The sequence below is a fragment of the Flavobacterium flavipigmentatum genome (assembly GCF_020911905.1).
GTDB classification, from domain to species: domain Bacteria; phylum Bacteroidota; class Bacteroidia; order Flavobacteriales; family Flavobacteriaceae; genus Flavobacterium; species Flavobacterium flavipigmentatum.
Genome location: NZ_CP087133.1, coordinates 2422204 through 2479874, shown reverse-complemented (window position 1 = coordinate 2479874; position 57671 = coordinate 2422204). Strand labels below are relative to the sequence as shown.

Sequence of the window (57671 nt, the reverse complement as noted above, 5' to 3'; positions counted from 1 at the left end):
ATATATTGGGTACTTTGTGCTTTTAAGACTTGATTATTCTAAAACGTCCTGGATATTCTGCCCAAACACTTTTTTTGTTGCCATAATAATCCATGTACTCCTGACTAATAAAGACAGCATGAGCGGTTGACCATGCTACGACTCCGCAATATTCGCTTCCGGATAGTCGCTTTAACTTTTGTATCTGTTTGCCTTTTTCAAATCCTAAATATTTGTAAATAGTTGGAGTGTATACAGCGCCATCTTCCAGATCTTCCAATGCTTTGTCAAAAGTTTCTTCCTTGTCGATAATTTGCTTGTATTTTGCCATTACGGCATAAGTCAATACTGCGTAGTTGGTTATTCTTTCGCTGTCACAATTGTCTTTGATAAATATAAAATCGGCAGAATATTTGGCCTTATCGATTTCATGGTTATTAAGATGTAAGGTTGCTTTATTTTTTAGTGTTATTTTATAGAGGCTGTCGCTTATTTTTTCGGTTACAAAAAGGTTGTCTAATCCGTATACATTTAAAGAAGCTTTGATAAAAGCAATTGAGGAACAGTTGGTACGCTCTCCTTGTTTAAAGCTTTCAAATATTTGATCTGAACTCAGTTGCGAGTAAGAAGTGGAACAAACAAACATGAAAAATAAAAATGTTGAAGCAATCGATTTCATTGTCTTTAGATTTTATAATTGTTTCCCAAGTAATTTTTGGTACTATATAGATTTTACAAATCTATAAAAATCAGCTAATATTTGACGTTTTTATGCCCTAACTTTTTTTAAAAATTTGTTAACGATAATTTTATAAGGGATTCTAAAAGATTGACGATCGGTAGAAATATTTTACAAAAACACGAAGTAAGAAAAAATTGATACTTTTTTTTCAGTAGATTGTTAGTAAAGAGGAGTAAATTGCTACATCGGAATAAAATAAGGCTAAAATTATAAAAAATATAGCTTGACAACAAGGTAGATAAGACGAAGTCAATGAAAAGGTTTTATTAGGATTAAAAAATAAATTTCAAAATTTAATAAAAAAACTTTGCGACTCTGCATCTTTACATCTTTGTGCCTTTCTAATTTCGATACCAAATTCTAAATTCCTAATTTCGCTTTCAAATTAGAAAGAGAAAATGAAGGTCTGTATTGCCGAGAAACCAAGTGTAGCACGCGAAATCGCATCCGTTTTGGGAGCCAATACCAAACATGACGGATATTACGAAGGCAACGGTTATGCCGTAACCTATACTTTTGGACATTTGTGTACTTTAAAAGAACCGAATGACTACAAACCGCACTGGAAAAGCTGGGACTTGAATAATCTGCCCATGCTTCCGGAAAAATTTGAAACCAAAGTAGTAGAGAATTCAGGGATTCAGAAGCAATTTAAAATCGTAAAAAGTCTTTTTGACAAAGCCGAAGTGGTCATCAACTGCGGGGATGCCGGTCAAGAAGGAGAACTGATCCAGCGTTGGGTGATGAACGAAGCACATTATAAAGGCGAAGTGCAGCGATTGTGGATTTCGTCCTTAACCACCGAAGCTATCAAAGAAGGTTTTGAAAACTTAAAACCCTCTGCCAATTACGACAATTTGTTCTATGCAGGATTTTCGAGAGCGATTGGCGACTGGTTATTGGGTATGAATGCTACACGTTTGTACACCGTAAAACATGGCGGTTACAAGCAGGTTTTGTCTATTGGGCGAGTGCAAACCCCAACATTGGCAATGGTTGTAGATCGTTTTAAAGAAATCGAAAATTTTAAACCTCAACCCTACTGGGAGTTGCAGACATTATACAGAGAAACGCTTTTTAGCTATGAAGACGGCCGCTTTTTGAAAAAAGAAGACGGCGAACTTTTGGCAAATAAAGTCAAAGAAAGTGACTTTGAAATTGTTTCTGTTGAAAAAAAGAATGGAAATGAATATGCTCCAAAACTGTTTGATTTGACCGGTTTACAGGTGTATTGCAATACCAAATTTGGATTTTCGGCAGATGAAACACTTAAAATTGTACAAACGCTCTACGAGCAAAAAGTAGTGACCTATCCTAGAGTTGATACTACTTTTTTACCCAATGATATTTACCCGAAAGTACCCGGGATTCTGCAAAAACTAACAAAGTATGCCGAATTAACACAGCCTCTTTTAGGGAAAAAGATTAAAAAGTCTCCTAAGGTTTTCAACGATAAAAAAGTAACCGATCACCACGCTATTATTCCGACTGGAATAGAAAGTAATTTGCAACACTATCAGCAGCAGGTGTATGACATTATTACCAAACGTTTTATTGCCGTATTTTATGACGATTGTCTGGTCGCCAACACTACCGTGATTGGAAAAGCGGCCGATGTAACCTTTAAGACTACTGGAAAGGAAATCTTAAAAAAAGGATTCCGTGTTGTTTTTGAAGATCCGAATACTAAAGAAAAAGAAGCTGATATTTTGCCTCGTTTTGTTGTAGGAGAAAAAGGCCCGCATGAGCCATCTTTTTTAGAAAAAGAAACCAAACCACCCAATCAGTTTACAGAGGCTACTTTATTACGAGCAATGGAAACTGCCGGTAAACAAGTCGATGATGAAGATTTACGCGAGTTGATGAAAGAAAATGGAATTGGCCGTCCATCCACGCGGGCGAATATTATCGAAACACTTTTTAAGCGTCAGTATATTGTTCGAAATAAAAAACAGGTACTGCCAACCCCTACCGGCATCCAATTGATTGACACCATTCAGAACGAATTGATAAAATCGGCAGAACTCACCGGATCTTGGGAAAAGCAGTTGAAGGATATTGAAAAAGGCACTTTTACCGCCGCCGCTTTTATTAAAAACATGAAGCAAATGGTTGCGTCTCTGGTCACGGAAGTACGAAGTGAAACCAGACACGCCAATATTTCGCACGCACAAAGTATTCAAAAAGAAGTAGTAAAAATCGAGCAAAAGAAAGCTGCCGGAATCTTGGCCGAAATGTGTCCGAAATGCCAAAAAGCAACGTTAATAAAAGGAAAATCAGCTTATGGCTGTGGCAATTACAAAGCAGGCTGTGATTTTGTTTTGCCATATATTTTTGCAGAAAAAAAAATATCAGAGAACCAGTATTTACGATTGCTTCAAAAAGGCTCAACCGTAAATTTGAAAGACTTTAAAACTGATGCTGGCTCGGTAGAAGGCTTAATTCGGTTTGAGGAAAATTTTAAACTCAAATTAGAAACTAAAAAAACAATTTCGAAAATAAAACCAGCAGCAACATCAGAGGTATTAATGTGTCCGAAATGTAAAAAAGGTTCTATTTTGAAAGGAAAAACGGCTTATGGTTGCAGCGATTATAAATTGGGCTGTGATTTTAAAGTAACTTTTGATGTGGTAAGAGCCGAACTAAAAGATCAAAAACCTACCAAAGAACTGGTATACGCCATTCTTTGTGGCTAAATATGAGATAGGAAAAGTGAAATGTGAGAGATAAAATTCAAAGCGTTGATCATCAAACTTCTTCGTGGTATCAAATAATTTTACATTTCACTTTTTACATTTCACTTTTCACTTTTCACTTTTCACTTTTCACTTTTCACTTTTTACATTTCACATTTTAACATTTCACATTTTAACATTTCACATTTTAACATTTCACATTTTAACATTTCACTTCTCAAATTTTAACATTTTCGCATTACAACATTCTCTCTATGTTATTTTTTTATACTTTAGCAATTCTATTAAAAACCAAATCGTTATGAAAATATTTCAAAAAACAACTCTTTTACTGCTTTTAGTGGCTATTTTCTCTTGTAAAAAAACAGAAACTGCAGAAAAAGGCAAAATCAAAGCTGCAGATTGGCTCATTGGAAACTGGGAAAATAAAAATCCTGACGGTGTACTGACCGAAAACTGGGAAAAAATAAATGACAGTACTTTTAACGCGGTTTCATACTTTATAAAAGGAAAAGATACTGTACATTTTGAGAGTATCCGTTTGGTACAAAAAGGCGAAACACTAACATATTTTGCTACTGTGAAAGGTCAAAATAATGATAAACCAGTCGCTTTTCCATCTGTACTTGAAACTGAAAAACAATTGGTTTTTGAAAATATAAAACACGATTATCCTCAGAAAATTACGTATACCAAAGGCGCAAATAATACTTTGACCGCAGAAATTTCTGGAAAGTTAGAAGGTAAAATGACTACCGAGAGATTTATTCTGGTAAAAAAGTAAATTTTACTTTATCATAACCTAACTGAATACATTTCATAAAAATGATAACAGCAAAATCATTATGTTGTTTCTTTTTTAATAGAACCAGCGCAGCTTAGATTTTTTTTGCGCCAACTGAAATCCATTTACAAATAAATAAAACACTTTTTTCAGTATATAGAACAAACAAACGGTTGAAGATCATCGATAATTTCAGGAATAAAAGGTTTGATACCTGTTTTTATTTAAAATAAAATAACTAAAATGACCGACGCAGCGATAAGAGACAAAGTTTTAGAGCTATTTAAAAAAGAAAGAAGCAAACCCGATTCTGAATTTGATGAATCTCACTTTTTAGATTTCCTTACCTATCCCGCGCATTCAAGAGATACCATTAAAAATTCATTTCTGGGAGTTCGAAAATACTACCGCTTTATGGGCAAACTTGAACTCGAATTTGCCATTTGTTTTACGCCATACGATTTAGATAAATATTACAGTGTGAACAGTATAACAAAAAAGATTCAGGAAAGGATAGAGAAAAAGCTCGGAAACCTTCTTGTCCTGAAAGAACGCAACGAAGAAAAAGACAAATACTTTATCGAAATACTTTTGATAATAATACTAATTGTGATTTATATTGTCTTGGAAATACATTTGGTTTCAATCGTACTTTCGCTTCTTTTTGGAATTACAATTTGTTGGATATTGCACAATAAAATACATCACCGAGTACACAATTATAGACTCAGAATGAAAATACTTGAAAAAGAACAATACAAATAAGTGTTTTTACTCTTCTTCTCCTATTTTATTAACCATCAAAATCATAATTCCGCCCAAAACAGCCATTACCAGAAACGCCCATTTCATACTTAGAAATTCAGATATAAACCCCACCATTGGCGGCACCACTAAAAATCCAAGATACCCAATTGTAGAAATAGAAGTTAGCGCACTGCCACTACTCAGACTTTTGGATTTTCCTGCGATACTAAAAACCAAAGGAACAACACAAGAAACCCCCACTCCTATTAGCACATAGCCAAATATTGTTGGGTAGACAAAGGGCAAAAGAAAGCAAACTAAAAATCCTAATGTAATTAAAATTCCGCTGTAGAATAAAATTTGCTTGATGCCAAATTTCATTACTCCATAGTCCCCTAAAAAGCGTCCTAAGGTAACTGCAGTCATAAAAAAAACAAAAGCTGCCGTGCTTAATTTTGGCGAAGCATGCAAAATATTTTGAAAATAAATACCGCTCCAGTCGTACATAGTATTCTCACAAGCCATCGAAACAAAACAGATTAAGGCAAACTTAATTAGATTTTTATCCGGTACAGAAAAGAATTTCTTTTTTACCGGTACAGGCTCGGTATGAATGCTCATTGGATAAAAACATGCCGTAACCGCTAACATAGCAACACTTATACCAAGTAAATGGTAAGATGGGGCAATATTTTGTGTTACCATTACATATCCTAAACCTGCTCCGGCAAATCCTGCCAGACTCCAAACCGCATGAAAACGCGTCATGATCGATTTTGGATACAATTTCTGCACTTCAAGAGCTTGTGCATTTATCGATAAATTAAAAATATTTCGTGATGCTCCAAATAGCAATAATATGATAATCAATTGCCAAACAAACGCAGCAAAACCAGGCATTGATAAAACAATATTAAACAAAACGGCTCCCAAAAGCATGCAATAACGACTGCTGTACTTGTTTAATAATTTTCCTGTAAAAGGCATCGTAAACATTAAACCTATCGGAAAGGCAAATAAAACGGCTCCAAATTGAGCTTCACTTAAGTGTAATTGTGCCTTAATATCCGGAATTCGTGACGCCCAAGAAGAATATCCAAATCCGGAAACGAAAAAAAAAACGGTATTAGCGATTCTATATCCTCTCGGTGAATCCTGCATTTTTTTTAAGAAGGGTAAAATCATGAAGTCGCTTTTTCAGACCGCAAATTTAAGGCTTTTGCAGAGCATCTCTCTTATATTTTATGTATTTAAAAAGTTAATCTTAGAGTTTTATTTTTAATTATTCTAAATAAAATATAAATTTGTGAAAAATATTTTGTGTAACACTATTAAATCTTGATCTTATGAAATCAATTCACTTTAAAACCATCAGCTTTGTATTTTTAATGCTCGTAACAGCGCCTCAACTATTTGCTCACGCACTCTGGATTGAGACAAAAGCTGTGGGAACAAAAGGAAAAGCACAGGAAATTTCAGTTTATTTTGGTGAATTTTCAGAAAATGATATTACCGCTTCCGCGAAATGGTTCTCGGACTTAAAAGATTTTTCATTAGTGGTAATTTCACCTTCAAAAAAAGAAACCAAACTTACTGCTACTGCTTTAGAAAATAAATATCAGGCGTTTTTTACTCCTGACGAGGATGGAGTTTACACAATTGCGATGCATCATAAAGTAAAAGACGTTTACGGAACGATGGTATTAGATTACAACTCGAGCGCTACTGTTACGGTTGGAAACGCTGTAAAAGGAAATGAAGCCAACGCAAACACCAACATCATTAGTTTGTTTGCTAAAGATGTCACTACAGCAAAAAAAGACACCAAAATAAACGTAAGTGCTTTGTATGAAGGCAAAATCGCAAAAGAGCAAAAGATGAAAGTAATTGCCCCAAACGGTTGGGAAAAAGAATTATGGAGCAATGATAAGGGTGAAATTAGTTTTATACCAATTTGGTCTGGAAATTACATGGTAGAATTTGCTTATACAGAGAAAAATTCGGGAGAACATAACGGCAAAAAATACGATGAAATCTGGAAAATGGCCACGTATCTAATTAGCGTTAAATAAAAAGAAACTATTTTTTATCTTAACTTAAAAAGAAATTCATTTTTGATACAACCTTGCTCCAAAAGCAAGGTTTTTTTTGTTCAATGCCGATCCAGATGCTAAATAACCGTCTTTAGCACCTTAATTACACAAATAAATCAGCGCAAAAGAGTCAAAAAACAACAAATAAACCCTTTTTTGCTTGATAAGTTAACTTTCAAAAAACTAACAAACAATTAATTACGTAATTATTAATAATTAATCTAAATAAACTTTGTGTAACCAAAAATTGGTAATTATATTTGCGCCAATTATATTTAACTATTCTAAATAAAAGTCATGAAACATATTTTACTCTTAGGAATAATGCTTTTTACCTTCAGCGCCTATAGTCAAGATTTTTCTAGCAACGATACAAGTGAAGCTATAAATGATACGGTAAAAAATAAAAAAGGAGAAGTCCTTAATGAAGTTACGGTAACCGCAAACAAGTCTAAAAAACCAATTTCGGTAGCTCGTTCAGGCATAAAAGTAATGGATTTACCTCAAAGTGTTCAGGTCATTAATAACGAGGTGATCGAGCAGCAACAAGCGATTCGTTTGAGTGAAGTGATCAAAAATGCCAACGGTGTTTATGTGGGTTCTGCTCGCGGTGGCGCACAAGAATCTTTCTTTTCAAGAGGATATGACATGTCTGCCAATAATATGTTTAAAAACGGTTTTCGCTACAATGCAGGTTCTATTCCAGAAGTTTCTTCTTTAGAAAAAGTAGAATTCTTAAAAGGAGGCTCTGCTTTATTGTATGGAAACGTTGCCCCAGGAGGTATCCTAAACTTGGTTACTAAAACCCCAAAATTTACTCAAGGCGGCGAATTGTCTATGCAAATGGGAAGTTACTCTTTCTACAAACCATCAATTGATATTTATGGGCCTTTAAACAACGTTATTGCATACCGATTTACAGCTTCTTACGAAAATGCTGAAAGCTTTAGAGATTATGTAAAAAATGAGCGTATTTATATCAATCCTTCGTTTTTATTTCATGTCTCAGACAAAACTCAAATTACCTTACAAGGAGATTATTTAAGTGCCGACTGGACTCCTGATTTTGGTACCGGAATAATTGGTAAAACTATTTTGGACTTGCCACGCAACCAATTCTTTGGAGCGCTTTGGTCAACGGCAAATACTAAATCTTCTAGTGCTTCGGTATTGGTTAATCATGATTTTAATGAAAATTGGAAATTAAATTTTAATTCTTCTTTTCAATCCTACAGAAGAACTCAAACTTCTACAGCACAGATTAGTACTTTGGATGCAAATGGAAACTGGAAACGTGGTTTGACAAAAGCGGATGGTGCCGAACGTATATTTGGTGATCAATTGAGCTTGCAGGGAACTTTTAATACAGGAAAAATCAAACACCAAATTTTTACTGGTGTTGACTACGAAAATTCTATTGCTCCTAATTATACTTTTGGGTTTTATGCAACGCCAAATGGTACAACCGCTATCACTACAGAGGCTACTGCAATAAATATTTTTAATTATGATTATAGTACGCAAAGTCTAAATGTACCTTACCCAACCAGAGCTACGCAATTAGCAACTACCAATACGCAACGTTTTGGTGCGTATGCTCAGGATTTAATTTCGATTACAGATTATGTAAAAGTTTTAGCAGGTTTGCGTTGGTCATGGCAGGAAAGCGAAGTTACGACATCTAGAGAAGTGATATCAAAAGTAAATAATGTTGATGCTATCACTACTTCTCTTGAGAATGCCACGCCTGTTGTTGGTGCGAAAACTTTAAACAGAGCCTATTCGCCTAAAGTAGGATTGGTAATTCAGCCTACTAAAGATATGTCTTTATTTGCAAGTTACTCGAACTCTTTTACTCCTAATACCGGAACAACAGTAGATTTAAAACCATTGGAACCTTCTATCATCGATCAATATGAAGTAGGTATCAAAAAAGATTTCTGGAAAGGTCTTTTGAGTACAAACGTTACCGTTTATCAAATAGCGAATAATAACTTGGCACAAACGGCACAGTTTTTAGCAGATGGTGTCACACAAAATGCAAATAACACTTTGAAAGAGTTGGTTGGAGCCACAAAAGGTCAAGGTCTTGAGGTAGACGTTACGGCCAGACCTACCGAAGGTTTAGACATCATGGCTGGATATAGTTTTAACGAAACCAAAGTTTCTAAATCATCTGGTACAAACGGTAGCCTTATTGTTGGCGATATTTTGGCCAGAACTCCTAGACATACTGCCAACTTGAGCTTTTTCTACAAATTACCTACAGGTACATTAAAAGGGCTTACTTTTGGAGCTATCGGAAACTATATTGGCGACCGTACAGGTGGCTGGAACGATGATTATTTATGGACAGCTGTTAAGCCAGCTACAACACCAGCTACCTATACAATCACGATCAGAGACCGTGACATTCCTTTAGAAGGTTATGCTACAATGGATGCTTCAGTAGGTTACGAATGGAAAAAGATCTCTATTTTATGTAAATTATCAAACATTACAAACGAGTTAAATTATACGGTTCACGAAAATTATAGCGTAAACCCTATTGCTCCTCGCCAGGTTATGGTAAGTTTAAAATATAAATTATAAAAAAACGTTTATCTGTTTTACTAAAGATAATAATAAATAAAAGCCTCTTGCTTGTTTTTAATGCCAAAAGTATTTGCATTACAATCAAAGAATATTAGCCTTTACAACACAAAACCTCGTTCGGAAATGAACGAGGTTTTTGTTTAGAAAAAAATGACGAAATTATAGTACTTTTGTTTGCCTAAACATTTAGATTTAACCAAAACCAAAATAATACCTATGATCGATTCCAAAAAAAACCAATTAAAAAAAAGCCTTGGACTCAGTTTTAACATTGCAGTACTAATTGGAGGAACTATCGGGGTCGGAATTCTAAGAACGCCCGGAACGATTGCAGGGCTGCTGGACAATTATTGGCTTATAATTGCGTCTTGGCTCTTTGGAGGATTATTTGTTTTAATAGGTGCCAATTCGTATGCAGAACTCGCAACAATGCTTCCTAAAGCCGGTGGATCTTACAATTATATCAAAAGAGCTTTTGGCGATTATGCTGGTTTTTTATCGGGTTGGTTTGACTATATTACCAATGCCATTCCGCCCGCTTTTTACTGTATCGTGATCAGTGAATATACTATTATTTTATTTCCAAGTTTAAACAATTATGGTACCGCAATAGCGATTTCATTGCTACTTGCATTTGTATTACTGCATTTAACAGGCGTAAAAAACGGAAGTGCCATTCAGCAAATTACCAGCTTCTTAAAAGTAATTTGTTTTGTTGCTTTGGTCGTGGCGTGTTTTATGTATTCGGGAATCAAACTGGCTCCTATTCCAAAGGATAATTCATTCTTTCAAATAGGTTTATTGTTTGGATTTTTCAAATCGCTTCAGCTTATTATCGGAACCTATAATGGTTGGAATAGTGTTTGCTTTTTTGCCGAAGAAAATGAAAACCCCGGAAAAAACATTCCGAAATCCTTATATAGTGGTGTGTTGCTTGTTGTAGCCATTTATGTTTTGCTCAACATTGCTTTTTTTCATGTTTTACCTATCGAAACTTTAGCAAAGTCAAATCTCGCTGCTGCTGATGTTGCGAACATTATCTTTGGAAAAAACGGCGCCATCATTGTTACCGTAATTTCTATTTTCTCCTTAATCAGTATCCTGAATGCTTTTATGATGATTCCGCCAAGAATTTTGTACGGACTAAGCCGTGACGGATTTTTTATCGAAAAAGGAACTATTGTAAACCAAGGCGGAACTCCTATTGTAGCACTTTTGGTATCCTCATTGTTTAGCTTGTTTTTAATTTGTATTGGCTCTTTCGAAGTATTGTTCTCATTTGCTGCCTTCACCTCAATTATCGTTTGGGGGCTGGCGTATTGCTCATTACTAAAGTTAAGAGTTACAGAGTCTAATCTACCTAGACCTTATCGCTCTATTTGGTATCCTTGGACAACAATTATCGCCATTATTGCCTCCTTGGCATTATTGATTGGTTTTGTGTATAGCGATCCTAAAAGCTTTATCATTATAGTGATCATTACACTGATTTCTTACCCTTTGTTTTGGGTTTTAAATCGAAAGAAAAAGTAAAATAACGTACTAAAAATTCTTTTTACAGGCGGTAATATCCTCTTTGCAGCAACAGAATTCACCTTAACCGTAGTATGCTTTATTTTTGAAGAAAAAGAAGGAAGAACACTTTGCAGCGCTAATGTTTAAATCATATCGAAGTTGATTATTTGCATCTAGCAATTTGCTTATTGTAACGCGTACGAAGTCGCGAGACTTCGCATAGCAAGCGCAACATTTAATAACAACACTTCGAAGATGTGTAGATTGGAGGAATTAAAAGCTAAAAAATACTCCATAAAAAAACCGCCTCATTTGTGGAGACGGCTTCTTTGGGAACAAAATAAATCAAACTATTTTATTGATAATAAAAAGAATTAATCTTTTTGGGCACTAATGGCTAAACTGTAAATTACTAAGCCAAATCCAATTTTATTAATAGCATCTGCAATATTGTATACTACATCTATGTTACCAGCAGGAATAAATCCATTATACCATCCATTTGTACCCATCATGTATCCCAAAGGATAAATCGCCCATCCTACAAGAACAAACCAGCACAAGATTTTGTGTGCTTTGTGTATTTCTCCACCAGCGGCAGCAGCTAATTTTGATGCTTGTCCTAACCAAATTTCATAAACAATAGCGAAATAAGCAACTCCAGAAATGAATCCCCAAAGAGCAGCACTATCTGTAAATATAACTTCTCCAAAGTAGCCTGTAATTAGCATGACGAGAGAATAAACAATCATTTTCCATAACAATGTTTTTTTTGCACCAGCGACTTTAAGTATCAGGTAAAATTCTAAACACATTAATGGTACGGTTAAAACCCAATCAACATAACGAAAAAATGTAGGTGATTCGCCAAATGAAGTCCAATAATCTCTCATGTAGAAGTAATGCACTGCTGCAATAAAAGTAATTAAACCCGAAACCAGTACCGAAGTACGCCATTTTTTATCAAATTGACTTAGTGATAAAAAGAAGAATGCTGATGCGGCCATCATAGCCATGCAACCAACAAAAAAAGTAAAACCTACATAATCGGTAGGAGATAACTTTGAAATAGAACCTGCAATAAACATAAAATTTCTCATAAATTTAAAATTAATGGTTAAAAGTTAAAGGTTATTTTGTTTAAGTAAATTTACAAATATTTAAACAGAATAAAAAACATTTGGTTTGATTATTTTTATGTAATTTTAAAAAAAATAGAATTAATTATGTTAAAATATACACATTTTGCAATCGTAGCAAGCTTTTTCTGCTTGTGGCTAGATTCTTTTTTTGGTGAAAAAGCACAAATAATTATTGCTTTTTCACTCATTTTTACCTTTGGTATTCTACATGGAGCCAATGATTTGATTTTAATTAAGAGAACAAACGGTGCTAAAACCAATATTTCTTTCCAAAAAAATCTTCTCTATTATATTCTTGTAGTAGTATCGGGTTTGCTTTTTTTTTACATACTCCCAATTGTTGCCTTACTTCTCTTTATTTTAGTCAGTGCCTTTCATTTTGGTGATCAGCAAGGGTTGTATTTAGATTTAGGAACTTCAAAATATATCCAAGTTATGTACCCCTTTATCTATGGCATTTTTATATTATTTTTATTGTTTTTCTTTCATTCTCATGAAGTAGAAAATATTGTAACAGACATCATACGTTTTAAAGTCTCAACTTTATTTATAAAAGAAACGCTCCTAATTAGTGGGTTTATATTAATGAGTTTAAGTGCCTATTTTTACTGGCGAATTGCGTCTATTCGTAGTAAACTAGAAACAGAATTATTTTTTCTTCTAGTGTTTGCTATTCTTTTTAAGACGTCTGGCTTAATATGGGGTTTCGCTATTTACTTTGTAATTTGGCATAGTATTCCGTCTATTTTAGATCAAATAAGATTCATTTATGGAGATATTTCACTTAAAAATTTTAAGACCTATTGTAAGAATGGTTTTTTTTATTGGTTAGCCTCAATTTTAGGAATTGGACTTCTCTATTTTCTTTTTAGAGATAAGGAAATATTTAATGCTCTGTTTTTCTCTTTTTTAGCAGCAATTACTTTTCCGCACGTATTTGTTATTCTAAAAATGATGCATAAAAGCATCCCAAAATAATACATTAATCCATCTTAAAATAAATTAGACTTTTTCCGAGCATAAAAAAGCCTTAGATTTCTCTAAAGTTTTGTTTTCGTCTTGGCAACATAGTACAATCCCAGCAATCACAACAGTTAAGAACAACACTTCGCAGAGCCTGATTTTTTTTTTGTTCTTATTAATATGGCTTGTGTGCACGAGCCGGAGGCATCGCGCCAGCTCCTTTGTTACCTAATGCTCGGACTAGCGGGGGGGATGTTTTTTATTACCATTCTCTCAATGAGTCAGCAATTCCTTCACCTTTGGCATAATCTTTTGGTTTTAAACCTGACGCAAGAGTTATTTGGTCAATAAGTTCACATAAATCTTCTCTTTCACCTGTTTCGATAATTCCTTCATCTTTCTCATTCAATTTATTTAATGACTTAATCGCTATTTCAAAAGATTTTTCTTTGTCATTTTTGTTTCCTTTTTGTTATATTTGAGCAGTTGTGCAACAAGCACGTGTGTTAGCCGTAGTTATTGTTTTTTAAGCATTAGTTCAATTTTATTGAGCATTTCTTTCGCATTTGTATTTCCAGACCATAAATCAAATGATTTTTGATATTTTTTTTTTGATAATTCTAATTGTCCATTTGCAAAATAAGCTTCAGCAAGAGAATCATAGGCATTTGCGGAATTTGGATTTTCTTGTATGTTTAATTCAAATATTTTTATTGCATCTATCAAATTGGTATTACTCATCAAATTGTATCCTATTGTATTTAATGTGTTTTCGAAGCTTCGAGTAGGATTTTGGTTTTTTATTATATTGAAATTTTGTGTTGCTTTTTCAAAGTCATTCTTATAAAACGCAGAAGTGATTTTTTCTTCTGTTAATAAAGTATTATCAATTAATTTTTCATCAACGATTCCAGCAATATGATTAATAATTTGGTCTTCAATATGATAATTTTTAAATCCGTTAGATAAAAAAATAATTGTCAAATCGTTTTTTATAAACTTTCTAAACGAAGTTCTATATCCACCACTAAAACCAATTGATTTTATTTTGTTAGTTTCGTATATTCCCCAACCATAAAAAAAATCATCTTGTTTGTTTTCAAATTCAAATGAACTCCACATTGCATTTTTTGTTTTTACACTTAGAAGAATGTTTTTATCTAACCTTTCATTCCAATTGATAAATTCTTTCAATGTAATATTCAATCCACTTCCAGAATTATGAATTTTACCGTGATCTGCGTTAAATCTTTCGTACTTGTTCGTTTTAAAATTGAAGTTATAAGTAACAACTCTATTAGTTATAAATTCTGATGAATTTGCTGAAAAAATCACACCATTTTTTGTTTTTGGAAATTGATTTTTCATAACATATTCATCGAAACTTAACCCTGTTATTTTTTCAATAATTTTGGAAAGTAATGCGTAATTGGTTTGATTATAGCTGTAGTGGTTTCCTATTTCAAATTCCATAGCTTTTTTGTATAATCGTTTCCATTTTTCATTTTCATCCATAGAATATGGAATATCTTCAAACTTTACAATATCTGGCAAACCAGAAGAATGTGTTAGTAAATTTTTGATTTTAACTTCTTTCCATTCTTTTGGAAGGTTATCCAAATATTTTGAAATTTTGTCTTCCAATGATAATTTATCTTTTTCAATAAGTTGAAAAACTGCAACAGCAGAAATTAACTTGGTTGTGGAATACAATCTAAAAATACTGTTTTCATTTATACTTGTATTTTCTTCAATAGAGCTTTTCCCATAATTATTCTCATAAATAACTTTCCCATTTTTTATGACTGCAATCGCTGAGCCTGGAATCTCATTAAATTCAATTGTTTCTTTTACATAATTGTCTATTTTTTGTTTTAAGTTGTTTTTTGAATTCATAACTTTTTGACTAAAACACAAAGAAGTCTGACATATGAAAATTATAATTAAAATTGATTTCTTCATTTTTGATTTGTTTACGCAATTATTATAATTACGGCTAACGTTCCCTTGCTACAAGAGGTTTGGGGTTAAATTAAGCCTTGTTTTTCGGATTTGCCTAAACAACCCAAACACAAAACCATTTTCAAATTAAGCCAAATGCCCAAATCCGTTGTAGTGGCTGTTACCAGCTGTATTTTTAGTTTGCTATTTTATGATATATTTCTCCAGTGTCAGATGCGTGTCTTTTTTTTATAAAAATCATTTCATTTAAACTTATTCGACCATCTAAAATGTACATTAAATCTTGTCCATCCATTAAAATCATCGATTTTACGACCGGATTTGATGTTTGAGTACTTTCATTTGAAAATCCATCAAGTGAAATAAATAAACCAAGTGTGTTTTTTAATTTTCCAGCGATTTTAGAACCAAAAACATATAAATCGCTTGCATTAATCGGATCTTTTTGCCATTTGGCTTCTAAAAGATAATCGTGACTATCAAAAGTAAATGAACCATCAATTTGTTCTCCAATAATTTTAAAAGATGCTTTCGGGTCTAAATCAAATAATCGAAACATTTCATTTAAGAGTTTTTCCAATTGAAAACCTCTTTGCTGGTGATTTGAGTTATTAGCAATTTCAAAAAACGTCAATTTTAAATCATTTAATTTTTCAGCAAAATATATTGTCTTTTTAACTTTTTCGATATTATTTTCTCTTCTTTCTTCTGCTTTTTTTAATTCTTCAATTGCATCAAAATATCCTTTTGTTTGATTTCGTAATTTTAAAACACAGTCTTTTGCTCTTTTGGTTAAATCTCCTTTTTCGTCCCAATATTTTAAATGACTAAAATCATTAAAATTTGAAACCTCTTGTAATAATTTTAATAAATCGTTTTGATATAAATCTTGGCGAGCTATCATTCTATCAATCAATAATGACACGCTTTCAGATTTTGGATTTTCTTGCCAATCTATAGTCGAAACAATATATGGGTTTTCCATTGTTAGTTCTATAAATTGTCTTAATTCCTTTTTCTTCCAATAGATATTTGATAAAGCATCTTTTAATGCGATTAAAGCTTGTGGAGAAATTTTCTGAATTTTCGGCATTTTTTCTGATGTTTTTAGGGTAATATAGCTTGTAACTTGTATATTCTCGCTACAAAGTTACGCATATCACCCCTTACTGGGGTGTATACACGTAGTTTTGTACCGCTTTTTTGTGTTTCTGTTTTGATAATAAAGCATCACAACTGAATGATTTATTCTAAAAACAAACATAACTCTTTTTCCATCATCCTCTTTGAGGGAAACCGTAATGAGAGATTATTTATTTGGAGACAAGTATACCACTAAATAAATACTGAGGAGCAGGTATTTATACCTGTTTTGGTGGAGTGTTATGGTTTTGTGATGAAGTATTTAGGTCTACAACCTAAAATTTGGGGTTTCGAACCCCTCGGTTGAGGTTCGGAACCCCTCGTTTGGGGCGCTGAGGTGCTCGAATGGGGTTCGGAACCCCAAATTTGACGTTCGGAACCCCAAATTTGGCCCCTAAGGACGTCAAATTTGACGTCGGGAACCCCATTTTTGACGTCTGGAACCCCATCGATGGGGTTCGCTACCCCAAATTTGGGGTTCCGGACGTCATCGATGGAGCTTGGCACCCCAAACGAACGGTTTTTTGTACGGTTACTCTGTATTAATGGAGCGTACAATTTATCATAAAAAAATCAATCAATTTAAAATCAGGTATTTATACGGTAATCCAATTCACTTACTTTGAGTAGCTTTGATACAGTTTAAAGTAATTTCATACATAAATACTATTTTTTGTATGAAATTAAACTATTTTATTTTTCGGATGTATTTAATATTAACCTTTTAATATCTAAAATGATGAAAATGAAAACAAGCACATTTCCTGCAATTATTCAGGACAGAAGTCCTCCCCCTTTTTTTGTTATCTCTCAGAACCCTCAAAAGAGTATCTCACTAAATCAAAAAAATTATGAAAAATTTATACCTTATTATTCTATTTTGTCTTTGTGGTATCACGTTTGCCCAAACTAAAAATGATATCGAAAAGATTAAATCCGAAACTAATATTGCGACACTAGAATCGTTAAGTGTGCGCTATAAATCTGAATCTGATAAAAAGAAACAAAGAGCGGTAGGTCTTGCTAAGATTAATGGCTGGAGTCTCGCATTTATAAACAAAGATGGTACGCAAAGCGAATTGATGGATGCTTCTGAAGACGGAAAATATCCGATCTATTTTTCGCCTGAAAATGTTGCAGCCGCAAAATCTACTCGCGCCAATTATTTGAATTCTGGTGGTGGTTTAGGTCTCGCATTAAACGGACAAAACATGACCGCGCATGTTTGGGACGGAGGTGCCACCTTGCCTACCCACAATGAATTTGGCGGAAGAGTCGTTATTGGAGATGGTGTAACGACTATCATCACTACCAACAACAATAGCCAACATGCCAACCATGTTACGGGTACCATTGTTGCTGCTGGTTCTGTTGCACTATCTAAAGGAATGGCGTATCAGGGAAATGCCAGAACCCATGACTGGAATAGTGATTTATCTGAAGCGACTACAGCTGCTGCCAACGGAATGTTAGTGTCCAACCATTCGTATGGATGGGGAATAAGAAATGCCTCTGGAGCAGTAGTTATGGCGCCTTGGAGATTTGGAGCTTATGAATCTGTTGCAAGAGATTGGGACAACTTAATGTTTAATGCTCCTTATTATTTGATGGTAAAAGCAGCCGGTAATGACGGTAATGATAACACTGCCAATACGAGTCCGTTGGGAGGTTTTGCAGCCTATGATAAACTTACAGGGTATGCCACCGCAAAAAACAATCTGGTTATTGCCAATGCTAATGATGCGACAATAAGCAGCACAGGTGCACTAACAAGTGTGACCATCAATAGTTCCAGTAGTCAAGGCCCTACAGACGATTTAAGAATCAAACCCGACCTTACCGGAAACGGAACCGCTCTTTATTCTACTGCTACCCTTACCTCTCCTATTACACCGCTAACAAATAGCAGTTATGGTAATGCAACAGGAACTTCTATGGCGTCTCCTAATGTTACCGGAACATTGCTTTTGCTACAGCAACATTATAGAAATACGACGGGGAATTTTATGCGCGCAGCCACCTTAAAAGGATTGGCTTTGCATACCGCAGATGATGCGGGACCAACGGGTCCTGATGCCATATATGGATGGGGTTTATTGAATGCTAAATTTGCTGCCGAAACCATCACCAAAAAAGGAACACTCGCTATTATAGACGAAAACATCTTGAATAACGGAAGCAGTTATAGCTATACTGTAACCTCCGATGGGGTAAATCCGTTAATTGCTTCTATCTCCTGGACAGATCCTGCTGGTGTTGCTTATGCGGGTAGTACGGCCAATATTGGTACTGCCAAACTTATAAACGACCTGGATATACGAGTTACAAACTCCTCAGGAACTACTTTTCCGTACCGATTATTAACCGCCACCACAAACGGATTAGGTGATAATACCAAAGATCCTTACGAAAGAATTAAGATCGTTGGAGCAGCGGGCAACTATACCATCACGATTACACACAAAGGGACTTTGGTAAACAGCAATCAGAGATATTCTGTAATTGTAACCGGTATCACTGCACCAATAGTAGATCTTTATATAAAAGACAGACCTTTTGATACGGGTGTCGAACCAAATCCAGACTCAGGACCTATGTGGATAAGCGAGGATATTTGGGTACGTCAAAACATGGATGGAGGACTGGTACACGAAAATCCGGAATATAAAATAAACTCGCCAAATGCCGTTTACGTTAGAGTTTATAATAAAGGAACTGTAACAAGTTCTGGCGGTAAAGTAAAACTGTATTTTGCCAAAGCATCCTCAGGATTAACATGGCCAACCAATTTTGTCAACTTTACTGTGGGAGGTATATTGCATGGTGACGAAATTGGCGAAGTCAATATTCCGTCTATAACAGCAGGAAGCAGTGCCATTGTGATGATTCCGTGGTATCCGCCAAATCCTGCCGATTTTACTTTTGATCAACACCATTTTTGTCTTACTGCCAGAATTGAGTCTCTGAGCGATCCGATGTTTAATGAAGTAAATGGTATTAGTATTGCTGCCAATGCAAAAAACAACAATAACATCGCCTGGAAAAACCTAAGTGTTTATAATTTGAATACTACCGATTTTGTTCCACCAACAGCTGTGTTTATTAGAGGAATAAAATCTAAATCTATCAATGTCAGATTTATAGACAAAGGTTTTAATGAAGAGCTTAAAAATAATTTCTTCGAAATAGGCGGTACAATAGAAGCAACTCTTGATGAACGCTTATTTGAAAGAGCAGAATCTAACGGAAGCCTTAAAGGTGTAAAAATTATAGATAAAAATAAAATTCTTATTGATTCTAGAGAAGCTGCAATTGTGAATTTACCTATAGATAACGAAGAAACTTTTGGAATAACATTTGACTTTAGAATAGCCAAAGACCTTCCTGAAGGTGAGCAAATCACGCTGGATCTTGTGCAAGAAGATGCAATCAAAGGCGAATTGGAAGGTGGTGAACGTTTTGCTCTTGTAAAAGCAGAAAAATCTCAAACCAAAGAAAAGGAAATCGCACTCGAAGAAGCAGCAACATCGCGCGTCTTTACTATTTATCCGAATCCTACAAGCGGAATATTTAAAATAAGTATTAATAATGAAGAACAAGGAACTTTAAAAATAACAAGCCTCTACAATGGTGTTGTTTTTGAAGAAAAAACCAATAAAAATAAGGAGTTTAGCGTCAATATCGCCAACCAAACTGCCGGAATTTATATTGTTCAATTTATTTCTGATACTGGAATTGTAACCACCAGAAAGATTATCAAAAACTAACTTCTGGCACAATTCCTTTAATTTGAATGCATAAAAGAGCCTCTTTTTGCCCCTAAATTCAAATCATTTATTATTAAAAAAAATCCCAATACTAAAAATTTAGTATTGGGATTTTATATTAAATAGAAATGGTAAATTTTATTTCAAACCAGCCAAACTTTGCTCGATGGTAGCAATTTTTGCCAAAGCATCTGCTTCTTTTTGTTTTTCGTTGGCCAACACTTTTTCTGGCGCTCCGGCAACAAATTTCTCGTTGGATAATTTTGCCTGAACCGATTTTAAGAAACCTTGCGTATACACCAACTCTGCCGTCAATTTGGCTATTTCTTCTGCTACATTGATATTTCCTGAAATCGGAATGAAATATTCATTTGATTTTACACGGAAAGACAATGCGCCATCTACTTTGGCCGCAACATATTCGAAAGCTGAAATATTTCCTAGTTTTGTTACGATGGTATCAAAATAAGTCGAAAGATTCTCGCTGTTGATAGCTTTTAGTTCGATGCTATCTTTAAACGGAATATTTTTGTCTTTTCTGATGGTTCTAATTCCTGAAATTACTTCGATAGTACTTTCAAAATCAGTAATTAAACTAGCGTTGAACGGTTTTAATGCTGGCCAAGTCGAAACAATTAAAGCTTCTTCCGGAGTTCTGTCAGCAATTAAATGCCAGATTTCCTCTGTCAAGAAAGGCATGAAAGGATGTAACAACTTCAGGTTGATTTCTAACATTTCGATTGCTTTATCAAACGTAGCCTTATCAATAGGTTGTTGGTATGCTGGCTTGATCATCTCTAAAAACCAAGAGCAGAAATCATCCCAAACCAATTTGTAAATCGCCATTAATGCATCTGAAATTCTATATTTTTCGAAATTATCTTCAATGTCAACTAAGGTTTGCTGCAACTTCGCTTCGTACCATTCAATCGCCACTTTTGATGATTCTGGTTGCGGAATCGTTTCTGAAACTTCCCAACCTTTAATCAATTTAAAAGCATTGCATATTTTATTAGAGAACCCTTTTCCTTGGTTACACAATTCTTCGTCAAACATAATATCGTTTCCTGCAGAAGCGCTTAAAAGCAATCCTACACGCACACCATCTGCACCAAATTTTTCGATCAAGTCTAAAGGATCAGGAGAGTTCCCTAATGATTTAGACATTTTACGACGTTGTTTATCACGAACTAAACCTGTTAGATATACGTTGGTAAACGGTTTTTTGCCGGCATATTCGTAACCCGCAATAATCATTCTCGCTACCCAGAAAAACAAAATATCCGGACCTGTAACCAAGTCATTGGTTGGATAATAATATTTAAAGTCTTCACTTTCCGGATCCATAATTCCGCCAAAAACAGACATCGGCCACAGCCAGGAAGAAAACCAGGTATCTAAAGCGTCAACATCCTGTTTCAAGTCAGATGTTGTAAGTGAGCTGTTAGCCGTTTTTTCTTTCGCTAAAGCTAAAGCGTCTTCAATACTTTCTGCTACAACAAAATCTTCTTTTCCATCTCCATAATAATACGCCGGAATTTGTTGTCCCCACCATAATTGGCGAGAAATATTCCAATCGCGAATATTGTTTAACCAATGGGCGTAGGTATTTTCAAAACGTTTTGGGTGTAATTTAATATCGCCATCAACCAAAACCGATTGAATTGCGGGTTTTACTAAATCTTCCATTTTCAAAAACCATTGATCTGATAATCTTGGTTCGATTACCGCTTTGGTTCTTTCAGATGTCCCTACCTTATTCAAATGGATTTCAGTCTTTGCCAAAGCTCCAATTTCTTCTAATTCTTTTGCAATTTCGGTACGAACTACAAAACGATCTTTTCCTTGATAATGCAATCCGAAACTATTCAGCGTAGCATCTTCATTAAAAATATCAATAATTTCAAGATTGTGTTTTTCTCCTAAAGTTTTATCGTTCATATCGTGTGCCGGAGTCACTTTTAAACATCCAGTTCCGAACTCAACATCTACATATTCGTCTTCGATAATCGGAATTACTCTGCCACAAATAGGAACAATGGCGCTTTTACCTTTTAAATGTGCAAAACGTTCATCATTTGGGTTGATACAAATTGCTGTGTCACCAAAAATGGTTTCAGGACGTGTAGTTGCAATCGTCAAGAAATCTTCTGAACCTTCAATTTTATATTGCAAGAAAAATAATTTTCCTTGTTGCTCTTCATAAATAACTTCTTCATCAGATAAAGTTGTTTTTGCTTCAGGATCCCAGTTTACCATACGGTAACCACGATAAATTAGTCCTTTATTGTATAAATCGACAAAAGAGCGAATTACAGATGCTGACATATCAGGATCCATCGTAAATTTGGTTCTTTCCCAGTCGCAGGATGCTCCTAATTTTTTCAGCTGATCTAAGATTACACCGCCATATTTATGAGTCCATTCCCAAGCATGTGCTAGAAATTCTTCACGAGTCAAATCGTTTTTGTTGATTCCTTCTTCTTTTAATTTGGCTACTACTTTGGCTTCTGTGGCAATAGAGGCATGATCGGTACCCGGAACCCAGCAGGCGTTGAAACCTTTTAGACGTGCACGACGAATTAAAACATCCTGAATCGTATTGTTTAACATGTGGCCCATGTGCAAAACTCCTGTGACATTTGGTGGCGGAATTACAATAGTATAAGGTGTTCTATGATCTGGCTCAGAATGAAAATAATTATTTTTCATCCAGTAGTCATACCATTTATTCTCGATCGTTTTAGCGTCAAATTGTGCTGGAATACTCATTTATAGGTTGTTTATTCGTGGATATGTTGATTCGTTTAATCGTGTTATTGTTAATTTGTATAATTGTTAGTCGTTCCTTTTTTTAATTGATTTGATTATTTGTAAATGTTGTTATCATGCAAAAACAAATTAACGGTTGAACAAATTAATGAATCAACGGTTAAACAATCGAACAATTAAACAATTAAACAAAAAACTGGTTCAATTATTGTAATTATAACTGACAGCAAAAGTAAATAATTAAGTACACTATAAAAAACGAAATATTAACGAAATAATAATTTGTGTGTTAATTAAAACAATGTATATTTACTTACAACTTAAAAAACAATTTCAAATGAAAAATGTTGCCACTTTTATTATAATCCTATTGTTTAGTGCAATTGGTTATGCTCAAAACGGCCCAAAAATTGAATTTGCAGCCCCAGACAACACAATTGATTACGGAAGAATCTCAAAAACAGATAACGGACTTCGTTCATTCGAGTTTACTAATACGGGAGATACTCCTCTGTTAATCACCTCTGCAGAATCTACTATGAGTTCTGTTGTCGTAACAAAACCAGCTGCTGCTATTTTACCGGGAAAAAAAGGAAAAATCGATGTAAAATACAATATGGCTGTAGGCCCAATTCGTAAAACAATTACCGTAGAAACCAATGCTACTAACTACCCTGATGGTAGAGTTGCCCTAAAAATTAAAGGGGAAGTTTTATAAAAACATAGCCTATATTAATAACTAAAGCCGCTTCTTACAGTAAGAAGCGGCTTTTTTATGGATTTTTTTAATCTCTTTCTTTTTGAATTATTTACATGGAATACTGGTAAACTTATATTTTACACGATCAAAATCTATAGGCTGATCTTTTACCAAATAAGTAACTCCCATCGTAGTTTGCATAGTTCCGTTTCCTAAAATCAGTTGTTGATCACGTTTTAAAAATGCCATCGGATTTTTGAACGTTTTATTTTTATTTCCTTCTTCAATAAAAGTGTAATCAACGAATAAAGTGTCTCCACGAAATTCTCCTTGTATTTTACCAACTTTTTCAGCAGCCCCCGCAACTTTCATCACCATGTCTCCTCCTATTTTTCCGCTTTTTAAAGTGTTTAGTTTTAAATCAACAGTATCATTTTCGTAGATTGCCTGATAACAATCAACACTTACCGGTTTTTCTGCTTCAGCTTGAATGGCTTCCACCTCTTTAGGCGTTTCGTTTTTTTTACAGCTTTGAAGGACAATGCAAGACAAAATCAAGCAAGAAGTGACTAGAGTTCTCATAATTTAACTATTTTAAAGTGGTTTGTTATCTTATAAAGTTAAACAAAAAAGAAGCCTAAAAAAGGCTTCTCAATTAATTTTTTATTTTATTAAACAGAAAATTTATAAATCTTTGATCACAAATTCACTTCTTCTGTTCAACTCATGTTCTTCTTCTGAGCAAGCCTCATCTGTTTTGCATTTTATTATTGGTACAGATTCTCCATAACCTTTAGCAATCACTCTCTTTGCATTTATACCCGATTCTATTAAAAAAGCTCTGGTAGAAGACGCTCTTTTTTGCGACAAATCTTCATTAAACTTAGCATTTCCCCTCGAATCTGTATGCGAACCTATTTCGATAATCATATCAGGATATTTCTTCATTAGAGCTACAACGCGACCTAAAACAACTTTAGATTCTTTACGAATATACCACATATTGTAATCAAAATAAATAGGATCTGTTTTGATAATCAGCCTGTCTTTGTCGCGTACAACATCTTTTTCGTTGGCAATAATTTGATTGATTTTTTCCTTCTTCCTGGCTTGATCGGCCACAATTTGATCTGCTTTTGCTTTTTTCTCTTTTTCTTTCAAGTCAATAGCAGCAAGAACTTCTTTTTCTTTTTTCTCTTCTTCTATACGTTTTTCTTCTTTCTTCTGAGTTTCCTCGAGTTTCTTCTTCGTTTCTTCAATTTGCTTTTCTTCTTCTTTGATAACCTCTAAAGATCTGAGCGCCATCGAAGCATCATTGATAGCATTTCGAGTCGTTCCTATAACCAAAGACCTAGAATTGTTGGTGTAGTTTTCTTTGGCAGCCAAAACCACATAAGAAGCCTCACAAGGAACGGTAAAACTAAATTTTCCGTCAGCTGCGGTCGTAATCGAATTCAATTGCTTTTTAGTAGCGTCTTCCAAAATAACAGTTGCATTTTCCAGAGGTAATCTGGTATCAACATCGGTAATAATTCCGGCAATAAACTGTTTGCAATCTTCAACAACTAGCTCTTTTATTTCTTTCAATTGATAAATATCATCGCTTCCTTTTCCTCCTTCTCTATTGGAAGCAAAATAACCTTCTTTTGTATCCGAATCAATTATAAAAGAAAAATCATCCAAATTTGAATTTAAAGGCAAACCGACATTTACTGGTTTCGAATATTCTTTTCCTGTAATTTCAGAAACAAAAATATCCAAAGATCCATATCCCAAATGTCCCTCCGAAGAAAAATAAAGTTTGTTATCTTTTGATGCAAAAGGAAATTGCTCTCTTTTATCTGTATTGATATTAGGCCCCAAATTCTTCGGAGTATCAAACGCTCCTTTATTGATGTTTACCGAATAAATATCAAAAGAGCCCAATGTTCCTGGCATATCCGAAGCAAAATACAAAACGGTTTCATCTGCATTTAAAGCAGGATGTTCTACAGAATAATTAGCGCTATTAAAAGGAAGTGACGTTACATTTGTCCATTTACCATTAACCAACTCTGCCTTAAAAATTTGAAGATTCGAGATTTTTTGATCGTTTTTTGCTTTATGTCCGTTCTTAGAATTATTTCGTGTAAAATACATCGTTTTTCCGTCTTTTGTAAAAACGGCATTCGATTCGTGCATTCCTGTCTTTAATTCTTTTGCAAAATAATAGGTAATAGAATCATTGGTATTGCTGTTTTTTATTGGAATACTGACCAGATTCAGATAGGTTTCATTAATCCATTTGAACTTTTTATCAAACAATCCGGGTTTCAATTTTACTGCTGCAAAAACCAAACTGTCTCTGTATTGTACCGCTCCAAACTCAGAATTTGGCGTATTGATTGCCAGATTTTTTATTTCGTACCGATTACCAATAGCCGAAACATTTTCTAAGGTTTTTCTATTTTCTTCAAAAACGGCAACGTCTTCAGTATTGTCTGATTTCGAATAATATTCTCTGAGCGCCGCATTAGCATCATCGTAACTATTGCTTGCTCTTAAGGTCTGAGCATATCTGAAATAATAATTTCTGTCTAAATCCTGACTGTATCGCGTCATTAAAAGCCTGTAATAACGTTGTGCTTTTATGAGATCATTGGTATAATAATAAGAATCGGCGAGGTTTTTTATGATTTCCTGAGAAGGTTTTTCATCAGCCAGTTTTTGATATAAAGTAATGGCTTCTGCATAATATGTTTTATCAAAAAAACGCTTGGCTCTTGCCAAATCGTAATCCTGAGCATTTATAAACTGTATTGAAAATACGAATATAATAACGAGTAGTTTTTTCATATTTTTCATTTTAAAAGAATCTTGGTGATTTATCATAGCCTTTTCCTAACAAATCTAAATTAAAGAGCAACATAATTTCGTGTGTTCCCGAATTAAACTGACCTAAATTAGAAAGCGTATGATCGTAGGCATAACCAACCCTAAGCGATGGCGTAATGTTAATGTTCATCAATGCACTCACAGCATCATCTACTCGATATGCAGCTCCAAATTCAAATTTGTCATGATATAAAACGTTCGCTGTTACATCAAAAGATATCGGAGATCCTCCAACAAATTTTGACATAAATGCAGGTTTTAATTTGAAGCTATCGCTAATTTTAAAAACATATCCCGCCGTTAGAAAACCATGAATTTCTTCTGCTCCGTAAGCATTTATTCCTGATTTTTCTTCGATATGTTTTCCGTTTAATAAATTAGGAACAGACAACCCCACATAATAAGTATCTGTAAAGTAATAGGCCCCTACCCCAATATTTGGTCGGGTCACGTTTATATTTTCGGCGAAAGCCAAATCTGTAGCTACATTTCCGCTTTGTAAAACGAAGCCATTAAAGTTGGTCTGCAAAGACGTAAAACCAGCCTTTAGACCTAATGAAAGTTTGTGCCTACCCGCCAATTTTAGTACATAGGCAAAATCTGCATAAAAATTATTCTCTTTTTTGGCTCCATCCCCAATATCATCTGAAATTAATGAAGCTCCCAATTCTATTTTATCACTCAAAGCGGTATGCCCGAAAAAAGTAAATGTTTTGGGAGCACCAACAGCTCCAACCCATTGTGTTCTGTACAAACCGCCAACGTTAAGCATGGCTGCTGTGCCAGTAGCATAAGCAGGATTGACCACACTCATATTGTACATATAATGTGTGTATTCAGGATCTTGTTGTGCCGACATAGAGGATATATAAAAGAGGAAACTTATAAAAAGTAGTGTTTTTTTCATTTGAAAATTATATTAAATAATTGCAAAAAGGAATTATCGATTTAAATAAACACGTCCTTGCTGCGGACGTCTGTTGTCTTTATTAAAATTGACAATATAAAAATAGACTCCGTTTGGCACTATTCCGTTCCCAAAACCTGAGGCTTCATCATTTTTTCCGTCCCAGTCGGGTTTATTTTTATTTCCTTTAAACAGCACATTTCCATACCTGTTGAAGATTTCGATCGAATAATCCGGATATAAATAATTAATGTCCGGAATCGTAAAAGTATCGTTTACGTTATCACCGTTTGGTGAAAATCCGTCAGGAATAAAAAAGGCGTACTGCGAAGTATCACAATCAAACAATGAAACAGTAACCTCGAGCGTATTCTCTGAAATACAAGTTGTGATGGTAGAAAAATCAATTCCGTAATACGTTGCTTTGTCCGTAAGTAAACTGGTCGAAGCTAATAAATTTCCGTTATTTCGAGCATCATACCAAACTACTGTTGAAGGCACATTGGTATTATTAGATAAATCTGAAATTTTTGGATTTGCTAAACCGCAAAAATTTTGTCCATCCGGATTTAGTACCGGAGCTGGCGTGTCGTTTACAACAACCGTAATCATAGTCGCCGGCGAGGTACAATTGGCCAAAGATGTTTCTCTTAGATAATAATTCTCAGATTTTAAAACATAAGTATCGGCCAGAGCTGTTGTTGATGTATCAGAATTATACCATTTGTATTGAGCACCACTCGGACTTAAATTGGCAATCGTAGCACCATCTAATTTACAAAAAACCTGAGAATTGGTTGCTGTTGGCGCTATCGGAATAGGATTTATTAAAAAACTATCGAAAACATTGTTTAAATTAACATCGCAACTGGTGATATTATTGATCAAATTTGTACCTAAAATTACGGTAGCTCCAGTGTTTACAAGTAAATTGGAAGGAATTATAAAATCAATTTTTCCGTTCACAACCGGTAATGTAACCGTTTGTAATATAGACGAATTGCTCCCCGAAAGTACATACGAGAACGTGACATTTGTTAGGTTCCCTAATCCTGAAACGCTTGCAGTAACGGGATCATTAAAACAAACATCGTTTACCACTATTCTCACCGCAGCAGCATTTGGTAAAGGATTAATGATCAGATTTCCTTTTATGTTGGCTATATTAGTACAAAGAGTTGTATTGTTGGTAATATTGGTTATGGTTATGATTGATCCTCCGCTGTTACTATTTAGACTTGCAGGAATTACAAAACTAGAATTTCCACCAACCACGTTTATAATAGCTGTTTGTCCCAGTGCAAAATTATCGCCCGTTACATTATAAACAATAGTATAACTGCCATCTGCCAATCGAGAAGCATTTGAGAGAAGCACTAACGAACTTTTATTTTGGCACGTAGTAGTTGGTATGATGACAGCACCATCGAGATAAGGTAAAGTATAGACATTTAGATCATCTGCCAGATTATTAATGGTGTTAAAACATGCTCCCTTACTTGCCGTAGCAACAATATTGATAATATTTACGTTAAAAGTTCCGACTTGTCTAAAATACGTGGATGCAATTGGAAAACTAATTACGCCATTTACAAAATTTGCCGTTACCGTTTGCGTTCCACCGTTAGGTCCGGAGACATTAAAAGTAACTTTATATTCTCCATTAGGAATCGCCTCAACTCCCTGTGTGATTCTTCCCGAATAGGTTGCGGCAGAAATTTCATTCTCGCAAATATCTGATGAAACCACAAGTCTTGCACCAGTAAAATCAAGACTTTTTTCTATGGTAATGGTTAAACTCGAAGTTTTATCAGGGCAAATATTATTAGATGGCACAGAAACCGCGGTATAGGCATACGAATAATCCCCAGGTCCATTTGCATTATACAAGCTCTCAAGGTCGACATTGTGATCTGTTCCCGACGTTATTCCGGGCCCGCTCCATTGACCTGTACTATCTTGTCCGCTGATTAAATTATTCAGGTCATAATTGCTATAAGCAGACAAACCATTGCTTCCGCACAATAATAAATCATTTGTCGTTCCTGATTTTGGTGCTCTAAAAATACTCACAATTACTTTTATCGAAGTTGGGTTTGTGGGGCAAGCAGCTACTACAGGAACTGTATAAGTAAACTCAAAATCACCACTTATTCCAGAAATCGGAATGACTGATGGAACCACCTGACCCGCACTATTGGTCCAAATTCCATTAGAATGAGGCACCATAACGGTACTATTAAATGCTGTAAAAAGACTAAAGACTTCGCTGTCATTACATACTGTTGCATACGGAGCCGGAACTCCCGGATATGCTCCTATAGTAATAGTAACGGTAGATGTATTATCTGTGCAGCCTGAAGTGCTTGGTGCAGTATAGGTATATTGAAAAGTGCCGCCTCTGCGAATGACATGTCCGTTTAAAACTCCTGTTGAAGGATTCAAACCCCTTGATAATGAATCATCTGTCCAAGTCCCTCCCGGAGTTGGTGTTCCTCCTAATAAAGAAAACAAAGAGATGGATTTATTAACAGGATCCGAAATATCACAAATTGTAATGCTTGTATCATTTCCCGCACATTGGGCTGTAATATTTTGAGGAAATACAAACAAAAAAGCAAAAAAAAATGATATATGTAAGAAATTAATGTATTTTTTGATCATGTATTGTTAATTTTTTATAAAAATAACAAATTAATACTATCATTTACTGCAAAACTAAATTTTCTTGTTAAATTTTAATAAAAAGAAAGTGATCGTAAAAAATAATATACTGATAATCATAAAAATAGCTGCTTAACCAAAAATCATACCTACAATTGGTCTTCTAACCTGAAACGAAATTTTAAAACAACACTATTTCGTTCTACTTCAAGGTTAATCCAAATATCCTCTTCTGATTTTAATAAATTATTAATTTGCTGCAACGTAAACTTGTAAGGCTTTGCCGCATTGATACTAATAATTATATCTCCTTTTTTTAAACCACATTTTTCTGCTGCTGAATTAGGTCTGATATTAACTATTTCAAAAACAGGTTTTAGTACAAATTTGTATTTAAAATTATCAAAATCTTTATCATATCCCTGTTGAACTTCTTTCATCGACGAAACGACCTGTACCGTCTCTAAATGAACGGTTTCCTGAACCCATTGCAAGCCATTATGTTGCACTGTAATTCCGCTTTTATTGTAAGTAAAGGGTTCATTAAATTTATTGTTTTTCTTCAGGTATAACTTTTCATCTTCATAATCAAAAATTACCGTAAAGCGCTTTAAAATTTCTCCTCCTACAGAACCAATTCTATCCGTAACCATTTTTACATTTCGTATCGAAGTTGAATCCGGAAAAGAAACAATTGGATTCTTGAACTTGAAATCACCAATTGAAAATTCTGAAATCTTGGCGCGATGTCCCTCGATATCACCGCTAAATCCTTTTCCTAGAAAGTCAGGAAAATTCTTTTTTGGAAGTTTTATTTTATTATTGTCAAAAACCCAAAAAGCATCACTATTACCAATATCAATCAGTAATTTTGCGGGAACATCGCGACCATCAACAATGGCAGAACTGTAAATGTAAGGTTTAGATTTTTCGATGTTTATTGGTACCGATTTGAATTTTTTTTCCAGCTTCTTTTTCGTTCCTTCCTTGTTAAGATAAACAACTACTTTCTTTTTTTGATAATTGATTTCGACCAAATTATTCTTAAAAAACTTATGCCCGATAATGCCATTGACCGGAATTCCGATATGAGAGGATAAATTAAAATTTTGATCTAAAATAATATAAACCAAATGATTTTTCGACTTTAAGCCATGCGTTTCCAGCACATTATTAGCTGATTTTAAACCTTCAATATCATCTTCACTGCCCAAACCACGAAGCTTAATTTTTTCGACATTATAAAAAGTGACTTCCTGCTTTTCTTCCATGCTAAATAAAACAGTCTCTTCGACACCCGAATCCAGCAAAAAATTGAGTTCGACACCATTGACTTTTATCGGAATAAAAACGAGATTATTAATAAGTTTAATAGGTATTACTACCTTATTATGGCTACCTTCTATTAAAAAATTATCTTGTGCATTTAAAGGAAAAACTAAGAAAAGACCAAAAAATAAGACGAATATATTTTTCATTAACAATTTTTGAGATAAAATTAATAAAAATATTAATAATTGTTACATTTTTCTAAGTAAACGTATTGTTCTCGTTAAATTCGAAAAAAAAATGCAAATTTGCATTTCAATAATCAAACTCATGCCAACAATTTCAAGCAAAGGCAGAAACATGCCCGAATCACCGATACGTAAATTGGCTCCTTACGCAGACATCGCAAAACAAAAAGGACATAAAGTGTATCATTTAAACATTGGTCAACCCGATATCAAAACTCCGGAAGTGGCCTTGGAGGCGATAAAAAACATTGATTTAAGTCTTATAGAATACAGTCCGTCTGCCGGATATGAAAGTTATAGAAACAAATTAGCTAAGTTTTACCAACGTCAAAACGTAAATGTTAACTCAGAAGACATCATCATTACAACCGGTGGTTCCGAAGCTTTATTGTTTGCCTTGGCTACTATTACAGATCCAGGAGACGAAATTATTATCCCTGAACCTTTTTACGCCAATTATCATGCTTTTGCATCCTCAACCAGCGCAACCGTAGTTCCTGTAATTTCGACAATTGAAAGTGGTTTTGCATTACCAAGTATTGATATTGTTGAAAAATTGATTACACCCAAAACCAAAGCAATTTTAATTTGTAATCCTGGGAATCCAACGGGTTATCTATACTCAGAAGCCGAAATAAAGCAATTGGCCAGTTTGATCAAAAAGCACGATTTGTACCTGATCGCAGATGAAGTATATCGTGAATTTTTGTACGATGGAGACGATGTACATTTTTCTGTAATGAATCTCGACGATGTACAACAAAATGTAATTATGGTCGATTCGGTTTCAAAACGTTACAGCATGTGTGGCGCCAGAATTGGTTGTTTGGTGACCAAAAACAAAGACGTTTTGGCAACCGTAATGAAATTTGCTCAAGCTCGTTTGAGTCCGCCAACTATTGAGCAAATCGCCTGCGAAGCTGCAATAGACACTCCGCAGAGTTATTTTGATGAAGTGATTGCAGAATATAAAAGCCGTCGCGACACGCTCATAACCGAATTAAATAAAATTGAAGGTGTCATTGTAACGAAACCAAAAGGTGCTTTTTACTGCATAGCAGAACTACCCATAAAAAATGCCGATGATTTTGCACAATGGCTTTTAGAAAGTTACAATTTGAATGGCGAAACCGTCATGGTCGCTCCAGCCGCTGGTTTTTATTCTACCCCTGGTATGGGCCTTAACCAAGTGAGAATTGCGTATGTTTTGAATAAAAAAGATCTGATAAGTGCCGTAAATATTTTAAAAGAAGCGCTTTTGGTTTACAATAAAAAATAAGAAGTTAATAAAAATCAAACTTTCAAAAGGCAATAGCGCATTTCGTTATTGCCTTTTTTGTTGTGTAAGAATGAGCTCTTCATTCTAATTTAAATTATATTCAAAAAAGACCTATTAAATAGTAAAAACGATAGAAAAGGTTTGCTTTTTATTAATTATCTTTACCTCCTTAAAAAGATATACCCATATTAATAGTAGTTTTTAATGACAAATAACGAAGATTTTTTAGACGAAATAGGTGACAATCATTTTAGCAGCAATGCACAAAATCCTGTAAGACAGGATGCTTTTGATTTAAGTGATGATGAAAAAATTGAAAAAATAAAAAAAGATGTTGAAAAAATTTTGCAAACTCTAGGAATGGATTTGACAGATGACAGCATAAAAGGTACTCCAAACCGAGTAGCAAAAATGTTTGTAAAGGAGATCTTTGGTGGATTAAACCCAACAAAAAAACCAAAAGCTTCTACTTTTGAAAATAATTACAAATATGGCGAAATGTTGGTAGAGAAAAATATTACGCTTTATTCTACCTGCGAACACCACTTATTACCGATTATCGGAAGAGCTCATGTGGCTTATATTTCGAGTGGAAGAGTGATTGGTTTATCAAAAATGAACAGAATTGTTGAGTATTACGCCAAAAGGCCTCAGGTTCAGGAGCGTTTGACAATGCAAATTGTACAAGAGCTGCAAAAAGCTTTAGGCACTGACGATGTTGCATGCGTAATCGATGCTAAACACCTTTGCGTAAATTCTAGAGGTATTAAAGATATCGAAAGCAGCACCGTAACGTCTGAATTTGGCGGTAAATTTAAAGATCCTCAAACTAGAAGAGAATTTTTAGATTATATCAAGCTGGAAACACAGTTCTAGTTTATCACAAAATTTCATATTATATTTACGTTCTAGCCCTGATGGAAGCGGCATCCTTTTATGGCGGGGTTCGCCATAAAAGATATAGCGAACAGCAGGATTAGCTCCTAAAAAAATCAATAAACAAAATATGCCTCTATATACATCTCAATCTCTGAAAATATACAATTCGTTATCGGGCGAAAAAGAAAATTTCAATCCAATCCATGAAGGAAATGTTGGAATGTATGTTTGCGGACCTACGGTTTACAGCAATGTACACTTGGGAAATGTGCGAACATTTATGTCTTTTGATGTAATTTTTAGGTATTTTTTGCACCTTGGCTATAAAGTGCGTTATGTGCGAAACATTACAGACGTGGGCCATATAGTGGACGATGTTGATGAAGGCGAAGACAAAATCGCCAAAAAGGCACGTTTGGAGCAGTTAGAACCGATGGAAGTGGTACAGCGTTATACGGTAGATTTTCACGAAATTTTGAAAGCTTTTAACTTTTTACCTCCAAGTATTGAGCCTACTGCAACGGGACATATTATTGAACAAATTGAAATCATCAAAAAAATCATTGCTACCGGAATTGGTTATGAAGCCAACGGTTCAGTTTATTTTGATGTTGTAAAATATAACGAAACCAAAAATTACGGAGTGTTAAGCGGTCGAAATATTGATGATATGCTAGCCAATACACGTGATCTTGATGGTCAGTCTGACAAAAGAAACCCACAGGATTTTGCTCTTTGGAAAAAAGCAGAACCGCAACACATTATGAGATGGCCTTCGCCATGGAGCGATGGTTTCCCAGGTTGGCACCTTGAATGTACAGCAATGAGCACCAAATACTTAGGTAATCATTTTGACATTCACGGAGGTGGAATGGATTTGAAATTCCCTCACCATGAGTGCGAAATCGCTCAAAACGAGGCTTGTACAGGTCAGTCTCCAGTTAATTATTGGATGCATGCTAACATGCTTACTTTAAACGGTAAGAAAATGGCAAAATCGACTGGAAATAATATTTTGCCCGGCGAAATTTTAAGTGGTGACAATACTATTTTAAGCAAAGCTTTTTCAGCTTCTGTAACTCGTTTTTTTATGTTACAGGCACATTATCGCAGTATTTTAGATTTTTCTGATGATGCTATTGTAGCTGCCGAAAAAGGATACAAAAGATTGATGGAAGCTGTGGATGCACTGCCTAATATATCTTCAAGCACAACAAGCTCTATTAATATCTTATCATGGCAACAATTGTGCTACGATGCAATGAATGACGATTTTAACACGCCAATTTTAATCGCACAATTGTTTGAAGGCGTTCGATTTGTCAATTTACTCAAAGAAGAAAAAGAAACTATTTCAGCAGAAGATTTGGCTACTTTTACAACTACAATGCATGCTTTTGTTTTTGATGTTTTAGGTTTGAGTGACGAAAATATAACTGATGGTAATAACGAAAAACTAGAAGGCGTAGTTAACATGCTTATCGGGATGAGAAATCAAGCCAGAGCGGATAAAAACTTCGCTCTTTCTGACCAGATACGCGATCAATTGATTGCCTTAGGAATTCAGTTGAAAGATGGAAAAGAAGGAACTTCGTTTAGTGTGAATTAATTTTAGATATTTGATTAACGATTTTTGATTTCAGAATGAATAAATTTATATGTTTAAAATTACGATTATAAAAAATCTAAAATCATTGATCAACAATCACTATCTTAAATCATGAAATTCCTCATTTACCCATTTGTACTGTTGGTTCGGTTTTATCAAACTGCCATTTCGCCCTTTACTCCAGCATCATGCCGATTTGAACCGACCTGTTCCAGCTACATGATTCAGGCTTTACAGCTACACGGATTATTTTATGGTGGTTATTTGGGAATCAAACGTATTTTGAGCTGCCACCCATGGGGAAGAACAGGCTACGACCCCGTTCCCGAGAAGAAATGTTTACACAAACATTAACTTTTTATAAAGACTAACTCTGCTTTTAATATTTATTTTTACAACCAATAAAAAAATAATACTACATGACACACGCCTTAAACATGGTCTGGAACCCTTCTGAAGGAATCGATTTGGGATTTTTTATGATTCGTTATTACAGCTTAATGTTCGTAATCGCTTTTGGACTAGGTTGGTACCTGATGAAAAAGATTTTTGAACGCGAAAACGAATCTCTTGAAAAACTAGATTCTTTATTTGTTTGGACAGTTCTTGCCACCTTAATTGGAGCTCGTTTAGGACATGTTTTCTTTTATGACTGGGAATATTATCGAAATCACCTTATTGAAATCATTTTACCAATTAGAGAACATGCCGGTTCATCACTGTTTGGCTTTATAAAAGGCTGGGAATTTACTGGTTTTCAAGGTTTAGCAAGTCATGGAGCAGCGATTTCTATTATTGTTGCGATGTATTATTACAGCAAAAAAATCTTAAAACGTCCTTTAATCTGGATTTTAGACAGAGTTGTAATTCCAGTTGCGAGTGGCGCCGTTTTCGTTCGTTTAGGAAACTTTATGAATTCTGAAATCATCGGAAACGAAACTACTTCTTCATTCGGTATTCGTTTTCTTCACGATCATTTTAGCAAAGCCGATGCAGTAAAAGAGACCGGAATAGCAGATCCAAAAGAGGCCTACACTGCCATTGCAACCGATCCTAAATTTGCAAATCTTTTGGCCGAAGTTCCAGCACGACATGCCACACAATTGTACGAAGGTTTCTGTTATATATTTGTATTTGCAATCTTGTACTTTCTGTACTGGAAAACAAATGCCAGACTTAAATCAGGGTATTTATTCGGGCTGTTTTTGGTGCTTTTATTTGTAGTTCGTTTTGTTGTAGAAAGCGTAAAAGAAAGTCAAGGCGGTTTTGAAAGCGAGTTGGGCTTATTCTCAACAGGACAATGGCTAAGTATTCCATTTATCCTCATAGGAGCTTTCTTTATCATTAGAGCACATAAAAATCCTCTCGCGAGTTCGTAAAAAATTTTATCAAATATATAACGCCCAATATCTTTAACGTATTGGGCGTTTTTTTTTTAAAACTCAGAAGCAGAACCAAACGTTTCACAATAGCATTTAGTCCCGCTGTACGCTATATCTTTTCCTGGCTGGCCAGCCAGGAAAAGGATATCACTTCCATCGGGGCTAGATAAGAAATCTATCATTCATAAGACCTTTTAGTTTAATAAGTATTCTATTTTTTATGCTAAATTTTTAAAATTTCACAATCCCTTTTTTGTAAAATCTCTTTTAAGTTTTTTTCGTGATACAATCGACGATTTTTCACAACCCCTTATATAACTTATATGATTTAAAAAACTCACAAAACATAAGATACACCCAATTCAATATTCTTAGTGTTATAACCCGCATTTTTATCATTAAAACCAGCATTAGAAACATGTCTTACGCTCGGACGAAAATCAAATTGAAATCTATCTGCTTTTACCGAAAAACCAACGGCTAAAACATCCGCAAAAGCAAAACCTTCAGACATCCTCTCTGTTTCAGTATCAGTAATCATAGGACCAATACTTCCTAAAACATAAAAAGAAAAAGTTTTGCTAATAGGTTTTCGAATAAGAAATCCAAGATTTAAAACATATTCATGAACGGTTTTTAGTTTGGTAAATCGCTCTCTTTTTTCGAGATAATCAGGTTCAAATGGCTGAACAAAATAAAAATTAAGCAACTGATGTTTACCAAAATTAACTTCCGGCTGAACTAAAATTTCATATTGAAAGTTTTTCTTTTCCTTCAAAGTATAATACAATTGCATCTTATAAAAATGATTCGTAAACGTGTAGTTTCTGTTATTAAACTCACTACCAAAACCAAAATTAAAACCTATTTTAAAAGCGTTATTCTTTTCTTGCGCTGAAAGCTTTAGAAGAGTAAAAAGAAACAGCAGCGCTAAAAGTAATTTTCTATTCATAAGTGGTATTTACAAAACTAAAGATAACAAAAAAAAGAGCCAACTTTCGTTGGCTCTTTTCTATCTTGATAAACTTGCTTATTATGCTTGTTTGTGTTTCTCTTCGATGTTGTGCTTGTCGTCTTTAGAAATCGTGTCAACCAAAACGGGTGTTGCGATAAATAATGAAGAATAAGTACCTACCACAATACCGATCAACATAGCGAAGATAAATCCTCTGATTGATTCACCTCCAAAAAGGAACATTGTCAATAAAACGATAATCATCATTAATGAAGTATTCAACGTTCTTGATAATGTAGTATTAATAGAAGCATTTACAATATCTTCAAAACTACCTTTACGATTACCAATGATAAATTCTCTAATTCTATCAAATACAATTACGGTATCATTCATAGAGTAACCAATAACGGTAAGGATCGCTGCGATAAAGTGCTGGTCCATTTCCATGTGGAAAGGCATAAATTTATAGCATAAAGAATAAATTCCCAATACAAAGATTACGTCATGCGCAACCGCTGCAATCGCACCTAATGAATATTGCCATTTACGGAAAGAAATCATTAAGTATAAGAAAATAACCGCCATTGCACCAAGTACTGCCCAGTATGAGTTGGTTTTGATGTCCTCAGAAATAGAAGCTCCTACTTTAGAAGCTTGTAATACTCCAACTTGTTTACCATCATAAGAATTGATGAATTTCTCATAAGAAGTATTTGGATAATATTTTGCCAAAGCAGCATATAATTTCTCGTTTACTTCTTTATCTACCGCTACTCCATCTTCTTTGATTTTGTATTTTGTAGTAATTTTTAATTGATCGTCATCTCCTAAAATTTTAGCTTCAACAGGAGTTCCGAAAGCAGCAGATAATTCGTCTGAAACTACAGTTGCATCAACTGGTTTTTCAAATTTTACCTGAAAAGTTCTTCCTCCAACAAAGTCAACACCCTGATCTAATCCGTTAACGAAAAAGATAGAAATCAAACTCACAATTACCACAATTGAAGAGAAGATATAAGTGAATTTTTTAACTTTAATAAAATCAAAGTGGAAATTAGTAAACCAATTTTTAGTAATTGAAGTTGAGAAAGTCAAATCTCCCTTTCCAGCGATATTTCTATCGATAAAAATTCTAGCAATAAAGATTGATGTAAACAATGAAGTTGCGATACCAATAAGCAATGTTAAAGCAAAACCTTTGATAGGTCCTGTTCCGAAGATAAACAAGATCGCTCCTGTTAATACGTGGGTAACGTTGGCATCAATAATAGAACGCATTGCACCGTGCCATCCGTATGAAGCGGCAACAGCCTCTGATAAAGATTTACCATCTCGCAATTCTTCTTTGGCTCTTTCATAAATAATAATATTCGCATCTACCGCAGTACCTAACGTAAGTACGATACCCGCAATACCTGGCAATGTCAATACAAAACCAAAACTTGCCATAATTCCGAACAAGAACAGTAAGTTTAATAATAATGCAAGATTTGCATACCAACCTGCTTTACCATAATAAAATACCATCCAGATACATACCAATAAGAATCCAACGATTGAAGAAGTCATACCTGCATCAATTGCAGCCTGACCCAAAGATGGCCCTACTACAGTAGATTGAATAATATCTGCAGAAGCTGGAAGTTTACCTGCGTTTAATACGTTGGCTAAATCTTTCGTTTCAGCTACATCAAAAGAACCTGTAATTTCAGATCTTCCACCTGCAATTGGACCACTTGTAACTCCTGGAGCAGAATATACGATATTATCTAAAACGATCGCAATATATCCTTTTTGAGAAAAAGCTCTTCCTGTTAATTCTTCCCAAGTTCTCGCACCTTGGCTGTTCATTTGCATAGAAACAGCAGGTTTTCCTAATTGGTCAAAAGTATCTTTTGCATCTGTTACAACACCACCGCTCATTGCTGGAGCATTGTCTCTGTTTCCTTTTAAAGCATATAATTCTACTACTTCAACATCTTTTTCTTTTGCATCTTTAATGGTAGTTGGTTTACTCCATACAAATTTTGCATTATGTTGATCAGCAGCCAATAAAACTCTAATTTCCGGTCTCTTAAAATAAGCATTGATAGTTGCCGTATCTTTTGGAGCAAAATACCCTAAAATTGGCCCACCACCATTCATTATAATTTTATCAAACAAAGGATTATTTCCTTTTTTAACATCTGCAGAATCCTTAGTATCTGTCAATAAAGCATTCAATGAATCTTTAACAACGGGCTGAGTTTCTGTTTTTTTGATTTCAGTTTTCTTTAAAGCTTCGTTAGCAGCTCCTAAGAAATTACCAATTTCTTCGATTTTGTAGGTTTCCCAAAACTCTAATTGCGCTTTACCACCTAATAATTTTTTAATTCTATCAACATCTTTAGCACCAGGAAGCTCAACTAAAATTCTTCCGGTTTCTCCTAATTTTTGAATGTTAGGCTGTGTAACACCAAATTTGTCGATACGCTCTCTTAATACTTTGTAAGCACTTTCGATAGACTCTTCAACTTTTCTTTTGATTACTTTTTGCGCTTCAGAATCGCTCATTTTAATGTCGATACCGCCTTCACCTTGTAAACTTCTGTTAGCAAAAATATCAGAATCTGCTAATCTTGTAGTTCCTTTAGAATTGGCTTCAAAAGCTTCAAAAAATTTATTTAAATAAGTTTTATTTCCCTCTAAATTTGCTGTTGCATCTGCCAAAGATTTATTAAAAACAGGATTTTTAGAATTGTTTGACAATCCTTTCAATACATCTTTAATAGAAATTTGAAGAATTACATTGATTCCTCCTTCTAAGTCAAGACCTTTATTGATTTGCTTGTTTTTTACTTCATTATAAGTAAAGTTTGTAAAACCTAAATTTAGCACTGATACTTTATCAATAGAATCTAAATATTTTAGCTCTTTATCAGGATTATCTCCTGCAAAGGCTTTGGCTTCACTTTTGACATTATTTGCCACAAAAGTGAACGAAAGTTGGTAAATACTTACCAATGCAAATAGAATTGCGAAAAATTTAATAAGTCCTTTATTCTGCATTATTACTAAAAATTAATTAAGTTTTATTGTTTGTTTTGTTTTAAAGCCTCATAAAATAAGCCCTGACATGAGTTTTTAAAACTAAAAATCCAGATCACGGATCACCACATATTTTTTAAACCGAGCAAATATATAATTCTCGAAAAGATTAACCAATTTATTTATTAATTAATCTCAAAAAAAAGACTGCAAAAGTGCAGCCTTTTCCTTTTTTTACGAAAATTGTTATACTTAAATGGATTTTAAAGCATCATTCATGCTTCTAACCGCATCTGCACTTTTAGCAAACAACGCTTTTTCATGGTCATTTAGCTTAATATCAAGAATTTCCTCCACTCCATTTTTACCAATTATACAAGGAACTCCTATACAGATATCATTTTGCCCATACTCTCCCTCTACAAAAACTGAACAAGCGATCATTTTCTTTTGGTCATTTAAGATACTATCAACCAAATACGCTACAGAAGCACCTGGCGCATACCAAGCTGATGTTCCTAAAAGACCTGTAAGTGTGGCTCCTCCTACCATCGTATCGGCAGCTACTTTTTGAAGTACATCTTCTGAAAGGAATTCTGTTACCGGAATACCATTGTAAGATGCTAAACGTGTAAGCGGAATCATAGTTGTATCTCCATGACCACCTATCACCATTGCAGAAATATCATTTGCCGGTTTATCTAAAGCCAAAGATAAATACGTTCTAAAACGTGAGCTGTCTAACGCTCCACCCATACCGATGATTCTGTTTTTTGGTAATCCTGTAGATTTAAGGGCCAAATAGGTCATCGTATCCATAGGATTAGAAACCACAACAATAATGGTATTTGGCGAATGCTTTAATACATTCTCGGCAACTGTTTTTACAATTCCTGCATTAATACCTATTAGTTCTTCGCGGGTCATTCCTGGTTTTCTTGGAATTCCTGATGTAATAACTACCACATCACTTCCGGCAGTTTTAGAATAATCATTGGTTACTCCAGATACTTTGGTATTAAAACCGGTATTGGTCGCACATTGCATAATATCCAATGCTTTCCCTTCGGCAAAACCTTCTTTAATATCCAACAACACTACTTCGCTTGCAATTCCTCTATAAGAAATAACATCTGCACACGTAGCTCCAACATTTCCTGCTCCTACAATGGTAACTTTCATATTTTATACTTTATCGGTTATTTTTTTATGTTTATTTGGTTAATCGTTTATTTGATTAATCGATTCAACGGTTAAACAAACAAACGGTTACAACTTTTAAGCGTCAATATTTGCGTAAACTGCATTTTTCTCGATAAACTCTCTACGTGGTGGTACTTCGTCACCCATTAGCATAGAAAAAACTCTATCGGCTTCTGCCAAACTATCGATAGTTACCTGACGTAAAGTTCTAAAATTCGGATCCATGGTTGTTTCCCACAATTGCTCGGCATTCATCTCTCCAAGACCTTTATAACGTTGAATAGCGGCACTTCCGCCCATTCTTTCGTTGGCCTGATCACGCTGAACATCATTCCATGCATATTCTTTTTTGTTTCCTTTTTTAACTAAATATAAAGGTGGTGCTGCAATATAAACGTGACCTTCTTCGATCAATTCTTTCATAAAACGGAAGAAGAATGTTAATATCAAGGTAGAAATGTGACTACCATCGACATCGGCATCACACATGATGATTACTTTATGGTAACGCAGTTTCGAAAGATTCAATGCTTTACTATCTTCTTCAGTTCCAACAGTAACACCAAGTGCCGTAAAAATATTTCGAATTTCTTCGTTTTCAAATACTTTGTGATGCATTGCTTTTTCTACGTTCAAAATCTTACCACGCAATGGTAAAATGGCCTGAAAAGCACGATCACGACCTTGTTTCGCTGTTCCTCCAGCCGAATCTCCCTCGACAAGGTAAACTTCGCATCTTGCAGGATCCTGTTCAGAACAATCTGATAGTTTTCCCGGCAATCCTCCGCCACCCATCACGGTTTTACGTTGTACCATTTCACGCGCTTTTTTAGCCGCATGACGGGCCTGAGCAGCCAAAATTACTTTTTGAATAATGATACGGGCATCATTTGGATTTTCTTCCAAATAATTCTCTAACATTTCTCCAACCGCCTGAGAAACCGGAGAAACTACTTCTCTGTTTCCTAATTTGGTTTTGGTTTGTCCTTCAAATTGTGGTTCAGCAACTTTTACCGAAATAATCGCTGTTAATCCTTCGCGGAAGTCATCCCCAGCAATTTCAAATTTTAATTTATCCAACATTCCGGAGGCATCAGCATATTTTTTAAGGGTTCTTGTTAAACCACTTCTAAAACCTTGCAAATGCGTTCCACCTTCGTGTGTGTTGATATTGTTTACATAAGAAAAAATATTCTCTGTGTAACTTGTATTGTAAATCAAAGCTACCTCAACAGGAATTTCGCCTTTTTCATGATCCATGCTGATCACATGAGAGATAATTGGCTCACGGTTACCATCTAAGTAACGGATGTATTCTTTAAGACCTTCATCAGAGTGAAAAACTTCCACTTTGAATTCGCCTTTTTCATCCACTTCTCTTTTATCTGTAAATGTGATGGTGATTCCTTTATTTAAATAAGAAAGCTCACGCATACGAGCTGACAAAGTATCATACGAAAACTCTGTTGTTTGGGTAAAAATAGTATCATCCGGATAAAAAGTCTGACGTGTACCTCTTTTATCCGTTTCGCCAATTTGTTTTACCGGATACATTGCTTTACCTCTCTCGTACTCTTGTTCGTAGATTTTACCGTCTCTAAAAACAGTAGATTTCATGTGAACAGAAAGGGCATTTACAACCGAAACCCCAACACCGTGCAAACCTCCGGAAACTTTATAAGAGTCTTTATCAAATTTACCTCCTGCACCAATTTTGGTCATTACTACTTCTAATGCAGAGACGCCTTCTTTTTTATGTAAGTCAACTGGAATACCACGACCGTTATCTTCAACCGTTACAGAACCGTCTTCGTTAATTGCAACACCTATGGTATCACAATGCCCGCCCATCGCCTCATCAATCGAGTTATCAACAACCTCATAAACCAAATGATGTAGCCCTCGAACTCCCACATCTCCAATATACATTGATGGACGCATTCTTACGTGCTCCATTCCTTCTAATGCCTGAATACTATCTGCTGAATAATTGTTCTTCTTGATTTCTTCGCTCATATAATTTATTCTAAAAAAATGTAATTATTGTCTAACACGCAAATATATAAAAACGCAAAATATATATGTGCCAAAATACAATTTAAAGCAGGTAAGTTATTAACATATTATCAAAAAAAGTCAATAAAAAAAGCAAATTACAAGGACTATATCGAAATCCATTTTGAATTTCAATTTTTTATTATCAAAAATCAAAATCATAACTTTAAATTACCCCAAAAAGCAAATCCGAAACTAACATTTGAAATGTAGTTTCGGATTCTAAGAAATTACCTCATTTGGAAGTTGGAATTTCTGTTCTTTATAAAAAACTAAAATTTATTTTTTAGTAAAATCTCCCGCATACACAGAAGTCATTTTTTCAAGACTGATGTATTTTTTCAAAACAGCATTGACATCCTGAACTTTTAAGGCTTTTACTTTGCTTTCTAAAGCATCATAATCTTCTAATGGCACACCATATTGAAGATGAGAATTAACGAGGCTCATCAACGTATTATCGTTTCCTAATCTGGTTTTTCTTTCGTTTTGCCAGCTTACCAAATTGGTTTTTAATTCTTCTTCTGTAAATCCATCTTTCAACGCTTTTGCAATTTCTTCTTTAGTAGCGGCTTCTACAGCCCCTTTTTTAGTAGGATTTAAAAAAGCATAATATTCCCAAAAAGCAACATCATTGCTAATAGGCACATCAATAAATGAACCTGCTCCGTAACTGATACCTTCTTTTTCTCTAAGTCTCATCGGAATTCTTGCAGTCAAAAAACCTCCGTTTCCTATTATTTCATTAGCCATTACAAATGCAGGATAATCTGGACTTTTTCTGTCCATTTTAAAGCTTATTTTACCCGTTGCAACAGCATTTTCTTTATCTGGTGTAGCATAATCTTTATCTATTTTTTGGGTTTCAAAAAATACTGGCTTGGCCAATTCATATTTTGATTTTGAGACCCATTTACCAAAAGTATTTTCAAGAATCGCTACTGTGCTCTTACCATCAAGATCTCCAATTACACTACCCACTCCATTATTTCCTCCTAAAATATTTTTATAAAAATCTACAAGCTCAGATTGCTTTATTTTTTTGAAAGCTTCGATCTGTTCTGCAATTGTCGCTGTGTAAAAAATACTTTCTTTAGGATATTTTGAAGTTTGTCTCGAAATTTCTGTAAATGCAACTGCTTGCGGGTCATTCAAACTAGACTCCAAAGACGTACTGTATTCGTTGATCGTTTTTGTCAATTCGTTTTCAGGAAAAGTAGCATTGATCAATAAATCGCTTACAATCTCCATCACTTCCTTAAAACTTTCTTTGTAAGTATTTATATTTAATGTAAAATTCTGGCCTGAAAAATTAAAATTCACACTCGATTTTAATTGATCTAATCTATCTTGTATTTGTTCTTTAGTTCTCGTTTTAGTCCCTGTTTTCATCAGCTGAGCAAGAATACCTCCAATATCACTTTTGCCTGCAAGGTCTTTTTCGTTACTCACCGGAAAAATAAAACTCGCCTGAACTTTTCCTCCTTTAATTTCCTTTTTAATCAAACCATATTTTGCACCATTGCTCAATGTTCCCTCTGTTAAGTTTTTTTTCAAATTCGAAATAGAAGATTCAAAAGCAGCAACTTCTTTTTCTAAAGCTTTTCCTTTATAATCTTTGGTCAAAGCCACTAACTGTTCATCGGTGTATTCGACCTTTTTTACTCTTTGCTCGTCTTTAGAAGGTATAAATATTCCAACCGTTCTATTGTTGCTTCTAAAATATTTCTCTGCAACTCTTTGTATGTCTTCTTTGGTTAGTTTTTCAACTGCATCTCGGTACAAATAACCTAATCTGTAATCTCCCGCTCCAATAATTTCGGTTAAATTAATAGCATAATTGATTGTATTGTTTTTTATACTTTCAATTTGTTTGATAATCTTTGCCTTGGCTCTGCTTACATCCTCATCTGTATATTTTGTTGTACCAACTTTATCCAGTTCTGCACGTACCAAATCCTTTGTTACCTTAACATCCTTATCATTAGGCACCGCTACACCAAAATACATAAAACTAGCATCTCTAACAGTTGGCTGCCAATTATAAATACTGGAAATCTTTTGAGTTTCTACCAAAGATTTATACAAATAACCTGAAGGATCAGAGGTTAAAATTTCGCCCAAAGCGTCAAGTGCAGCATAATCTTTATCTGCATAAGGAACTGTGTGGTACAACGCACCAATATTTTTGCTGTCACCTGCTCTGTTAAGCTCTACAAACTTCTCACCATCTTGAGCAGGCTCAATCGTGTAGGTTTTTGATAAAACCCTCTTAGGTTTTGCTAAAGATCCAAAATATTGTCCGATATATTGCAAGGCTTTTTGCTCGTCAAATTTACCTGCAATAATCAAAGTTGCATTGTCCGGCTGATAATATTTTTCGTAAAAAACCCTTAGTGTGCTTGCTTTTACTCGTTCGATATCTTCTTTACTTCCAATGGTACTATTACCGTAATTGTGCCATAAATATGCTGTAGAAAGAATACGCTCAGTCAAAACACCATCTGGGCTGTTCTCCCCTATCTCAAACTCATTTCTTACAACAGAAAATTCCTTATCAAGATCGGTTTGCAGAATAGTTGCATTGAGCATTCTGTCAGCCTCCATCTCAAGGCTCCACTTTAAATTTTCATCACTGGAAGGAAAAACTTCATAATAATTGGTTCTGTCTAACCAAGTAGTTCCGTTTGCATTTCCTCCTTTATCAGAAAGCATCTTTTTTATATCGCCCAGATTTTTGGTGCTCTTGAAAAGCATGTGCTCTAGTAAATGCGCCATTCCTTTTTCGCCATAGCCTTCATGTCTTGACCCCACATTGTAAACGATATTTACAACCATATTACTCTGAGATGCGTCAGGAATAAGAAGCACTTTTAAGCCATTGCTTAATATATATTCTTTGGTACCCTCTACATTGGTAATGTACTTTGGAGCTTCAGCTTTTTGCGAATAAACTGTACTTATTGCCCCTAAAGAGCAGTACAAAATTCCGCTAAGTAGTATTTTCTTCATAAATTATTTAATTTGATTGATTGTTTATTTGGTTTTTTGAACTAACCAAATATAGTATATTTCTTAATTCATCCGAAAACTTGCGATTGATATCTAGAATTTTAACTTTTATTTAGATTTACATCAACAAAAAAATCCGAAACAAACATTTAAAATGTTGTCTCGGATTTTATCATTAACTAAGGTTATTGTGAAGTTAAAATTTTTCCTCTAAACCGCTACACTCGATTTTGCTATTTCTGTATCTGCTTTTACATGGGCAGCATTGGCTCGTCCGCTCGGGTCAAGATTTTCCTGCCATTTCGGAATCCATTTTCGTACGGTTTGAGCCGCACTAAGTTGTGGATAATATTTATGAAAAATGGATCTGTATAAATACGCCTCTTTCGTTGTTGGGGAATTATACGGAAACTCTGCTGCTGCTCCAGCCAATTGCTCATCTGAAACTTGTGTCGCACAATATTCGATCAATTCATCAATCCAATTATAGCCCACTCCATCAGAAAACTGTTCTTTTTGTCTCCATAAAATTTCAGCAGGTAAATAAGGATCTTCCGGCGTATCAAATGCTTTTCTTAAGATATATTTTTCTACACCATCGTATGTTTTTGGTTGTTTTTCTTCGGGTTTAATGCGAACTGTTGCGTCTAAAAACTGTTTGTCCAAAAACGGAACTCTCGTTTCTAAACCAAAAGCCATTGTCGATTTATCTGCTCGAAGCAAATCGGCAGTAAACAATTTCTGAATTCTTTCGATGGTTTCTTTCTGAAAATCTTCTGCAGAGGGCGCATTTCTAAAATACAAATGTCCTCCAAAAATTTCATCAGCTCCTTCGCCGGAAAGAATTACTTTTATTCCTTTTTCGACAATTACTTTCGCTAATAAATACATCGGAACACTTGCTCTAACAGAAATTACGTCATACGTTTCGATATGCAAAATAATTTTTTCTAAAATAGCAACACCTTCCGCAACCGTAAAATGTACTTCATGATGCTCTGTTCCCAAAAATTCTGCTGCTTTTCTGGCTGCTTTTGCGTCGGGTGCATCCGCATCTAATGCAATAGAAAAAGACTGCAATTTTTGGCCATTTTCTGCCAATAATCTTGCTGCTATTGCAGAAGTCAAAGACGAATCTAAACCACCAGAAAGCAACACGCCAACTGGTACATTGCCCATCAATCTTTTACGGGTAGCCTCGATTAAACTTGATCTTATCAGAGCTAAATCAAGTTCTTGAATAGCATTTTCATAATCTTCATATTCGGGATCATAATATTTTACAAAACCTGATTTTCCTGTATAATAATGCCCCGGAGGAAAAGTAGAAAACGATTTACATTGATCTGCAATCGGTTTCATTTCTGATGAAAAATAAATTCTTCCTCTCTCATCAAGACCATAATACAATGGTTTTACTCCCATAGGATCTCTTCCTGCCATATAATCATCTCCATCCATGATGACAAAAGCCCAATCACCATCTAGTTTATTGCAAAAATCATATCCAAATTCTTCGTACAAATGCACGATGACTTCTGAATCTGATTTTGTTCTAAAAGTATGTTCCTTTAAAACGCCGTCTTTCAATTCCTGATAGTTATAAATCTCCCCATCATGCACCATCCAAGCTTTACTGGTTCCCTGAATAGGCTGTTTACCTGATTGCAAATCGATAATAGACAAACTCTCATGACAAAGAATACTGCCATTTTCCATAATATGAAAATCACTTTCATCAGGACCTCGATGCGCCATTCTTTCAGAAAGCTCTTTTACAAGTTGCGGGTCTTTTCCTTTACCAATAACGGCCAATAATCCAGACATACTATTCTTTTTTTTGTTATTTATTTATTCTAACTATTATCAAAAATTGCTTAAATCTTATAATATACAGCTAAATAAACTACTAAATCTTGTGTTTTCTTACTTGAGGCGTATGAATCTTAACAATTTAACTTTTTTCTTTAAACAAAGCCAAATATAAAAAAGAAAGTTAAAATATTACAAAAAAATATAACTAAAGTCTTGCAATAATCAAAAATTAACATTTTATAATGCAAGAAAAACGCCCTCAAATAGAGAACGTCCTTCATACATATAACTAATTCTAAAATAATATTATTTATGCTTTTGCATAAGCATCGTCGTGAACACTTGCTACAGCTCTACCCGAAGGATCGTTCATGTTTTTAAAAGCTTCATCCCACTCCAATGCAATTTTTGTACTACACGCCACGCTAGCTTCTTGTGGCACACATAAAGCTGCAGCATCACTAGGGAAATGTTCTGTAAAAATCGAGCGGTAATAATACTCTTCTTTAGAAGTTGGTGTTTGCAACGGAAATTTGTATTTAGCATTTGCCAATTGCTCGTCTGAAACAGCTTCTGCCACCACTTCTTTCAAAGTATCGATCCAGCTGTAACCCACTCCATCAGAAAATTGTTCTTTTTGTCTCCATGCCACACTTTCTGGCAACATATCTTCAAAAGCTTTACGTACTACCCATTTTTCCATCGGATGTTCTTTGTTGATCATTTTATCTTGCGGGTTGATGCGCATGGCAACATCCATAAATTCTTTGTCTAAAAATGGTACTCGACCCTCAATTCCCCACGCAGCCAAACTTTTGTTAGCACGCAAACAATCGTACATGTGTAATTTGCCTAATTTACGAACATTTTCTTCGTGAAATTCGCGAGCGTTTGGTGCTTTATGAAAGTATAAATATCCTCCGAACAATTCATCTGCACCTTCGCCAGAAAGTACCATTTTAATACCCATCGACTTAATAACTCTCGCCATTAACCACATCGGCGTGGATGCTCTAACGGTTGTTACATCGTAGGTTTCTAAATTGTAAATTACATCCTTCACGGCATCTAAACCTTCTTGAATGGTGAATTTAATTTCGTGATGAATAGTCCCGATATGCTTGGCCACTATTTGAGCTGCTGCCAAATCTGGAGAACCTTCGAGCCCCACTGAAAAAGAGTGTAATTGTGGGTACCAAGCATCTGTTGTATCATCTGACTCAATACGTTTTTGGGCATATTTTTTGGCTACAGCCGAAGTAATAGACGAATCTAAACCTCCTGAAAGTAAAACTCCGTAAGGAACGTCGCTCATTAATTGTCTGTGAACCGCTGCTTCAAGTGCTTTTTTAATTTCAGGAATACTGGTTTCGTTATCTTTTACAGCATCAAATTCTGTCCAATCTCTTTTGTACCATTGCACAAATTCCCCATCTTTGCTGGTCATATAATGCCCTGGAGGAAACAATTGAATTTTTGTGCAATAGCCTTCCAAAGCTTTTAATTCTGAAGCGACGTAGAAAGTTCCGTCCTGATCCCAACCAATATACAACGGAATAATTCCCATGTGGTCACGAGCGATAAAATACTCATCTTTTTCGACGTCATAAATCGCAAATCCAAAAATACCGTTCATTTCATCAATAAAATGAGGGCCTTTTTCTTGGTACAATGCCAAAATCACTTCACAATCACTTTCTGTCTGAAAGTTATATTTTCCTTCAAATTGTTTGCGTAATTCTCTGTGGTTGTAAATTTCACCATTTGCGGCCAAAACCAGTTTTTTATCCTCTGTAAACAAAGGTTGTTTTCCCGAAGCTGGATCTACAATCGCCAAACGCTCGTGCGAAAGAATCGCTTTATCATTGCTATAAATGCCACTCCAGTCTGGTCCGCGGTGGCGAATAATTTTAGACATTTCTAATACTTGAGGTCTTAAAGTTTCCGCTTTTTGTTTCAAATCAAAGGCACATACTATTCCACACATAATCTTATATTTTTATTTTTAAATTTTATTTTGATAAGGCAAAGATGCAGTATTGGTTATAATTGAAAAACACAAATACTCATTTCAGTTGTAATTTTAAATTAAAAATTTGTTTTTACATATAAAATGTAAAATTTTAAGAGAAAATAAAGCCTGAAACTTGAAAATTTTAATTTTGAGATAAAACGCAGGTAAATTTTTGAAAGAAAATAGAATTGTTTACAATATTGCGTAAAACTTTAACAAAGTTCTTAACGAATTATTCAACGTTCTCAATCGTATAATACGTTTTATTTATTTCGAATTTAAAACCGACTTTGTTCCCCATTAAGTGTGTTCCCAAAGGAGATTGTGGTGAAAGTGCAATCACATTAATTCCGTCAATAGTAATTTTAGGAAGTGCGACACTCAAGTATAAATAAATTCCGTTGGCTTGTACCAAACTTCCCGAAATAATATTTTTTGTCGTTTTTGAGGCATCAATTTTATCTAGAATTACTTTTTGAGTTAAGGCTTCTTTGAGTTTATTGGTCAATTTTTCCTGCTCGATGTGCATCATCGACAGAGCTGTCTCATGCTTATCGCCAGCGGAACCTTTCGCATCATTTTTAGAATCTTCGGTCAAAGCCGAAATCATATCCCTAAAAACATCTATTCGATCCTGAACCATTTGTAAATAATAAGCGTGTATTTTTTGTTTGAAAGTCATTTTTTTTTTAGGCTGTGGGGTTCTAAGTTACAAAGATGCAAAGGTTTTTGACTGCTGCAAAAAAAATGTAGTCTTTTATATTCGCTACTCAATTTTATTAATTTTCTAATACATTAAAAAAATTAACATCCTTCATTCTTTTTTTAGACAAACAATCTATAATTTTAACACTTATTAATTTAACTATTATGATGAAAAAAACGACAATCATTACGACAATTGCTTTTGGTATTACGATGTTACTGTCATCAAATGCTAATGCTCAAAAATTTCCGGATTTAGACAAAAGTCCAATGGATGTAGCTGCGTACCCGAACGATTATAAAGTTTCGGCCAAACTTGTAAAAATTGCTTACAGCCGTCCGCAACTAAAAGGACGTCCTGTGAGCGAGTTAGCTCCTAACGGAAAAGTCTGGAGAACGGGAGCCAACGAAGCTGCAGAAATCACTTTTTACAAAGACATGAAGCTAGGTACCAACAAAATCAAGGCGGGAACGTATACTTTGTACACTATTCCTGAAAAAGATACGTACACGATCATTATTAGCAAAGATTTGAATGTTTGGGGATCTTACAACTACAAACAAGACAATGACGTTGCGAGATTGAGCGTTCCTGTTACGGAGGCTGCAGATTCATTAGAAGCTTTTTCGATTGTTTTTACTAAAGCTGACACTGGTGTAGTCCTTAATTTAGGTTGGGACAAAGTAAGAGTGGCCGTTCCTTTTAATGAGTAAATGACTTTACTTCATAAAAAAATAGCTTCCAAAATCTGGAAGCTATTTTTTTATCATTTTTTTTTATGAATTTTAAAAATCAAATTTGTAATTGGCTCCAACCAATACTTGAAATCCTTGTACTGGATAATTTAACCATTTTTCGTAATTCTGATTCGCAATATTATTAAGCTTTAAAAAACAAGTTAAACGATCGTTGTATTTGTAGCCCAGATGTGCATTGGCATCAAAATAACTTTTTAGAGAAACAATCACGGGATCTGTTGCGAAAGCAGTATTTTGCTGCATATCTTTACGCTCACCTACGTAAAAAACATTCAGACCTGCGTACCACTGCTTGGTGATATTTACATCTAAATTAGAACTCAACTTCATCGATGGTAAATTCCAGGCTTCTGATTCTGCATCATTTTGGTAGCTATTAAAAGTCCCGTTGATGCCAAAAGTAACGTTTTCAGAGAAATCTGCTTTCAGCTCTCCGTAAAAACGAAACGTTCTCACATCGTCATACACCACTCCAAACGAATTTCCGTAAGCGTAATTTTCGTTAGTGACGTCTTCTATATAATTATTGCTTTTGAAAAGTGCTTTATTGGTTTCATTCAAATACGAACCCGTAAGATTATAACTTATATTGGTCGCCAGTTTCCCTTTCAAACCAGCAAAAACAGTGTACTGATTGCTGGTAGGTTTCATGTCTAAAGTAGGAGACAAAAACGGATTTTCAGTCACAAAATCGGCATAGCTATTTTGATTCAAACTACCATTTGCTCCCGTATAAAATATCATCAAATCGCCAACTAATTTGTAAGATGCATTTACTTTTGGATAGAAAAATATTTTGTTTTTACTGTTTTCAGAATCCATACTATAAAACAATCCGGCTCCTAATTCTAATGTCCAATCATCTTCATGAATGACAAAACTTGGTTCAATTCCTAAATTAGTAAAACTATATTTTAGAGGTTCTGTATTATTATTAAAATAGTTTTTTTCGAAAGAACCGCTCACGTGATCCACAATGACATTTGTATTAATGGACTGCTCCATCACTTCAACTTTGAAAGTCGGCTTTACATAAAAACGATTCTCTGAAGAAGAAAAACTATCCGAAAAATGCTTGAAATTAGCCGAAATTTTGCTAAAAACACCTTCTGTAAATTCAATATTTCCTCCTAACGAAATAGTATTGTAAGTATGACCCGGGCTGATTCCTCTTACGAGATCGTATCTGTTTTCGGGAAGCAAAGTCGTACCAAAATCAGCTGGTAAACCATAGTAATTGTAAATCTGATTTTGATAACCTAAATCTACATTCCAAGACATATCGCGATTGTTAACTCCATAACCAACATTCAAGGCTGTATCATAAAACTCATCATTCAATTCTACTTCTTTGATGCCGCCCTGAGAAGAATGATGGCGAAACATTCCTGCCACATAATCGTCGTTCCCTAACTTTTGTGTGACAAACAATTCGGCATTCAAAGTACCAAAATTACCCAGCCCTACAGTCGCATAATTAGTAAACAAACGTTCCTGTTTTGATTTTTCAACACCTTCTGCTTTACCTTTTGAAGGTGTAAAAGTAGAGGCTACAGGAACAGACAAAATACTGTACTTTATTGTTTCTTTTGCTTCATTTCCTTTATCGTCAAGCGAAGGATTTTCTTTTACTTTAAAAGCGTCCGAAATCGTAGGCGAATACGGTTTTACCACATTTACGGTTTCTGTACCAATACTTTCTCCTTTCTTTTGTGCAAACGAAAGTTGAAAAGCCACTAGCAGCAGCAAAATGATGGTTTTATTCTGGAAATTCATTTTCATATTTTATACTTTTTTGTGAAATGTATTTTGTAAAATGTCATAAACAAATTGGAGTGTTTTTTACATCTTACTTTTTACATTTTACAATTATCTAATTTTATAATTATTTAATTCATTTTAAGCTTCCCAATCCCCTTTTGCTACAAGCTGGGTTTTTCCTCCAATTTGAATTTCAAACTGATTATCTGCCCATTTTCCGTTGAAAGAAATCTGAGAAGGGCGTCCCATAAAATCGCCCTGATGGTTGATGAGTTTAATTTCTGGCACATCATACTTCAGTAAATAAGCTTGCAAACATGTGCTAGCACTTCCTGTTGCAGCATCTTCAACTAACTGATTATGCTCTACGCAAAACATTCTAGTCATCAGTTTTGCCTCTTCTCTACAATAAAAATACAATCCTCTGTGACTTGTTTTACAATGTTTTTTTAACCAATTATCCATTTTATCTTTATCCAAAACCAAGCCTGCTAATGCTTCCTTACTCTTAAGCGGTACCATGACAAAAGCGCTTCCTGTGGTAACTTCCTGAATAGAAAACTGATCGTCAAAATCAGTAGCTTTTAAATTACTAAATGACGAAAAATCACTTTTTGAAAACACCTCCCAAAATTCTGGTTGAGCAGCTTGTAGCCAAATCAAACCCTCGGATTGATGGATAGGAATTTCCCCCACGGGAACGTGTAGTGTAATGGTCTCCGGTTGATGCTGAAAAACTTCATTGATCAACACCCAAGAAGTACCAATAATCGGATGACCGGCAAATTTCATTTCTTGAGCGGGAGTAAAAATTTTCACTTCGGCACTATTATTTTGCAAATCGAGTTTGGTGACAAAAGTGCTTTCGGCAAAATTTATTTCGCGAGCAATGGTTTGCATTTGTTCTAAACTTAAATTTTCAGCTTCTAAAAAAACGGCCAACTGATTACCAGCATATTTTTTATCTGTAAAAACATCAACTATATAAAAAGGTAAACTCATAATTTGTAAAATGTATTTTGTGAGATGTAAAATGTAACCTGAAAACATTTAATATCTCAACTGTAACTTCTAACTACTTTGTAATTGATGAATTGGTTTTAGCCTCTTCTGCCTTAATCGCATTCAGTTCTCTTTTGGCTTCTTCAACCACATCTGGATAGTCGGTAAAATTGTTAATTACGTTATCCAAAATATACGTTGCCTGGTAACTGTCTTTTAATCCGTAGAAATTTTTTGCCATCAAAACCAAACTCTTCGCACCATAATATTTATAACCAGAATAATTTTTTGCCAATTTCTGAACGGCAACATTCGAAGCATCAAATTTGCCTTCTTTGGTTTTAAAATAAGCATCATAATACAAGGCTTCAGCCGCCAATTCTCCCTTAGAAGTACTTGATAATTTGGCGTAAGCTGCTTTTGCCTTCTCCTCTTCGCCTGTTTGCATCGCCGCACGCGCCACAATAATCTGCGCATCGCTTTTTACGTTGACATCTCCTTTCGGGTTTTGAAGCACTTTTTCTGCATATTCAACAGAGTTGCCGTAATCCTTTTTATCATAATAACATTTCATCAAATTGGCTTGTGCGAAAGTTTTGTTTTGAGGGAAATCCGACTCATTTTCTAAACGTGTCAAGATCGGAACTGCCTTATCGCAATCTTTATCTTTTAAGAAAATCTGAGACAATCTTGTCAAAGCCTGCTCTGTAAATTCATTTCTGGGCTGGTCGATTACGTATTGATAATTGGCTACCGTTTTACTTTCTGAACCTTCTGTATAAAGCAATTGTGCCAAATAAAAATTAGCCTCCAGCGCATGAATTCCCTTCGGAAATTTGCTCACATACCCGCTAAAACCGGTAATCGCCAACTTGCTGTTATTCTGACTGTATTGTTTGAAAGCGCCTTCGTAAGTATCATTATCTAACTCGGCATCTGTCACGGCAACAAAATCTAAAGTACGAACCCAAGTCGCATATTCGTCTACTTTTCCGGAGTCAACATAAATCAATCTTGCAGTTGAAACGGCTTCTAAAGCTTCGGGTGTTTTTGGAAAATCTGCAGCTACTTTTTTGAATTTAGTTAGCGCTTGCTCATCTTTATCAGAGTTGTAATAAATCAGACCTTGTTTCAAAATCGATTTTGAAGTAAACAAACCATTTTTATATTCCGCAATTAAGTGGTCGTAGGTTTTGATAGCCTGATCGTTCTTTTTCTCTGTCGAATACGTATTAGCGAGTTCGTACAAAGCATCATCACGGTATTCTGATTTTTTGTACTTCTGAAGAAAATTATTCAGCTCCTCTATTTTTTTATCATTTTTTGACATGAATCCATACGACATTGCTTTTTGAAACTGCGCATAATCTGCATCAACTCCTTTGGCATCTATCGCTTTTGAATAGGCTTCCATTGCAGGGCCATATTTTGCGCTCACAAATCGGCAATCGCCCAAACGCAAATACGAGTCATTCAAACGTACTTTATCGTCTTTATTGACGTCTATTTGTGCCTGAAATGAAGTAGCAGCAGAATCGTATTCTTTCACTTTAAAATAAGTATAACCAATATTATAATTGATGTTTTTATATTCGTCTGTGGTTTTAGCGCTCGCCAGACCAGCAAATTTCTTGTAGCTCAACAAAGCATTCTGAAAATCTTCGGCAAGATATTCTGTTTCTGCTTTCCAGAAAGTGGCACGAGCTGTAAACTCAGGACTTTTTTGTTCGCTCACCGCATTTCTGAACATTTTGGAAGCTTCGGTATAGTTTTGCTCGTTATACAATTCTACTCCTCGATAAAAAAGTACTTTTTGATACGCCAATTTGTTTTGTGGAGTTTTATTTTTTTCTAATAAAACCAACGCTTCTTTATAGTTTTTTGATGAAATATAAGAATCTACCAATAATTTTTCAACCTCTGATCTACTCGAATTATTAGGGTATTTTTTTAAGAAATCAAGCAAAACAGCTGGAACATTTTGGTACGCATTTCCTATTTCGTAACTTAATTTTGCATAATTTAAAGCGGCATCTTCCTGAATTTGAACATTAAATTCCATTTCGGAAGCGTTTTTGAAAGCATTAAGAGCTTCCTGTTTTTTGCCAGTATTCAGGTAACTTAAACCCAAATGATAATAGGCATTTTGCGCTACAAAGTCTTTCCCTTCAATGATTTTATTGAATTGTGAAATTGCTTTTTCATCGTTTTTCTGCTCGTAATAGGCATATCCTAACTGATAGAAATCGGTATTGTTCCATTTTCCTTTTTTGCCTGCATATTGTTCTAAAAAAGGAATCGCTTTGTCATATTGTTTTAAATTGAAATAACTTTCTCCGATGATTTTATTGAGTTCAGACTTTTCTAGTTCGTTTGATTTTGCCATTGCTTTCTGGCCTAAATCGATCGCTTTTTGGAAATTTCCAAGTTTGAAATTCATATCAGCCTGATAGTACGAAAGCTTTTCTTTGTATTTTTCTTCGCCGGAAACCTCATCAAAATATTTGGTCGCTTCTTTGTAATCATCTCCTTCATACGCCATAAAGCCTAAGTAATATTTAGCCTGAGAACCGTACTCGGCAGAGTTAACTACTTTGTTAAAATAGGTTGTCGCTTCTTTTTTATTTTTTGCATTGAAATAAGCGTATC

General features: G+C 34.7%; 38 protein-coding genes (1 of these 38 running past the window's edge). 15 read left to right on the top strand and 23 right to left on the bottom strand.

Annotated features, from left to right (window positions below; all coding sequences use genetic code 11):
- Positions 1-22: 22 nt before the first annotated feature.
- The gene (locus LNP22_RS10760; RefSeq protein WP_229973458.1) at positions 23-658 is read right to left on the bottom strand and encodes a hypothetical protein; all 636 of its coding nucleotides are present in this window, start codon (positions 656-658) and stop codon (positions 23-25) included.
- A gap of 461 nt (positions 659-1119) precedes the next feature.
- Between LNP22_RS10760 and LNP22_RS10755 the strand changes: the two genes are divergently transcribed.
- From LNP22_RS10755 to LNP22_RS10745, 3 genes are all read left to right on the top strand, one after another.
- Entirely contained in the window at positions 1120-3417 is a 2298-nt protein-coding gene (locus LNP22_RS10755) for a type IA DNA topoisomerase (protein ID WP_229973457.1), read from the top strand.
- A 301-nt stretch (positions 3418-3718) separates the two neighbouring features.
- Complete coding sequence (locus tag LNP22_RS10750) at positions 3719-4201, top strand: DUF6265 family protein (RefSeq protein ID WP_319616411.1); 483 nt, start codon at positions 3719-3721, stop codon at positions 4199-4201.
- 243 nt (positions 4202-4444) lie between these two features.
- Positions 4445-4966: a hypothetical protein gene (locus LNP22_RS10745; protein WP_229973456.1), complete on the top strand. Its 522-nt coding sequence runs from the start codon at positions 4445-4447 to the stop codon at positions 4964-4966.
- Between the two features lie 6 nt (positions 4967-4972).
- Here LNP22_RS10745 and LNP22_RS10740 read toward each other — a convergent pair whose 3' ends face one another.
- A complete protein-coding gene (locus LNP22_RS10740; protein WP_229973455.1) occupies positions 4973-6133 on the bottom strand; it encodes an MFS transporter in 1161 nt (386 codons plus the stop codon).
- 161 nt (positions 6134-6294) lie between these two features.
- On the opposite strand from LNP22_RS10740, the gene LNP22_RS10735 reads away from it, so the two are divergent.
- From LNP22_RS10735 to LNP22_RS10725, 3 genes are all read left to right on the top strand, one after another.
- Entirely contained in the window at positions 6295-7020 is a 726-nt protein-coding gene (locus LNP22_RS10735; RefSeq protein WP_229973454.1) for a hypothetical protein, read from the top strand.
- A gap of 318 nt (positions 7021-7338) precedes the next feature.
- Positions 7339-9633 (top strand): TonB-dependent siderophore receptor, encoded by a 2295-nt coding sequence (locus tag LNP22_RS10730; protein WP_229973453.1) that lies wholly within the window; start codon positions 7339-7341, stop codon positions 9631-9633.
- A gap of 219 nt (positions 9634-9852) precedes the next feature.
- A complete protein-coding gene (locus LNP22_RS10725; protein WP_229973452.1) occupies positions 9853-11169 on the top strand; it encodes an APC family permease in 1317 nt (438 codons plus the stop codon).
- 356 nt (positions 11170-11525) lie between these two features.
- Here LNP22_RS10725 and LNP22_RS10720 read toward each other — a convergent pair whose 3' ends face one another.
- Complete coding sequence (locus LNP22_RS10720) at positions 11526-12251, bottom strand: bacteriorhodopsin-like (RefSeq protein ID WP_229973451.1); 726 nt, start codon at positions 12249-12251, stop codon at positions 11526-11528.
- Between the two features lie 126 nt (positions 12252-12377).
- Between LNP22_RS10720 and LNP22_RS10715 the strand changes: the two genes are divergently transcribed.
- Positions 12378-13271, top strand: coding sequence for a Brp/Blh family beta-carotene 15,15'-dioxygenase (locus tag LNP22_RS10715; protein WP_229973450.1), 894 nt, complete (start codon positions 12378-12380; stop codon positions 13269-13271).
- A 247-nt stretch (positions 13272-13518) separates the two neighbouring features.
- On the opposite strand, the gene LNP22_RS10710 is transcribed toward LNP22_RS10715, so the two are convergent.
- From LNP22_RS10710 to LNP22_RS10700, 3 genes are all read right to left on the bottom strand, one after another.
- Positions 13519-13665: a hypothetical protein gene (locus LNP22_RS10710; protein WP_229973449.1), complete on the bottom strand. Its 147-nt coding sequence runs from the start codon at positions 13663-13665 to the stop codon at positions 13519-13521.
- Between the two features lie 107 nt (positions 13666-13772).
- Positions 13773-15152, bottom strand: coding sequence for a serine hydrolase domain-containing protein (locus tag LNP22_RS10705; protein ID WP_229973448.1), 1380 nt, complete (start codon positions 15150-15152; stop codon positions 13773-13775).
- A 241-nt stretch (positions 15153-15393) separates the two neighbouring features.
- Positions 15394-16311, bottom strand: coding sequence for a hypothetical protein (locus tag LNP22_RS10700; RefSeq protein WP_229973447.1), 918 nt, complete (start codon positions 16309-16311; stop codon positions 15394-15396).
- 901 nt (positions 16312-17212) lie between these two features.
- Between LNP22_RS10700 and LNP22_RS10695 the strand changes: the two genes are divergently transcribed.
- Positions 17213-20128 carry a S8 family serine peptidase gene (locus tag LNP22_RS10695; RefSeq protein ID WP_229973446.1) on the top strand — a complete coding sequence of 972 codons (2916 nt, stop codon included), beginning with the start codon at positions 17213-17215 and terminating at the stop codon, positions 20126-20128.
- Between the two features lie 138 nt (positions 20129-20266).
- Here the strand turns inward: LNP22_RS10695 and LNP22_RS10690 are convergent, their stop codons facing one another.
- Entirely contained in the window at positions 20267-22900 is a 2634-nt protein-coding gene (locus LNP22_RS10690) for a valine--tRNA ligase (RefSeq protein ID WP_229973445.1), read from the bottom strand.
- A gap of 337 nt (positions 22901-23237) precedes the next feature.
- Here LNP22_RS10690 and LNP22_RS10685 point away from each other — a divergent pair, with 337 nt between their 5' ends.
- Positions 23238-23618, top strand: coding sequence for a DUF1573 domain-containing protein (locus tag LNP22_RS10685; RefSeq protein ID WP_229973444.1), 381 nt, complete (start codon positions 23238-23240; stop codon positions 23616-23618).
- Positions 23619-23705: 87 nt separating this feature from the next.
- Here LNP22_RS10685 and LNP22_RS10680 read toward each other — a convergent pair whose 3' ends face one another.
- The 5 genes from LNP22_RS10680 to LNP22_RS10660 form a co-directional block, all read right to left on the bottom strand.
- Positions 23706-24182: a hypothetical protein gene (locus LNP22_RS10680; protein WP_229973443.1), complete on the bottom strand. Its 477-nt coding sequence runs from the start codon at positions 24180-24182 to the stop codon at positions 23706-23708.
- 102 nt (positions 24183-24284) lie between these two features.
- Positions 24285-26435 carry an OmpA family protein gene (locus LNP22_RS10675; RefSeq protein WP_229973442.1) on the bottom strand — a complete coding sequence of 717 codons (2151 nt, stop codon included), beginning with the start codon at positions 26433-26435 and terminating at the stop codon, positions 24285-24287.
- 10 nt (positions 26436-26445) lie between these two features.
- Positions 26446-27381, bottom strand: a complete 936-nt coding sequence (locus LNP22_RS10670) for a PorP/SprF family type IX secretion system membrane protein (protein WP_229973441.1) — start codon at positions 27379-27381, stop codon at positions 26446-26448.
- 33 nt (positions 27382-27414) lie between these two features.
- Positions 27415-30045 carry a T9SS type B sorting domain-containing protein gene (locus LNP22_RS10665; RefSeq protein WP_229973440.1) on the bottom strand — a complete coding sequence of 877 codons (2631 nt, stop codon included), beginning with the start codon at positions 30043-30045 and terminating at the stop codon, positions 27415-27417.
- A 149-nt stretch (positions 30046-30194) separates the two neighbouring features.
- The gene (locus LNP22_RS10660; protein WP_229973439.1) at positions 30195-31523 is read right to left on the bottom strand and encodes a PDZ domain-containing protein; all 1329 of its coding nucleotides are present in this window, start codon (positions 31521-31523) and stop codon (positions 30195-30197) included.
- Between the two features lie 121 nt (positions 31524-31644).
- On the opposite strand from LNP22_RS10660, the gene LNP22_RS10655 reads away from it, so the two are divergent.
- The 5 genes from LNP22_RS10655 to lgt all read left to right on the top strand — a co-directional run bounded on the left by LNP22_RS10655 (position 31645) and on the right by lgt (position 36708).
- The gene (locus tag LNP22_RS10655) at positions 31645-32841 is read left to right on the top strand and encodes a pyridoxal phosphate-dependent aminotransferase (RefSeq protein ID WP_229973438.1); all 1197 of its coding nucleotides are present in this window, start codon (positions 31645-31647) and stop codon (positions 32839-32841) included.
- Between the two features lie 204 nt (positions 32842-33045).
- Positions 33046-33717 carry a GTP cyclohydrolase I FolE gene (gene folE / locus LNP22_RS10650; protein WP_229973437.1) on the top strand — a complete coding sequence of 224 codons (672 nt, stop codon included), beginning with the start codon at positions 33046-33048 and terminating at the stop codon, positions 33715-33717.
- Between the two features lie 130 nt (positions 33718-33847).
- Positions 33848-35329: a cysteine--tRNA ligase gene (cysS, locus tag LNP22_RS10645; protein ID WP_229973436.1), complete on the top strand. Its 1482-nt coding sequence runs from the start codon at positions 33848-33850 to the stop codon at positions 35327-35329.
- A 111-nt stretch (positions 35330-35440) separates the two neighbouring features.
- Complete coding sequence (gene yidD / locus LNP22_RS10640; protein WP_229973435.1) at positions 35441-35683, top strand: membrane protein insertion efficiency factor YidD; 243 nt, start codon at positions 35441-35443, stop codon at positions 35681-35683.
- Positions 35684-35748: 65 nt separating this feature from the next.
- Complete coding sequence (lgt, locus tag LNP22_RS10635; protein ID WP_229973434.1) at positions 35749-36708, top strand: prolipoprotein diacylglyceryl transferase; 960 nt, start codon at positions 35749-35751, stop codon at positions 36706-36708.
- Between the two features lie 340 nt (positions 36709-37048).
- Here the strand turns inward: lgt and LNP22_RS10630 are convergent, their stop codons facing one another.
- The 8 genes from LNP22_RS10630 to LNP22_RS10595 all read right to left on the bottom strand — a co-directional run bounded on the left by LNP22_RS10630 (position 37049) and on the right by LNP22_RS10595 (position 51477).
- On the bottom strand, positions 37049-37663 hold the full coding sequence (locus tag LNP22_RS10630) for an acyloxyacyl hydrolase (protein ID WP_229973433.1): 615 nt from the start codon (positions 37661-37663) through the stop codon (positions 37049-37051).
- Between the two features lie 81 nt (positions 37664-37744).
- Positions 37745-40717 carry a protein translocase subunit SecDF gene (secDF, locus tag LNP22_RS10625; RefSeq protein ID WP_229973432.1) on the bottom strand — a complete coding sequence of 991 codons (2973 nt, stop codon included), beginning with the start codon at positions 40715-40717 and terminating at the stop codon, positions 37745-37747.
- A 231-nt stretch (positions 40718-40948) separates the two neighbouring features.
- Positions 40949-41878 (bottom strand): malate dehydrogenase, encoded by a 930-nt coding sequence (gene mdh, locus LNP22_RS10620; protein ID WP_210667475.1) that lies wholly within the window; start codon positions 41876-41878, stop codon positions 40949-40951.
- A 96-nt stretch (positions 41879-41974) separates the two neighbouring features.
- Positions 41975-43915, bottom strand: coding sequence for a DNA topoisomerase (ATP-hydrolyzing) subunit B (gene gyrB, locus LNP22_RS10615; protein ID WP_210667474.1), 1941 nt, complete (start codon positions 43913-43915; stop codon positions 41975-41977).
- 318 nt (positions 43916-44233) lie between these two features.
- Complete coding sequence (locus tag LNP22_RS10610) at positions 44234-46966, bottom strand: M16 family metallopeptidase (protein WP_229973431.1); 2733 nt, start codon at positions 46964-46966, stop codon at positions 44234-44236.
- Between the two features lie 210 nt (positions 46967-47176).
- Positions 47177-48793 (bottom strand): asparagine synthase B, encoded by a 1617-nt coding sequence (gene asnB / locus LNP22_RS10605; RefSeq protein ID WP_229973430.1) that lies wholly within the window; start codon positions 48791-48793, stop codon positions 47177-47179.
- A gap of 298 nt (positions 48794-49091) precedes the next feature.
- Positions 49092-50768, bottom strand: coding sequence for an asparagine synthase B (gene asnB, locus LNP22_RS10600; protein ID WP_210665610.1), 1677 nt, complete (start codon positions 50766-50768; stop codon positions 49092-49094).
- Between the two features lie 259 nt (positions 50769-51027).
- On the bottom strand, positions 51028-51477 hold the full coding sequence (locus LNP22_RS10595) for a hypothetical protein (RefSeq protein WP_229973429.1): 450 nt from the start codon (positions 51475-51477) through the stop codon (positions 51028-51030).
- 191 nt (positions 51478-51668) lie between these two features.
- Between LNP22_RS10595 and LNP22_RS10590 the strand changes: the two genes are divergently transcribed.
- Positions 51669-52214, top strand: a complete 546-nt coding sequence (locus tag LNP22_RS10590) for a DUF2911 domain-containing protein (RefSeq protein WP_229976377.1) — start codon at positions 51669-51671, stop codon at positions 52212-52214.
- 72 nt (positions 52215-52286) lie between these two features.
- Here the strand turns inward: LNP22_RS10590 and LNP22_RS10585 are convergent, their stop codons facing one another.
- From LNP22_RS10585 to LNP22_RS10575, 3 genes are all read right to left on the bottom strand, one after another.
- Entirely contained in the window at positions 52287-54041 is a 1755-nt protein-coding gene (locus LNP22_RS10585) for a TonB-dependent receptor (RefSeq protein ID WP_229973428.1), read from the bottom strand.
- A 117-nt stretch (positions 54042-54158) separates the two neighbouring features.
- Entirely contained in the window at positions 54159-55022 is an 864-nt protein-coding gene (locus LNP22_RS10580; protein WP_229973427.1) for a PhzF family phenazine biosynthesis protein, read from the bottom strand.
- A gap of 73 nt (positions 55023-55095) precedes the next feature.
- Positions 55096-57671 carry the 3' portion of a tetratricopeptide repeat protein gene (locus tag LNP22_RS10575; protein ID WP_229973426.1) on the bottom strand. The gene runs 439 nt beyond the window's last position, so 2576 of the gene's 3015 nt are visible here — the last part of the coding sequence; its start codon lies beyond the right edge, outside the window; its stop codon occupies positions 55096-55098.

Bases quoted from the DNA above. Each gene is read 5' to 3' on its own strand.
- LNP22_RS10670 (WP_229973441.1), bottom strand. From the start codon at position 27,381: ATGAAAAAAACACTACTTTTTATAAGTTTCCTCTTTTATATATCCTCT.
- LNP22_RS10595 (WP_229973429.1), bottom strand. From the start codon at position 51,477: ATGACTTTCAAACAAAAAATACACGCTTATTATTTACAAATGGTTCAG.
- LNP22_RS10665 (WP_229973440.1), bottom strand. From the start codon at position 30,045: ATGATCAAAAAATACATTAATTTCTTACATATATCATTTTTTTTTGCT.
- LNP22_RS10750 (WP_319616411.1), top strand. From the start codon at position 3,719: ATGAAAATATTTCAAAAAACAACTCTTTTACTGCTTTTAGTGGCTATT.
- folE (WP_229973437.1), top strand. From the start codon at position 33,046: ATGACAAATAACGAAGATTTTTTAGACGAAATAGGTGACAATCATTTT.
- LNP22_RS10630 (WP_229973433.1), bottom strand. From the start codon at position 37,663: ATGAATAGAAAATTACTTTTAGCGCTGCTGTTTCTTTTTACTCTTCTA.
- asnB (WP_229973430.1), bottom strand. From the start codon at position 48,793: ATGTCTGGATTATTGGCCGTTATTGGTAAAGGAAAAGACCCGCAACTT.
- secDF (WP_229973432.1), bottom strand. From the start codon at position 40,717: ATGCAGAATAAAGGACTTATTAAATTTTTCGCAATTCTATTTGCATTG.
- LNP22_RS10735 (WP_229973454.1), top strand. From the start codon at position 6,295: ATGAAATCAATTCACTTTAAAACCATCAGCTTTGTATTTTTAATGCTC.
- LNP22_RS10740 (WP_229973455.1), bottom strand. From the start codon at position 6,133: ATGATTTTACCCTTCTTAAAAAAAATGCAGGATTCACCGAGAGGATAT.
- LNP22_RS10685 (WP_229973444.1), top strand. From the start codon at position 23,238: ATGAAAAATGTTGCCACTTTTATTATAATCCTATTGTTTAGTGCAATT.
- LNP22_RS10755 (WP_229973457.1), top strand. From the start codon at position 1,120: ATGAAGGTCTGTATTGCCGAGAAACCAAGTGTAGCACGCGAAATCGCA.
- LNP22_RS10585 (WP_229973428.1), bottom strand. From the start codon at position 54,041: ATGAAAATGAATTTCCAGAATAAAACCATCATTTTGCTGCTGCTAGTG.
- LNP22_RS10610 (WP_229973431.1), bottom strand. From the start codon at position 46,966: ATGAAGAAAATACTACTTAGCGGAATTTTGTACTGCTCTTTAGGGGCA.
- LNP22_RS10730 (WP_229973453.1), top strand. From the start codon at position 7,339: ATGAAACATATTTTACTCTTAGGAATAATGCTTTTTACCTTCAGCGCC.
- lgt (WP_229973434.1), top strand. From the start codon at position 35,749: ATGACACACGCCTTAAACATGGTCTGGAACCCTTCTGAAGGAATCGAT.
- LNP22_RS10700 (WP_229973447.1), bottom strand. From the start codon at position 16,311: ATGCCGAAAATTCAGAAAATTTCTCCACAAGCTTTAATCGCATTAAAA.
- LNP22_RS10695 (WP_229973446.1), top strand. From the start codon at position 17,213: ATGAAAAATTTATACCTTATTATTCTATTTTGTCTTTGTGGTATCACG.
- LNP22_RS10690 (WP_229973445.1), bottom strand. From the start codon at position 22,900: ATGAGTATTCCAGCACAATTTGACGCTAAAACGATCGAGAATAAATGG.
- LNP22_RS10715 (WP_229973450.1), top strand. From the start codon at position 12,378: ATGTTAAAATATACACATTTTGCAATCGTAGCAAGCTTTTTCTGCTTG.
- LNP22_RS10660 (WP_229973439.1), bottom strand. From the start codon at position 31,523: ATGAAAAATATATTCGTCTTATTTTTTGGTCTTTTCTTAGTTTTTCCT.
- gyrB (WP_210667474.1), bottom strand. From the start codon at position 43,915: ATGAGCGAAGAAATCAAGAAGAACAATTATTCAGCAGATAGTATTCAG.
- LNP22_RS10590 (WP_229976377.1), top strand. From the start codon at position 51,669: ATGAAAAAAACGACAATCATTACGACAATTGCTTTTGGTATTACGATG.
- LNP22_RS10720 (WP_229973451.1), bottom strand. From the start codon at position 12,251: ATGAGAAATTTTATGTTTATTGCAGGTTCTATTTCAAAGTTATCTCCT.
- LNP22_RS10705 (WP_229973448.1), bottom strand. From the start codon at position 15,152: ATGAATTCAAAAAACAACTTAAAACAAAAAATAGACAATTATGTAAAA.
- mdh (WP_210667475.1), bottom strand. From the start codon at position 41,878: ATGAAAGTTACCATTGTAGGAGCAGGAAATGTTGGAGCTACGTGTGCA.
- LNP22_RS10675 (WP_229973442.1), bottom strand. From the start codon at position 26,435: ATGAAAAAACTACTCGTTATTATATTCGTATTTTCAATACAGTTTATA.
- LNP22_RS10680 (WP_229973443.1), bottom strand. From the start codon at position 24,182: ATGAGAACTCTAGTCACTTCTTGCTTGATTTTGTCTTGCATTGTCCTT.
- LNP22_RS10745 (WP_229973456.1), top strand. From the start codon at position 4,445: ATGACCGACGCAGCGATAAGAGACAAAGTTTTAGAGCTATTTAAAAAA.
- asnB (WP_210665610.1), bottom strand. From the start codon at position 50,768: ATGTGTGGAATAGTATGTGCCTTTGATTTGAAACAAAAAGCGGAAACT.
- LNP22_RS10725 (WP_229973452.1), top strand. From the start codon at position 9,853: ATGATCGATTCCAAAAAAAACCAATTAAAAAAAAGCCTTGGACTCAGT.
- yidD (WP_229973435.1), top strand. From the start codon at position 35,441: ATGAAATTCCTCATTTACCCATTTGTACTGTTGGTTCGGTTTTATCAA.
- cysS (WP_229973436.1), top strand. From the start codon at position 33,848: ATGCCTCTATATACATCTCAATCTCTGAAAATATACAATTCGTTATCG.
- LNP22_RS10655 (WP_229973438.1), top strand. From the start codon at position 31,645: ATGCCAACAATTTCAAGCAAAGGCAGAAACATGCCCGAATCACCGATA.
- LNP22_RS10760 (WP_229973458.1), bottom strand. From the start codon at position 658: ATGAAATCGATTGCTTCAACATTTTTATTTTTCATGTTTGTTTGTTCC.
- LNP22_RS10580 (WP_229973427.1), bottom strand. From the start codon at position 55,022: ATGAGTTTACCTTTTTATATAGTTGATGTTTTTACAGATAAAAAATAT.